This is a genomic window from Salinisphaera hydrothermalis C41B8 (assembly GCF_000732535.1).
GTDB classification, from domain to species: Bacteria; Pseudomonadota; Gammaproteobacteria; order Nevskiales; family Salinisphaeraceae; genus Salinisphaera; species Salinisphaera hydrothermalis.
The window spans coordinates 1-57,671 of sequence record NZ_APNK01000021.1; the positions used below are offsets into that span (position 1 = coordinate 1).

General features: G+C 63.6%; 46 protein-coding genes and 2 pseudogenes (1 of these 48 running past the window's edge). 23 read left to right on the forward strand and 25 right to left on the reverse strand.

Annotated elements, in window-relative coordinates; translation table 11 throughout:
- The 7 genes and pseudogenes from C41B8_RS21155 to C41B8_RS12840 all read right to left on the reverse strand — a co-directional run.
- Nucleotides 1-759 (reverse strand): aldehyde dehydrogenase family protein (locus C41B8_RS21155; protein ID WP_415752836.1); only part of this gene is annotated, 759 nt, incomplete at its 3' end.
- 57 nt (nt 760-816) lie between these two features.
- Nucleotides 817-1,971: pseudogene (locus C41B8_RS21160) on the reverse strand (fumarylacetoacetate hydrolase family protein); the annotation flags it as partial.
- A gap of 1 nt (nt 1,972) precedes the next feature.
- A complete protein-coding gene (locus C41B8_RS12820) occupies nt 1,973-2,743 on the reverse strand; it encodes an SDR family NAD(P)-dependent oxidoreductase (protein WP_037338868.1) in 771 nt (256 codons plus the stop codon).
- A gap of 10 nt (nt 2,744-2,753) precedes the next feature.
- Nucleotides 2,754-4,487, reverse strand: coding sequence for an L-arabinonate dehydratase (gene araD / locus C41B8_RS12825; RefSeq protein WP_037338870.1), 1,734 nt, complete (start codon nt 4,485-4,487; stop codon nt 2,754-2,756).
- Nucleotides 4,488-4,637: 150 nt separating this feature from the next.
- Nucleotides 4,638-4,919 carry an alpha-L-arabinofuranosidase C-terminal domain-containing protein gene (locus C41B8_RS12830; RefSeq protein WP_037338872.1) on the reverse strand — a complete coding sequence of 94 codons (282 nt, stop codon included), beginning with the start codon at nt 4,917-4,919 and terminating at the stop codon, nt 4,638-4,640.
- A gap of 205 nt (nt 4,920-5,124) precedes the next feature.
- Complete coding sequence (locus tag C41B8_RS12835; protein WP_037338970.1) at nt 5,125-5,880, reverse strand: FadR/GntR family transcriptional regulator; 756 nt, start codon at nt 5,878-5,880, stop codon at nt 5,125-5,127.
- Between the two features lie 124 nt (nt 5,881-6,004).
- Nucleotides 6,005-7,243, reverse strand: coding sequence for a YeeE/YedE family protein (locus C41B8_RS12840; protein WP_037338874.1), 1,239 nt, complete (start codon nt 7,241-7,243; stop codon nt 6,005-6,007).
- 150 nt (nt 7,244-7,393) lie between these two features.
- Here C41B8_RS12840 and C41B8_RS21025 point away from each other — a divergent pair, with 150 nt between their 5' ends.
- From C41B8_RS21025 to C41B8_RS12860, 4 genes are all read left to right on the forward strand, one after another.
- Nucleotides 7,394-9,268, forward strand: a complete 1,875-nt coding sequence (locus tag C41B8_RS21025) for a sigma-54-dependent Fis family transcriptional regulator (RefSeq protein WP_037338876.1) — start codon at nt 7,394-7,396, stop codon at nt 9,266-9,268.
- A 192-nt stretch (nt 9,269-9,460) separates the two neighbouring features.
- The gene (locus C41B8_RS12850) at nt 9,461-10,540 is read left to right on the forward strand and encodes a 2,3-butanediol dehydrogenase (protein WP_037338878.1); all 1,080 of its coding nucleotides are present in this window, start codon (nt 9,461-9,463) and stop codon (nt 10,538-10,540) included.
- A gap of 31 nt (nt 10,541-10,571) precedes the next feature.
- A complete protein-coding gene (locus C41B8_RS12855) occupies nt 10,572-11,651 on the forward strand; it encodes a 2,3-butanediol dehydrogenase (protein ID WP_037338880.1) in 1,080 nt (359 codons plus the stop codon).
- Nucleotides 11,652-11,690: 39 nt separating this feature from the next.
- Nucleotides 11,691-13,493 carry an NAD(P)/FAD-dependent oxidoreductase gene (locus C41B8_RS12860; protein WP_037338881.1) on the forward strand — a complete coding sequence of 601 codons (1,803 nt, stop codon included), beginning with the start codon at nt 11,691-11,693 and terminating at the stop codon, nt 13,491-13,493.
- 183 nt (nt 13,494-13,676) lie between these two features.
- Here C41B8_RS12860 and C41B8_RS12865 read toward each other — a convergent pair whose 3' ends face one another.
- The 5 genes from C41B8_RS12865 to glpD all read right to left on the reverse strand — a co-directional run bounded on the left by C41B8_RS12865 (nt 13,677) and on the right by glpD (nt 20,874).
- On the reverse strand, nt 13,677-14,078 hold the full coding sequence (locus C41B8_RS12865; protein ID WP_037338883.1) for a (R)-mandelonitrile lyase: 402 nt from the start codon (nt 14,076-14,078) through the stop codon (nt 13,677-13,679).
- A 371-nt stretch (nt 14,079-14,449) separates the two neighbouring features.
- A complete protein-coding gene (locus C41B8_RS12875; protein WP_037338887.1) occupies nt 14,450-15,961 on the reverse strand; it encodes an aldehyde dehydrogenase family protein in 1,512 nt (503 codons plus the stop codon).
- A 481-nt stretch (nt 15,962-16,442) separates the two neighbouring features.
- Nucleotides 16,443-17,108, reverse strand: a complete 666-nt coding sequence (locus C41B8_RS12880) for a Fe2+-dependent dioxygenase (RefSeq protein ID WP_051883487.1) — start codon at nt 17,106-17,108, stop codon at nt 16,443-16,445.
- 249 nt (nt 17,109-17,357) lie between these two features.
- Nucleotides 17,358-18,860: a glycerol kinase GlpK gene (gene glpK / locus C41B8_RS12885; protein ID WP_037338890.1), complete on the reverse strand. Its 1,503-nt coding sequence runs from the start codon at nt 18,858-18,860 to the stop codon at nt 17,358-17,360.
- Nucleotides 18,861-19,377: 517 nt separating this feature from the next.
- On the reverse strand, nt 19,378-20,874 hold the full coding sequence (gene glpD / locus C41B8_RS12890; protein ID WP_037338892.1) for a glycerol-3-phosphate dehydrogenase: 1,497 nt from the start codon (nt 20,872-20,874) through the stop codon (nt 19,378-19,380).
- A gap of 307 nt (nt 20,875-21,181) precedes the next feature.
- On the opposite strand from glpD, the gene C41B8_RS12895 reads away from it, so the two are divergent.
- From C41B8_RS12895 to C41B8_RS12935, 9 genes are all read left to right on the forward strand, one after another.
- Nucleotides 21,182-21,943, forward strand: coding sequence for a DeoR/GlpR family DNA-binding transcription regulator (locus tag C41B8_RS12895; protein ID WP_037338974.1), 762 nt, complete (start codon nt 21,182-21,184; stop codon nt 21,941-21,943).
- Between the two features lie 213 nt (nt 21,944-22,156).
- On the forward strand, nt 22,157-23,263 hold the full coding sequence (locus C41B8_RS12900; protein WP_037338895.1) for an ABC transporter ATP-binding protein: 1,107 nt from the start codon (nt 22,157-22,159) through the stop codon (nt 23,261-23,263).
- A 4-nt stretch (nt 23,264-23,267) separates the two neighbouring features.
- Complete coding sequence (locus C41B8_RS12905) at nt 23,268-24,374, forward strand: ABC transporter ATP-binding protein (RefSeq protein WP_037338897.1); 1,107 nt, start codon at nt 23,268-23,270, stop codon at nt 24,372-24,374.
- Nucleotides 24,371-25,255: a carbohydrate ABC transporter permease gene (locus C41B8_RS12910; RefSeq protein WP_037338899.1), complete on the forward strand. Its 885-nt coding sequence runs from the start codon at nt 24,371-24,373 to the stop codon at nt 25,253-25,255. Before C41B8_RS12905 ends, C41B8_RS12910 begins: the two co-directional genes overlap by 4 nt.
- A gap of 1 nt (nt 25,256) precedes the next feature.
- Complete coding sequence (locus tag C41B8_RS12915; protein WP_037338901.1) at nt 25,257-26,054, forward strand: carbohydrate ABC transporter permease; 798 nt, start codon at nt 25,257-25,259, stop codon at nt 26,052-26,054.
- Nucleotides 26,055-26,069: 15 nt separating this feature from the next.
- A complete protein-coding gene (locus C41B8_RS12920) occupies nt 26,070-26,345 on the forward strand; it encodes a DUF2160 domain-containing protein (protein WP_037338903.1) in 276 nt (91 codons plus the stop codon).
- Nucleotides 26,346-26,467: 122 nt separating this feature from the next.
- On the forward strand, nt 26,468-28,393 hold the full coding sequence (locus C41B8_RS12925; RefSeq protein WP_084188947.1) for an ABC transporter substrate-binding protein: 1,926 nt from the start codon (nt 26,468-26,470) through the stop codon (nt 28,391-28,393).
- Nucleotides 28,394-28,549: 156 nt separating this feature from the next.
- Nucleotides 28,550-29,203 (forward strand): TIGR02466 family protein, encoded by a 654-nt coding sequence (locus C41B8_RS12930; RefSeq protein ID WP_051883488.1) that lies wholly within the window; start codon nt 28,550-28,552, stop codon nt 29,201-29,203.
- A 92-nt stretch (nt 29,204-29,295) separates the two neighbouring features.
- Nucleotides 29,296-29,919 carry a hypothetical protein gene (locus C41B8_RS12935; protein WP_198025185.1) on the forward strand — a complete coding sequence of 208 codons (624 nt, stop codon included), beginning with the start codon at nt 29,296-29,298 and terminating at the stop codon, nt 29,917-29,919.
- Here C41B8_RS12935 and C41B8_RS12940 read toward each other — a convergent pair.
- The 4 genes from C41B8_RS12940 to C41B8_RS12955 form a co-directional block, all read right to left on the reverse strand.
- Entirely contained in the window at nt 29,899-30,651 is a 753-nt protein-coding gene (locus C41B8_RS12940) for a tetratricopeptide repeat protein (RefSeq protein WP_051883489.1), read from the reverse strand. The two genes, C41B8_RS12935 and C41B8_RS12940, sit on opposite strands and share 21 nt — an antisense overlap.
- 168 nt (nt 30,652-30,819) lie before the next feature.
- A complete protein-coding gene (locus C41B8_RS12945; RefSeq protein ID WP_037338909.1) occupies nt 30,820-31,614 on the reverse strand; it encodes an SDR family NAD(P)-dependent oxidoreductase in 795 nt (264 codons plus the stop codon).
- 241 nt (nt 31,615-31,855) lie between these two features.
- On the reverse strand, nt 31,856-32,230 hold the full coding sequence (locus C41B8_RS12950) for a VOC family protein (RefSeq protein ID WP_037338912.1): 375 nt from the start codon (nt 32,228-32,230) through the stop codon (nt 31,856-31,858).
- Nucleotides 32,230-32,943, reverse strand: a complete 714-nt coding sequence (locus tag C41B8_RS12955; RefSeq protein ID WP_037338915.1) for an SDR family oxidoreductase — start codon at nt 32,941-32,943, stop codon at nt 32,230-32,232. Before C41B8_RS12955 ends, C41B8_RS12950 begins: the two co-directional genes overlap by 1 nt.
- A gap of 206 nt (nt 32,944-33,149) precedes the next feature.
- Between C41B8_RS12955 and tadA the strand changes: the two genes are divergently transcribed.
- The 7 genes from tadA (at nt 33,150) to betA (ending at nt 44,630) form a co-directional block, all read left to right on the forward strand.
- On the forward strand, nt 33,150-33,635 hold the full coding sequence (tadA, locus tag C41B8_RS12960; RefSeq protein ID WP_037338918.1) for a tRNA adenosine(34) deaminase TadA: 486 nt from the start codon (nt 33,150-33,152) through the stop codon (nt 33,633-33,635).
- 72 nt (nt 33,636-33,707) lie between these two features.
- Nucleotides 33,708-34,865 carry an isocitrate/isopropylmalate dehydrogenase family protein gene (locus tag C41B8_RS12965; RefSeq protein ID WP_037338921.1) on the forward strand — a complete coding sequence of 386 codons (1,158 nt, stop codon included), beginning with the start codon at nt 33,708-33,710 and terminating at the stop codon, nt 34,863-34,865.
- A gap of 130 nt (nt 34,866-34,995) precedes the next feature.
- Nucleotides 34,996-36,258, forward strand: a complete 1,263-nt coding sequence (locus tag C41B8_RS12970) for an aspartate aminotransferase family protein (protein WP_037338924.1) — start codon at nt 34,996-34,998, stop codon at nt 36,256-36,258.
- Nucleotides 36,259-36,358: 100 nt separating this feature from the next.
- Nucleotides 36,359-37,696 (forward strand): DUF2254 domain-containing protein, encoded by a 1,338-nt coding sequence (locus C41B8_RS12975; RefSeq protein ID WP_037338927.1) that lies wholly within the window; start codon nt 36,359-36,361, stop codon nt 37,694-37,696.
- Nucleotides 37,697-38,427: 731 nt separating this feature from the next.
- Nucleotides 38,428-40,809 carry a mechanosensitive ion channel domain-containing protein gene (locus C41B8_RS12980; protein WP_232226069.1) on the forward strand — a complete coding sequence of 794 codons (2,382 nt, stop codon included), beginning with the start codon at nt 38,428-38,430 and terminating at the stop codon, nt 40,807-40,809.
- A gap of 670 nt (nt 40,810-41,479) precedes the next feature.
- Entirely contained in the window at nt 41,480-42,946 is a 1,467-nt protein-coding gene (betB, locus tag C41B8_RS12985; RefSeq protein WP_037338930.1) for a betaine-aldehyde dehydrogenase, read from the forward strand.
- A gap of 19 nt (nt 42,947-42,965) precedes the next feature.
- Nucleotides 42,966-44,630 (forward strand): choline dehydrogenase, encoded by a 1,665-nt coding sequence (gene betA, locus C41B8_RS12990; RefSeq protein ID WP_037338933.1) that lies wholly within the window; start codon nt 42,966-42,968, stop codon nt 44,628-44,630.
- Nucleotides 44,631-45,307: 677 nt separating this feature from the next.
- On the opposite strand, the gene C41B8_RS12995 is transcribed toward betA, so the two are convergent.
- Nucleotides 45,308-47,080 carry an SLC13 family permease gene (locus tag C41B8_RS12995; RefSeq protein WP_037338936.1) on the reverse strand — a complete coding sequence of 591 codons (1,773 nt, stop codon included), beginning with the start codon at nt 47,078-47,080 and terminating at the stop codon, nt 45,308-45,310.
- A 199-nt stretch (nt 47,081-47,279) separates the two neighbouring features.
- Between C41B8_RS12995 and C41B8_RS13000 the strand changes: the two genes are divergently transcribed.
- Complete coding sequence (locus C41B8_RS13000; protein WP_037338939.1) at nt 47,280-48,971, forward strand: NAD-dependent malic enzyme; 1,692 nt, start codon at nt 47,280-47,282, stop codon at nt 48,969-48,971.
- A gap of 385 nt (nt 48,972-49,356) precedes the next feature.
- Here the strand turns inward: C41B8_RS13000 and C41B8_RS13005 are convergent, their stop codons facing one another.
- The 8 genes and pseudogenes from C41B8_RS13005 to C41B8_RS13035 all read right to left on the reverse strand — a co-directional run bounded on the left by C41B8_RS13005 (nt 49,357) and on the right by C41B8_RS13035 (nt 55,739).
- The gene (locus tag C41B8_RS13005; RefSeq protein ID WP_415752837.1) at nt 49,357-49,779 is read right to left on the reverse strand and encodes a DUF4442 domain-containing protein; all 423 of its coding nucleotides are present in this window, start codon (nt 49,777-49,779) and stop codon (nt 49,357-49,359) included.
- Nucleotides 49,780-49,865: 86 nt separating this feature from the next.
- A complete protein-coding gene (locus C41B8_RS13010) occupies nt 49,866-50,075 on the reverse strand; it encodes a DUF4442 domain-containing protein (protein ID WP_037338942.1) in 210 nt (69 codons plus the stop codon).
- Between the two features lie 71 nt (nt 50,076-50,146).
- Nucleotides 50,147-50,803 carry a thiopurine S-methyltransferase gene (gene tmpT, locus C41B8_RS13015; protein WP_037338945.1) on the reverse strand — a complete coding sequence of 219 codons (657 nt, stop codon included), beginning with the start codon at nt 50,801-50,803 and terminating at the stop codon, nt 50,147-50,149.
- Nucleotides 50,800-51,504, reverse strand: a complete 705-nt coding sequence (locus C41B8_RS13020; RefSeq protein WP_037338947.1) for a glutathione S-transferase — start codon at nt 51,502-51,504, stop codon at nt 50,800-50,802. The genes tmpT and C41B8_RS13020 overlap by 4 nt, the downstream gene beginning before the upstream one ends.
- A 125-nt stretch (nt 51,505-51,629) precedes the next feature.
- Nucleotides 51,630-52,715, reverse strand: a complete 1,086-nt coding sequence (gene dinB, locus C41B8_RS13025) for a DNA polymerase IV (RefSeq protein ID WP_198025186.1) — start codon at nt 52,713-52,715, stop codon at nt 51,630-51,632.
- Nucleotides 52,716-52,762: 47 nt separating this feature from the next.
- Complete coding sequence (locus C41B8_RS13030; protein ID WP_037338949.1) at nt 52,763-53,584, reverse strand: GGDEF domain-containing protein; 822 nt, start codon at nt 53,582-53,584, stop codon at nt 52,763-52,765.
- A 46-nt stretch (nt 53,585-53,630) separates the two neighbouring features.
- Nucleotides 53,631-53,867: pseudogene (locus tag C41B8_RS21165) on the reverse strand (hypothetical protein); the annotation flags it as partial.
- Between the two features lie 240 nt (nt 53,868-54,107).
- A complete protein-coding gene (locus tag C41B8_RS13035) occupies nt 54,108-55,739 on the reverse strand; it encodes a L,D-transpeptidase family protein (RefSeq protein WP_051883492.1) in 1,632 nt (543 codons plus the stop codon).
- A gap of 123 nt (nt 55,740-55,862) precedes the next feature.
- On the opposite strand from C41B8_RS13035, the gene C41B8_RS13040 reads away from it, so the two are divergent.
- Nucleotides 55,863-56,615 (forward strand): murein L,D-transpeptidase catalytic domain family protein, encoded by a 753-nt coding sequence (locus C41B8_RS13040; RefSeq protein WP_084188949.1) that lies wholly within the window; start codon nt 55,863-55,865, stop codon nt 56,613-56,615.
- Between the two features lie 286 nt (nt 56,616-56,901).
- A protein-coding gene (locus C41B8_RS13045; protein ID WP_051883493.1) for a sensor histidine kinase crosses the window boundary here: on the forward strand, nt 56,902-57,671 show its 5' portion. It continues 421 nt past the right edge of the window; the window shows 770 of its 1,191 coding nt (coding positions 1-770); the start codon lies at nt 56,902-56,904; the stop codon falls past the right edge of the window.

Consider the following 57,671-nt stretch of genomic DNA (forward strand, 5'->3'; position numbering starts at 1 on the left):
CGGCTCGGGCCGCTGCGAGGCCATATCGAACAGGGCCCGGCCGCCGTTCTGCGACCCGGTGAAGCCGACCGCCTTGATCGCCGGCTCCTGCACCAGCTGGGCGCCGACCTTGTCGCCGAAGATCATATTGAAGGTGCCGGCCGGCATGCCGGTCTTCTTCACCGCCGCTTCGATCGCGTTACCGACCATCTCCGAGGTCACCATATGTCCCGGATGGGCTTTCACCACCACCGGGCAACCGGCGGCAAAAGCAGAAGCCGTATCGCCACCGGCGACCGAGAACGCAAACGGGAAGTTGGAGGCGCCGAATACGGCGACCGGACCGATCGCCTGCTGGATCTGGCGCAGATCCGGGGCGGCATCGGTCGCGGTATCGATACGCGCGCCGAGATAATCGCCGCGACGCAGCACCTTGGCGAACAGCCGCAGCTGACCCGTCGTGCGGCCGACTTCGCCGGTCAGCCGGGCTTCCGGCAGGGCGGTCTCGCGCATGGCTTCGCGAATGACCGCATCGCCCAGCGCCTCGATCTCGTCGGCACAGGCTTCGAGAAACTGGGCCCGGGTTTCCGGATCGATGGTGGAAAACGTATCGAAGGCGTCATGGGCAGCCTTGGCGGCCGCGGTGACTTCCTCGGACGTCGCTTCGAAGAAATCCTGCTTGTAGGGGGCGTTGTCCTCGGCTGCACGGCTGGCAAGCGTGTTCTGGCCGGCTGCCACGCGGGCACCGCCGATGAATTGCTGGCCGGTGAGTTCGGGCATGGGGGACTCCTGATTGAAAGCGGTGTCGTTCGATTGCGGGGCGCCGTTCTGTCGGCCCCGCGCGAGATGTTCGAAAAGACGGCGCGCGCCGAAGGTCCACGGCGGGATGGCGTCGCTGCGGTTCACGCGATTGACCAGCGCGCCGAGCGTGGGCGTGGCGATGGTCACGCGGTCGCCGATGTGGTGCGTGAAACCCTGGCCTTCGCCGTCGCGATCGAGCGTGGGCGAGAACATCGTGCCGAGATACAGCACGAAGCCGTCCGGATACTGGTGATGCGAGCCGTGGGCCTGCGAGACCAGATCCAGCGGATCGCGACTGATTTCGCGCATGTCGGAGGCATCGTCGAGCCGGAAACCGTCGTCCGCGCCTTCGATCACGAGCCGTACGCGCGCCGAGCGCACATCGTCGATATCGAAATGATCGTCGAACAGACGAATGAACGGACCGAGCGAGGCCGAGCCGTTGTTGTCCTTGGCCTTGGACAGCAGTAGGGCGCTGCGGCCCTCCAGATCGCGCAGGTTGACGTCGTTGCCGAGCGTCGCGCCGCGGGTCCGGCCGGTGGAATCCACCGCCAGCACGATCTCCGGCTCCGGATTGTTCCAGGCCGAGGACGGATGCAACCCGACTTCGGCGCCGAAACCCACGGCGGCCATGGGCTGGCATTTGGAAAATACTTCGGCGTCCGGGCCGATGCCGACTTCCAGATACTGCGACCAGGCACCGCGTTCGATCAGCGCCTTCTTGAGTTCCATGGCGGCGTCCGAGCCCGGCACGATCTGCGACAGATCCTCGCCGATGAGTTCGTGCAGCTGGCTGCGGACTTCGGCCGCCTTGGCCGGGTCGCCGCCGGCCTGTTCCTCGATTACGCGTTCGAGCAGGCTCACGGCGAAGGTCACGCCGCAAGCCTTGACCGCGGCCAGATCGACCGGGGCGAGCAGCCGTTCGCCGGAATCGGTTTCCAGCGACTGGGTCAGCCAGTCGCGCACGTTGCCGAGCGATTCGCCGGGGGCGTTTGTCGCGACCTCCACCAAGTCGTCGCGATCGAGCAGATCGGTCATGGTCGGGCCATGAGCGCTGATGTCCACGACCTCGCCGCCGCGCACGGCGATGAGGGCCGGGCCGTCGACCGGTGCCGTGCGCCAGACGCGGCCGACGAGTACGGCTCGCTCCAGATCCTGCGGCAGACAATCGGACAGTTCGATCAAATCCATTTCAGCACCAACCGGCGTCGATAAAATATTCGTGGGCGGTGCAGCCGGCGCTGTCGTCGGCTGCCAGGAACAGCACGGTCGGCGCGACGTGCTCGGGCAAGAGTCTTTGTTTGAGGCACTGGTTGGCCTGGATACGGGCCTCGTCCTCGGGCGTGATCCATTTGTCGAGCTGGCGCTCGGTAATGATGGCGCCGGGGATGATGGTATTGACGCGGATATTGGATTCGCCCAGGTCGCGCGCCATGCCGCGGGTCAAGCCGTGGATGGCGGCCTTGGCCGTGGTATAGCCCGGCATGCCGCCGAGCGCGACCTTCCAGCTGATCGATCCGAAGTTGATGATCGAGCCGCCCCCGGCCTCGGCCATCCCGGGGGCTGCCGCCTGAATGGCGAAGAACTGCGGGCGCAGATTGATCGCCATACGCTCGTCCCAGTAGTCGGCAGTCACCGACTGCCAGTCGTGGCGATCATCGTTGGCGGCGTTGTTGACCAGCACACGGATTGCGCCGTGCTCGGCCTCGACATCGCGGATCGTCTGCTGGAGACGATCCACGTCGCGAATATCGCAGTGCGTGAACGCCACGCGATGGTCGCTCGATTCGTTCTGCAACCGGGCCACCAGGGCCTCGCTGGCCGCTACATCGATGTCGACGAAGTGAACGTTCGCCTTCTGCCGCGTCAGGGCCGAAACCAGTTCGGCCCCGATGCCGCTGCCGCCGCCGGTCACGAATGCCGTCCGGCCTTCCAGACTGGGGTAGATCGCGGATTGAGTCATAGCCAACCGATCAGTGGTTTTCCCGCGGGATCGCCGCGCCGCGGCAACCGCCGAGGAAATCCAGATCGGCGCCGAGATCGGCCTGCTGCACGTGGTCGAAATACAGCTTCTGGTAACCGCTGTCCATCGCCGGCGGCGGAGCCGTCCAGCGCTTGCGGCGCGCTTCGAGTTCGGCGTCGTCCACGTCCAGATGCAGGCGACGATTGTCGACGTCCAGCTCGATCATGTCGCCGTTCTCGACTAGGGCCAGCGGGCCGCCGGCGGCCGATTCGGGCGAGACATGCAGCACGACGGTGCCAAAGGCCGTGCCCGACATGCGTGCATCCGAAACGCGGACCATGTCGCGTACGCCTTTTTCCAGAATCTTGGTCGGCAGCGGCATGTTGCCGACTTCGGCCATGCCCGGATAACCCTTGGGACCAGCGCCCTTGAGCACCATCACGCAGGTTTCGTCGATATCCAGATCCGGATCGTCGACGCGGGCCTTGAAGTCCTCGATCGATTCGAACACCACGGCACGGCCGCGATGGTTCATCAGTTCGGCCGTGGCCGCCGAGGGTTTGAGCACCGCACCATCCGGCGCCAGGTTGCCCTTGAGCACAGCAATGCCGCCCCGCTCGTTGACCGGGTTGTCGCGCTTGCGAATCACTTCGTGATCGAAGCATTCCACGTCGGCCAGATTCTCGCCGACGGTATGGCCGTTCACGGTCAGCGCGTCGGTGTGCAGCAGATCCTCGATCTGTTTCATCAGCGCCGGCAGGCCGCCCGCGTAACAGAAATCCTCCATCAGGAAACGGCCGGACGGCATCAGGTCGACCAGGCAGGGCACGTCGTGGCCGAGCTTGTCCCAATCCGAGAGATGCATGTCGACGCCAACGCGACGTGCCAGTGCCAGCAGATGGATGACCGCGTTGGTCGAGCCGCCGATCGCGCCGTTGGTGCGGATCGCGTTCTCGAACGCCTTACGAGTCAGAATCTTCGAGGGCTTGAGGTCTTCCTCGACCATCTCGACGATACGCCGGCCCGACATACGCCCGAGGCGGTTGCGATGCGCGTCGACCGCGGGGAACGCCGCGTTACCGGGCAGGGCCATGCCGAGCGATTCGGCCATCGAGGCCATCGTCGAAGCGGTGCCCATGGTCATGCAGTGGCCGGCCGAGCGATGCATGCCGGATTCGGCAGCCAGGAAATCGTCGATCGACATCTTGCCGGCGCGCACGTCTTCCGAGAACTTCCAGACGTCGGTGCCGGAGCCGAGCTGACGGCCCTTGAAGCGGCCGTTGAGCATCGGGCCGCCGGAGACGACCAGAGTGGGCAGATCGCAGCTGGCCGCGCCCATCATCAGAGACGGGGTGGTCTTGTCGCAGCCGCACATCAGTACCACGCCGTCCATCGGGTTGGCGCGGATGGCTTCCTCGGTGTCCATCGCCGCGAGATTGCGGAACAGCATGGCGGTGGGGCGAAGCAGCGTCTCGCCGCAGGAAAATACCGGGAACTCCAGGGGGGTGCCGCCCGCGTCCAGAATGCCGCGCTTGATGTGCTCCACCAGACCCCGGAAGTGCGCGTTACACGGCGTGAATTCCGAGAAGGTATTGCAAATGCCGATCACCGGTCGACCATCGAAGGCATCGTCCGGCAACCCGCTGTTCTTCATCCAGCTGCGATGCAAAAACCCGTCGCGGTCATGCCCGCCGAACCAGGCCTGGGATCGCCGCTTGGGGTGGCCGTTCTCTCCGTCGCTCATCAGTTAACTCCTGTAATCGGCAACTAATGTCAAACATGTCCGTTATATGTTCAACATAGACTTTGGTTTTAATCGGCGGCTGTGTCGAGCCGCTCATGGTTTGTACCGGGTCTGCCGCGCCGCGGGCGTCGAGCCGGGCGTGTGTCGGCGTCAGATGCGCGCTATATCGACCGCAATTCGGATGAAGCGATAGGTCAATGGATCGAGCCGCCCGGTCAGGCGCCCGTGGTCGCACGCCAGGCCATGACCGTCAACCGGGGCCACCCCATCCGGCTGGCCTTCGGTATTCGCCGCCTTGGGATCGGTATGCGAGAGCCTTCGATGCTCGAGCAGACGTGACGAGCCAAAGCCCTGCAGGTCGATATCGAGCGACACCGCGTCGTCGGGCAATCGGTTGATCGCGAAGAACGTGATCGTGCCGGCCGCGGTCATGCCAGAGGCGTTGATGCCCACTGTATTTGGGCAGGGCAATTCGGCGTCGTGGGTTCACTCGAATGGCCCACGCCAAACGCGGCAACCACGCCACTGCCTCATACGCGGGCACGTCCGCCGCTGGATGGGAATAGGCGCTTAGCCGGAAATACGAAGCACTTCGCGATTCAGAATCGAGCGTGATCGTGCGATGGCAACCCGAGGGTCAGTCGTTCAGATGGGCGGGCACAACTTCCGGGCGGGTATGTTCGAGTCCCAGGGCGAGACTCGTACCCTCAAGAATCGCATGCGCGGCATAGAAAGCATCCTCGACCTTGCGCATGCGGATGGCTTCCATCAGACGGCGATGACGCTCGAGGCTGTCTTCGGGGTCGGTGGCACTGACGTTGGACTCGACCACGAGCAGGTGGATCGAGGGCCGCAGAATATGTGAAAGCTGTGACCAAACGATGTTGTGGGTCGCGCGGAAGATGGCCACGTGAAACGCGACATCCGACTCACTATCGAGTCGGCGGCGTTCGCCGGTTTTGGCTTCGTCGAGGGTGCGCGCCATGCCGTTGAAGGCTTCCTCGATGGCGACCAGGTCGTGGGCATTGGCCTGGCGCGTCGCCGCCATGGCGACATGTGGTTCCACGCTTAAGCGGAACGACAGCACTTCGCGCTGAATCTCTTCGTTCGGAGCTGCGAAACGGGTCATCCATTCGGTGACCAGTGGGTCGAGGATATGCCATTCGGAATATTCACGAACCCGGGAGCCGTACCCGGAGATGCGCTCGATCACGCCCCCGTCCACGAGCTGCGAGAGATGACGCCGTACCACGGTACGACTCAGCCCGAATTCCTCGCAGATATGCATTTCCTTCGGGATGAAGTCGCCGGGCTTGTAGTGTCCCGAAAAAATATCGGATACGAGCCGGTCGGTCAGATTGAAATCGCTACGGGGCGAACGGGTCGTACTCATGAAATCACGGGACGAGCGGTGGGTGCCGGCGAACATGGCATTGAGATTACGGGCCGGATATTAGCACGCCGTGCACGGAGCACCGGCGTATCGTGACTGTGGCGAGGTCGGGCCCCGGGTGCGCTCAGCAACTGCTGTCGCTCAGTTTCGGCACACCCATTCCGAACAAAGGCCGCAATTTCAAGCCGACAACGGTGCCGAGCAATCCGACCGCACCCCAAAGCCAGCCGTGCAGCGAGAACGACGCGATGCCGCCAAAGTAGGCGCCGATATTGCACCCGAAGGCGATGCGCGCGCCGTAGCCCATGAGGATGCCCCCGATGAGGCGGGCTACGATGATGCGCCAGGGCAGGTCGGTGGCGATCTTGAAGGTGCCGCCCCAGGCGGAGGCCGCCATGGCCCCAAAAATGATCCCGATGTCCATCACGCTGGTCCGGTCGGCAAAAATCGGGGTATGCAGCCCGCCCGCATGCGGACCGGACCAGTAGTACCAGCTGCCCACATCTACGCCGAGGGCGGACAGCGCCTGCGATCCCCATAGCGCGAACGCGCTGGTAATGCCCCACGGCTTGCCGGACAGCCAGAGCGTGGCGGCATTGAGCACGGCAAGCGCCAGCGCGCCGGCCCACAGAGGCCAGGTGCCGCGCAGCACGCGTTTGATGCCATGCTCGCTCGGCGGGCCCACGCGCGGCGGCGGGTTGAGCCGGCGTTCGACCAGCCAGGTCGCGGCGACGATCGCGCCGATGATGATGAACTGGAAAATCACGGCGCCGGTATAGCCCCAGCGCGTGTCGGCCAGGGAGAGCTTGCCCCAGACGAAAGCGGGCTGGAGCCAGAAGCCGAAATCGTGCGCGCCCCAAACCGAGCCGACGATGAAGCCGAACAGAGTGATGAGAATCGAGGTCTGGCCCGAGCCAACGGTATACAGCGAACCCGAGGCACAGGCGCCGCCCAGCTGCATGCCAATGCAGAAGATGAAGCCGCCGAAGGCCACCGACAGTCCGACCGGGAAGACATAGCCGGAAAGCGGACCGCCGAACGCGGTCGTGCCGAGCGCCATCAGCGGCGCGAACAGCAGACTGGCCACGGCGAGCATGAGCATATGCGCGCGCAGGGTCTCGCCTTGGCCGACGGCCATGAGCTGGCGAAACGCCGAAGTAAAGCCGAAGCGGGCGTGATACAGCGCAATGCCGAGCCCCAGGGCGACGATGTACAGAATCCCCTGTGCCACACCGTAGCCGGCGAACAGAATGAGCAACAGGACAACGCTGATACCGCCCGCGATCGCGGTTGTCCCGGGGCGGGGGGCCGGCGGACGTTCGATGGCGCGCGCGGGGCGCTCCGGGTTACGAATATCTGACATGGTCAAATCAATTGCGCGTGATCGATCTATTGTAGCGCTGTTGCCAAGAGCGAGTGGGCTGTTGCGTACGCGCAACACAACGCGCAGCCGACTAACGTCGGGTAGCCCGCGGCGCCTGCGCGGTGACATCGTCGAGCCGGAGGTGAGGCCATGTCATCGATCAGTGCTCATCTGAAGGAAATCGAGAACGTTGCCGCCGGACGCCCATCGAGCCGCGACGGACTGGTGGTGAACTCCTGGTTGCGCTGTCTGAACGAATATCGGCTCGACCCGAGCCAGCGCGGCAACGCCTACATCGTGCCCGGCGCCAAGTTGCGGGAGCACCAGCAGCAGGCTGAGGAACTGATCCGCATCAGCCGGGCTGCGCTCGATCATCTCTACGAGCAAGTGGCCGGGCACAACTATGTGCTGCTGCTGTCGGATGCGCGCGGCGTGTCCGTGGCCCACTATCGCAATCCCAAGCTCGACCCGGCGCTGCGCGATGCCGGGCTTTATCTGGGCGCAGACTGGGCCGAGGATCGCACCGGCACCTGTGCCGTGGGCGCCGCACTCGTCTCGCGTCAGCCGATCACCGTGCATCAGGACGATCACTTCGACCCGGCCCATATCGGGCTGACCTGTTCGGCGGCGCCCGTGTTCGACACCCTCGGCGAGCTGGTCGCCGTGGTGGATATCTCGCAGCTGCGTTCGGCGGTGCCGCGTTCCAGTCAGCAACTGGCGCGGCATCTGGTGATTGCCACCGCGCGGCGCGTGGAGTTGGCCAACCTGATGAGCCAGGCCGAAGGGCATTGGCTGCTGCGGTTGTCGCGCTCGCCGGATTTCATAGACAGCGATCCCGAAGCCGCGCTCGCCGTGGACGGCGACGGCCGGATTCGGGGCATGACGCATGCGGCGTTCACCGCGTTGTCGCAGCGGATCGGCTTGACCGAGCACAGTGGCACCGCGCTGATCGGCCAGCCGATCGATACCTTGTTCGACCTGGATGCCGATACGCTCGACCAGTACAGGCGCGGCCAGTCGGCGCGCGATCGTATTCTGTATGCCGGTGGCCAGCCGCGACTGTTCGCCAGTGCCGAACCGCCGGCGACCCGCGCGCCGCGCACGATTCGCCGGCCGGTGGCCGAGCCGCGCGCCGATATGCCGGCTTCGCTGGCGCGTCTAACCGGTGGGGACGAGACGATGACGCGTCTGGCCCGTCGTGCCGCGCGTTTCGCTCAGCGCGATCTGCCGGTACTGATTCAGGGCGAAACCGGCACCGGCAAGGAAGTGCTGGCGCGCGCCGTGCACGCGGCTCGTTCGCACCCGGGGCCGTTCGTGGCGGTTAATTGCGCGGCGATTCCCGAGCACCTGATCGAATCCGAACTGTTCGGCTATGCGCCGAATGCGTTCACCGGAGCGGCGCGCGGCGGCAAACGTGGTCTGATCGAAGCCGCCCATGGCGGCACCCTGTTTCTGGACGAAATCGGCGACATGCCGCTGGCGTTGCAGAGTCGTCTGCTGCGGGTTCTGGCCGAGCGCTGCGTCACGCCCGTTGGCGCGCTGGAATCACGTCCGGTGGCGATTCATCTGATCTCGGCGACCCATGCACCGTTGGCCGATCGCGTGGCCCGCGGCGAATTCCGCGAGGATCTGTACTACCGGCTGAACGCTGCAGTACTCAAACTGCCGCCGCTGCGAGAGCGGGCGGATTTCGACGCGCTCGCCGATACCATTCTCGACGAGATCGGTGCCGAGCACGGCGAACGCTATCAACTGTCGCGTGCAGCCCGCCGGCGGCTGGCCGCGCATCACTGGCCAGGCAATGTGCGTGAGCTGCGCAATGCGCTGTCGGTGGCGACGGCGTTGTGCGAACCGCCGACCATCGAAGTCGACGATCTGCCCGACGAGATCGGAGCGTCCACGGGGCGTATCGGCCTGGAGGCACAGCTGGCCGAATGCGGCGGCAACGTGTCGGAACTGGCGCGTCGACTCGGAGTGGACCGCACCACGGTCCATCGACGGCTCAAGCGATTGCGCACCCACTGAATCTGACCTCGAGCACAGCCGCCACACCTGTGGCATCGGGCTGTGGCAGCGGCCGAGGCCGGCTCGGGGGTGTTTTTGATTAAGCCCTTTTAAATCAGTGCCATGAATTAACGGCACGCGGTTTGCCATGTGTCCTCCAGAGCGTGTTCACGCGCCACAACGACACGGTCGATCGTGTCACTGAGGAGATTCATGAAAGCACTGCGATTTCACGCCGCCGGCGATTTGCGTATCGAGGACGTGGCCGAGCCTGCGGAACCGGGGCCGGATCAGGTCGTCATATCCAACCGCTTTGCCGGCATCTGTGGCACCGACCTGCATGAATATGCCTATGGGCCGGTGTTCGTGCCGACCGAACCGCATCCGTTCACCGGGGCCACCGCGCCCCAGATTCTGGGCCACGAGTTCGGCGGGGTCGTGACCGCGGTCGGGCGGAACGTCACGCATTGCCAGCCGGGCGATCGGGTCTCGATCCAGCCGCTGCTGATGCCGCGCGTCGGCGACTACTACGCCGAGCGCGGCCTGTTCCATCTGAGCTCACAGCTCACGCTCGTGGGGCTGGGCTGGCACTCGGGCGGCATGGCCGAAGGCGCGCTGGTCAACGACTACAACGTGCAGGTGGTGCCCGAGGCGCTCACCGATCGCCAGGCCGCGCTCATCGAGCCAACCGCCGTGGCGGTGTATTCCTGCGACCGCGGTGGCGTATCGGCCGGTAACAGCGTGCTCGTCACCGGGGCCGGGCCGATCGGCATTCTGGCGCTGATGGCGGCCCGCGCGGCCGGCGCGACCCAGCTGTTCATATCGGATGTGAACGCCACGCGCCTGAAGCTGGCCGAAGCGGCGGTCCCGGGCGTGATCCCGATCAATCCGGTAGAGCAGAACGTGGGCGACACGATTCGCGATGCCACCGAAGGCCATGTCGGCTGCGATGTCGCCATCGAGTGTGCCGGCAACGAGCATGCGCTCAAGACCGGGCTGGATGCGGTGCGCAAGCAGGGCGTGATCGTACAGACCGGGCTTCACCCCGGCGAAAACCCGCTGAACTGGTTCGACGTGACGTTCAAGGACGTCGACGTGCGGGGTTCCTGGGCCTATCCAACCCATTACTGGCCGCGCGTGGCCCGGCTGATCGAGTCCGGCCAGATCCCGGCCGAGAACATCGTCACCCGCACGGTGACGCTGGACGACGCGGTGACCCGTGGTTTCGACGCCCTCATGGACCCGGCCGGCGGCCAGCTCAAGATCCTGATCGATCTCGAGAGTGCGGCCTGAAACAGCGCTAACCCACAACAGGAGACACATCATGCAGGCACTGCGCTTTCACGCCGCGAAAGATCTTCGGCTCGAAGAGGTTGATACCCCGCGCGATCCGGCCCCGGGCCAAGTGGTAGTGGCTAATCGCTTCTGCGGCATCTGTGGCACCGATCTGCACGAATACGCCTACGGGCCGATCTTCATTCCCACGGAGCCGCATCCGTTTTCCGGCGCGCAGTTCCCGCAGACGCTCGGCCACGAGTTCGGCGGGGTCGTAACGGCGGTAGGCGACGGCGTGAACAACGCCGCGGTGGGTGATCGGGTTTCGATCCAGCCGCTGATCATGCCGCGCACCGGCGATTATTTCGCCGAACGCGGCCTGTTTCATCTGTCCGAGCAGCTGGCGCTGGTCGGCCTGTCCTGGGATTACGGCGGCATGTCGGGGGCGGCGCTAGTCAACGACTACAACGTGCAGGTGATTCCCGAGGCCATGACCGACGAGCAGGCCGCGCTGGTCGAGCCGACCGCGGTCGCGGTCTATGCCTGCGATCGGGGCGAAGTATCCGCCGGCAGCAGTGTTCTGGTGGCCGGTTCTGGCCCGATCGGCATTTTGATGCTGCTCGCGGCGCGGGCTGCCGGGGCGACCCAGCTGTTCGTCTCGGACATCAACCCGACCCGGCTGGCGCTGGCCGAGCAAGCCGTGCCGGGCGTGATCCCCATCAATGCCCGGAGCGAATCGGTGGGCGACGTGGTACGCGATCATACTGAAGGCCATGTCGGCTGCGATGTGGCGATCGAATGCGCCGGCAACGAGCACGCACTGAAGTCGGCGCTCGACGCCGTACGCAAGCAGGGCACGATCGTGCAGACCGGGCTGCACCCGGGCGAGAACCCGCTGAACTGGTTCGACGTCACGTTCAAGGACGTCGACGTGCGCGGTTCCTGGTGCTACCCGACCTATTACTGGCCGCGCGTATGCCGGCTGATCGCCAGCGGCCAGATCCCGGCCGAGCGGGCGGTAACGCGCCGTATCGCGCTGGAAGACGCCGTCGAGCACGGCTTCGATGCGCTGCTCGATCCGGCCGGCACCGAACTCAAGATCCTGATCGATCTCGAAAACGCGGCCTGACCCGATTATTCCAAAAACAGCGAAAGAGAGGAGAAAACCATGCTGGACACTGCCGCAGGCACCAAGATCCAGAATGTGCTGTCGGCGCTCAACAAGGCGCTGATCAATCGCAACATCGACGAGGCCCTGGAGCTGTTCGCCGAGGACTGCTACTGGCGGGATCTCGTGGCCTTTACCTGGAACATCAAAACCGTCGAGGGCAAGGCGCAGATCCGCGACATGCTGGAAAGCCGGCTCGACGACGTGCAACCGGCCGACTGGACCGTGGACGACAACGAGGAACCCTCGCACGCCGACGGCATCACCGAGGGCTTCATCGAGTTCGATACGGGTGTTGCCCGTGGTTACGGCTATATCCGGCTCAAGAACGGGCTGATCTGGACGCTGCTGACCACGATGCACGAGCTCAAGGGCTATGAAGAACCGAAAGGCCTGTCGCGCCCGCTCGGGGCCAAGCACGGCGAGCATCAGGGCGAGCCGACCTGGGCCGAGGAACGCGAGGCGGAGCTGGCCGAACTCGGCGTCACGACTCAGCCCTATGTCCTGATCATCGGCGGCGGGCAGGGCGGCATCGCGTTGGCCGCCCGGTTGCGCCAGCATGGCGTGCCGGCACTGATCGTCGAGAAGAACGAACGTCCGGGCGATTCCTGGCGTAAGCGCTACAAGTCGCTGTGTCTGCACGACCCGGTGTGGTACGACCACCTCCCGTACATCAAATTTCCGGACAACTGGCCGGTGTTCTCGCCGAAGGACAAGGTCGGCGACTGGTTGGAGATGTACGCCAAGGTCATGGAACTGAACTTCTGGGGTTCGACTGCGGCCAAGCGCGCCAGCTACGACGAAGCGACTCAGACCTGGACCGTCGTGGTCGACAAAGACGGCGAAGAAATCACCCTGAAGCCGAAGCAGCTGGTGCTGGCCACCGGCATGTCGGCCAAGCCGAACGTACCCGCGATTCCCGGCCAGGATCGCTTCCAGGGCATCCAGCAGCATTCCTCCGAGCACCCCGGGCCGGACGGGATGGAAGGTAAGAAAGTTGTCGTCATCGGCTCGAACAACTCATCGCACGACATCTGCGCGGCGCTCGCCGAACACGGCGTGGACGTGACCATGGTGCAGCGTTCGTCGACGCACATCTCGCGTTCGGAATCGCTGATGAAGCACTCGCTGGGGCCGCTGTATTCAGAGGAAGCGCTGGCCAACGGCATTACGACCGAGAAGGCGGATCTGCTGTTTGCTTCCATCCCCTACGGCATCATGGCCGACTTCCAGAAGCCGATCTTCGACACCATTCGCGAAGAGGACGCCGAGTTCTATCGGCAGCTGGAAGAGGCCGGCTTCATGCTGGATTTCGGGCCCGACGATTCCGGCCTTTTCATGAAGTACCTGCGCCGGGCCTCGGGCTATTACATCGATGTCGGCGCATCGCAGCTGATCATCGACGGCAAAATCAAGCTCGCGAGCGGCTCGGACGTGAAAGAGCTGACCGAGCACAGCGTCCTGCTCGAAGATGGCCGCGAACTGCCCGCCGATGTGGTCATCTATGCGACCGGCTATGGCTCGATGAACGGCTGGGCGGCCGACCTGATTTCCCAGGACGTGGCGGACAAGGTCGGCAAGGTCTGGGGGCTGGGCTCCGACACGCCCAAGGATCCCGGCCCGTGGGAAGGCGAGCAGCGCAACATGTGGAAGCCCACACAACAGGACGGGCTGTGGTTCCACGGCGGCAATCTGGCGCAGTCGCGCCATTATTCCCACTACTTGGCGCTGCAGCTCAAGGCTCGGATGGAAGGCATTCCGACCCCGGTCTACGGGCTGCAGGAAACTCATCACCTGAGCTGACTCCGGCTCCTCCAGACTTTGCGGGGCTTCGGCCCCGCTTTTTTTGACCGCCGATGTGTGAATAGTCGGCCAGGCGTCGTGAGACCGATTGCCGCGGCGTCGCTGGGGTTCGCGCTCTATGCTCGCAATTTACCAAAGCGTCGGCCGGCGACCGATCGGTCCGATCGCCGGCTCGTAAGCGTTTTATTCGCGGCCTTCGTATTGAGCGTCGGTGACTTTTTCGAGCCAGGTCACCGGGCCGTCTTCGCCTTTTTCCTGGATTGCGATGTGAGTCATCGCGGTGTCCGGCCCGGCGCCGTGCCAGTGTCGTTCACCCGGCGGAAACCAGATCACGTCGCCCGGATGGATGGTTTCGATGGGCCCGTCTTCGCGCTGTACGCGGCCACAGCCGGACGTCACGATCAGCGTCTGGCCGTAGGGATGGGTATGCCAGGCGGTACGGGCCTTGGGTTCGAACGTGACGCTGGCGCCGGCCGCCCGGGCCGGGGCGGCCGCACTGAACAGCGGGTCGATTCGCACGGTGCCGGTGAAATAGTCCTCGGGGCCCGGGTTCGATGGCCGGGTGCCGTTGCGGCTGATATCCATCATGGAGTCCTCGATTGGCGTGAGTGATGTTGTCGCTGCGATCCATCGACCGGCGCGCTGCGAGCGCTGTACGGCTTGGGCGGCTGCGCGTTGGGACGTGGGCGGTGCATTTTCCAACAACGTGCCATCGCTGCGGGCGTTGGCGAGCCCATGGTATGTCGAAACGCTTCAACGCCTGGATAACGCGGTGTCGATCGACGCCGCCATGCTTGTTGCTGATTTTGCGGGCATCCATCTTCGGTTTTGAACCGCCTGATTGCGTCGCGGCGTTACGGTCGAGCGGGTGGCGTGCGCGATGGGCGCGCGTTGTCAGCACAATAAAAAGCCGGCTCCTGCTGGAGCCGGCTTGTTTGCAGGCGTGTATACGGACGTTACAGCGACACCGCGACCGCCTTGGTTTCGGTGTAGTTGTTGAGCACTTGTTCGCCCATTTCACGGCCCCAGCCGGACTGCTTGAAACCGCCGAAGGGCAAGGCGGCATCGAAGATGTTGTAGCAGTTTACCCATACGGTGCCGGCGCGGATCTTGGCCGCCAGCTTGTGGGCTTTGCCGATGTCCTGGGTCCAGACGCCGGAGGCCAGGCCGAAGACGGTGTCGTTGGCGCGCTTGATGAGATCGGCATCGACATCCTTGAACTTCGTGGCGGCCACGACCGGTCCGAAGATTTCTTCCTGATAGACGCTCATGTCGTCCGATACGTCGACCAGCACGGTGGGTTTGACGAAATAGCCGTCGCCTTCGCCGCGCTCGCCGCCCGCGGCGGCCCGGGCGCCCTGTTTGCGGCCGGCTTCGAGATAGCCGGTGACGCGCTCGAGCTGGGTTCGGGACACCAGCGGGCCCATCTGGGTTTCCGGGTCCAGGCCCGGGCCAAGCTTGATGTTGCGCGCGTATTCAGCCACGCCTTCCACGACCTGGTCGTAGACTTTCTCGTGCACGAACAGACGCGAGCCGGCGGCACAGCACTGGCCGTGATTGAAGAAGATGGCGTTGGCGGCGCCGGGGATGGCCTTCTCGAGATCGGCGTCGTCCAGAATGATGTTCGGCGACTTGCCGCCCAGCTCCAGCGACACTTTCTTGAGGTTGCCCTGGGCGGCGTTGACGATCAGCCGGCCGACTTCGGTCGAGCCGGTGAAAGCGATCTTGTCGACGTGCGGATGTGCCGCGATCGGCGCGCCGGCTTCCTCGCCGAAGCCGGTGAGCATGTTGACCACGCCGTCCGGTACGCCGGCTTCCTGCATGATCTCGGCGAGCTTCAGGCCCGACAGCGGCGTTTCCTCGGCGAGTTTCATGACGACCGTGTTACCGCAGGCTAGCGCCGGGCCGAGTTTCCAGGCGGCCATCAACAGCGGGAAGTTCCAAGGAATGATCTGGCCACAGACGCCGACCGGCTCGCGGCGGGTATAGGCATGCCATTCGGCGCCCGGCGCGTAGGGCACGGTCAGGCCAATCTGCTCGCCGTTGAGCTTGGTCGCCCAGCCGGCCATGTACTGAAACAACTCGGCGGCCAAGGGGACATCCGCCGCGCGGGCGATGGAAATCGGCTTGCCGTTGTCGAGTGCTTCGAGCTGAGCCAGTTCTTCCTGATGTTCCATGATCAGGTCGCCGATCTTCCAGACGATGCGGCCGCGCTCGGCGGGCGACATCTGCGTCCAGGGCCCGTCGTCGAACGCTTTACGCGCGGCTCGCACCGCCTTGTCGACGTCGGCCTTGGCCGCCGACTGGGCCTGGGCGATGACTTCATCGGTGGCGGGGTTGTAGACCTCGAAGGTCTTGCCGGATTCGGCGGCGACCCACTGGCCGCCAATCAACATCTTGCGGGGGGTATCAATGAACTCTCGGACGCTGGATTCGAGTTCGACTTCGCGGGCAGCGACTGCGCACATGGTGTTCTCCTCGGTTATATACGTTATGGCGCCCCGTTCGCGACGGAGCGGACGACGAACCTATGCTCGAACGTCGGTCCCCATGTAATAACGCAAGTTCTACGCCAGTGGGAAGTCGTGCCATCAATCAGCGCCAACGCAGCGTCGTGGGATCGTGTGCGACCGTATTGCGCCGTCTTTATTGCCACACCTGTGGCAGCGCTGATGCCACAGGTGTCGCCGGCGGCGGCACGCGGGTTGATGAGCCGAGGCGGGGCGTTATCCGCAGTGTGCCGGGCCGAGGCGCCGTCTCGTATCGAACAGGTAGCGAACCCGCCCGCCGGGCGATACACGCGGGTGTGTCTGGTATCACCGAGGCCCGGCTGATCTCCCTGCAATCACCGCCGGGACGAATTCAGCTTGGCCGAACGCCCTTGGCAAGCTGCGCCGGTTGATCGACGCTGCGTCAGTTCAGCGTGCGCTCGACCGGGGCGCGTCGCGATCAGAGTTCCATCCACATCCGATACAGCCCCGTACGCACTGATTCCATCAGTAACCGATCGGTTTCGTCGGCCTTGTGGCCCATACGTGCGACCAGTTGATAATAATGCGATAGCACTTGGCGGTGTTTGAGTTCGGGGATCTGGCTCTGTATCCACGTCACAGCGGCGTAGCGCGTACCGCGGGTCACCGGTCGCACCTGATGAATGAGGCCGGTGGGGTAGATCACCGCGTCGCCGGCATCGAGTTTCACGAGCTGCGGTTCCGTGCCGGTCCACAGTTCGAGTTCGCCGCCGTCGTATTCGTCGCCCGACGACAGGAACACCGTCACCGATAAATCCGTGCGCAACGGTTTCGGCTTGGTGTTCATGATTGCTTCGTCCATATGCAGCCCGTAATACATGCCGGGCTGATAGCGGGAGAAGGTCGGGCTGGGCACGCCCCGGGGGAAGGCGGTATTCAGCACGTCGTCGTTATTGAGCAGCGCCTGAACCACTATCCGGCCGATCTCGGATTGGTCCGAATCGTTTTCGCTGATCTGTTCGTTGTTCTTGATATTCGATCCGCGGTTCGTGGCTTTGCCTTCCACGAACTCGGCTTGTTCGACGAATGCGCGTGCTTTGCGGGTCTGCGACGCGTCAAGCAGGCGGGTGATCTGAGTAATCATAAAGGCCCCTCGGGTAGCGCTACGGCGCCGACTTCAAGCAACCGCGGCGATCACGATAGACGTTAACCGATGTCGTGTGTATGCCCTAAACACGCGCGACCGCGGCTGGGTTCGTCGACATCCGCCGGCACCACGCCCGCCAGCAAAAAAACCTCGCCGAGACTCCCCGGCGAGGCAAGCGCATCGGAGGAGATGCGTTCGGACAAACTGAATGGGCTTGCCAATAGGCGTGTCATCGGACGGCAGCGATCAGGAGTCGACGCGAAAGCCCATGGTGGCCTGGACCGCGCGCTTCCAGCCGGCGATGAGTTCTTCGCGTTTTTCGCTCGACATGTCTGGCTTGAAACGGGTTTCGACCGCCCATTGCTCGGCGATCTGCTCGCGCGATTCCCAGAATCCGACAGCCAGCCCGGCCAGGTATGCGGCACCGAGTGCTGTGGTCTCGCTGACTTCGCTGCGAAGCACATCCACGCCGAGGATATTGGCCTGGAACTGCGCCAGAAAGTCGTTCGCGATCGCGCCGCCGTCGGTGCGTAGCTCCGCCAGGTTCAGATCGGCATCGGCCTGCATGGCCCGTAGCACATCGGCACTCTGATAGGCGATGGATTCCACCGCCGCGCGGATGAAATGTTCCTTGGTCGTGCCACGCGACAGCCCGAACATCGCGCCGCGGACGTTGCTGTCCCAGTAGGGTGCGCCCAGGCCGGTGAACGCGGGCACCATGTACACGCCGTCGTTATCGCCGGCGCGTTCGGCATAGGCTTCCGAGTCCGAGGCCTTGCCCAGCATGCGCAGCCCGTCGCGCAGCCACTGAATCACCGAGCCGGCGACGAAAACGCTGCCTTCGAGCGCGTACTCGATGGTGCCGTCGATCTCCCAGCCGATGGTAGTCAGCAGGCCGTTTTCCGAGGCGGTGGCTTCGGTGCCGGTGTTCATCAGGGTGAAGCAGCCGGTGCCGTAAGTGTTCTTGGCCATGCCGGGCTCGAAGCAGGCCTGGCCGAACAGCGCGGCCTGCTGGTCGCCGGCCATGCCCGCGATCGGCAGCTTGTTACCGAAAAAGTATTTCGGCAGCACGTGGCCATAGACTTCGCTGGAGGATTTCACCTCCGGCAGCATGGATTCCGGTACGCCGAACAGCTCGAGCAGTTCCGGGTCCCATTGGCGATCGCGGATATTGAACATCATGGTGCGCGAGGCATTGGTCACGTCGGTGACATGCACTTCGCCGCCGGTCAGGTTCCAGACCAGCCAGGAGTCGATGGTGCCGAACAGCAGCTCGCCGTTGTCGGCTTTTTGCTTGACGCCGTCGACGTTGTCGAAGATCCACTTCAGTTTAGTGCCCGAAAAATAGGCATCGATGACCAGCCCCGTCTTGTCGCGAATCATCTCGGCGTGGCCGGCTTCGCGTAGCTCGTCGCAGATTTCGGCGGAATGCCGCGACTGCCAGACGATGGCGTTGTAGACGGGTTGCCCGGTCTTCTTGTCCCAGACGACGGTGGTCTCGCGCTGGTTGGTGATGCCGATGCCGGCGATCTCGGATACGTCGACCTGGGTGTTGTTGATCAGCTCGGTCAGGGTGGTGAGCACGCTCGTCATGATGTCGCGCGGATTGTGCTCGACCCAGCCCGGGCGCGGGAAAATCTGTTCGAATTCGCGCTGCGCAATGCCTGCGATCCGGCCCTGGCGGTCGAACAGCATCGAACGCGAGCTGGTCGTCCCCTGATCGATGGCGAGGATGTATTTCTTGTCCATATCTCTCTCCTTTGAAGCGCGGCGCTTGCTTGGACTCAGTCGCACGCAACGGTATCGCAGGCGTCGGGCGCGTTCGCGTCGAGCCCGGACCCTCGGCGCGAACCAACGCCCCCACGGGTACACGCCGGGCTCACGATAACCCGGTGCAATCTTCGCGTCCCGTCGTGCATCGCGGAGCCGACGCATCGCGCCGTAACCATACCAATCGGCGGCGGGTTCGGGCGGCTCTTGCGGGGTATACGCTCAAGCGTCCGGCTGCGCTGTAGGCGCGCGAACGGTCGCACGGCGAATTCGCGCGATGCGGTACCGTTGTCGACGAAAATCGTCATGATCGCCGCCCCGGGCGCGCCGGAGATATGAGTTCGGTGCCATGCATGGCCGACAAGCCGGCCGGCGTCGGGAGCATGCGAAATGACAACTCCTTCAGCATTCGACACGACCACAGGCTGACGTGACAACGGGTTTCCTCCGGGCGACGTGATGGGATCGAGTGTACGTGTCGGGAGCGCAACGCAGATCAGGCGTAGGCACGCTCGCGCAGATATGCCGCCAGGCGTTCGATCTCGTCGGCGGTCAGCCGCAGGCCGAGCTTGGAGCGGCGCCAGACGATATCCTCGGCGGTACGCGCCCATTCGTGTTCGCACAGATAGTCCACTTCGGCGGCGTAGAGATCGGCGCCGAAATGTTCGCCCAAATCGTCCAGGCTCTTGGCGTCGGCGACGATATCGCGCACGCGGGTGCCGTAGTTGAAGACCATGCGGTTGGCCATGCCCAGCGGAATGAAGGGATGGCTGGCCCGGAGCGATTCGAACAAGTGCTGCGGCTTGGTTTCCTCGCCGCCGGGCAGCGGATGGCCGGACCCGGTCCATGCCTTCCCGCGATTACCGAGCTTGGGCGCGATCTGATCGACTGCGTCTTCCGCCAGTCGGCGGAAGGTGGTTAATTTGCCGCCAAACACGTTGAGCAGCGGCGCGCCGTCGGTATCGAGCTGGATCCGGTAATCGCGCGTGATTTCGCTCGCGTTGTCTTCCTGGTCGTCGAGCAGCGGGCGCACGCCGGAGTAGCTCCAGACCACATCGTCCGGCCCGATCGACTGTTCGAAATAGCGGTTCGCTGATTCACACAGATAGGCGATCTCGTCTTCTTCGATAGCGACCTTGCCGGGTGCGCCCTCGTGTTCGACATCGGTGGTGCCGATGAGGGTGAAATCCTGTTCGTAGGGGATGGCGAACACGATGCGCCCGTCGGGCTGCTGGAAGATATAGGCATATTCGTGGTCGAACAGTTTCGGGACGACGATATGGCTGCCCTTGATCAGCCGCAGCGCGTAACGATGGTCCATCGTCGCGACGTCGTCGAGAAAACGTACGGCCCAGGGGCCAGCGGCGTTGGCCAGCCCGCGTGCTTTCGCCGAGATGGTCTCGCCGTCGGTGGTTTTGAGCGTCACCTCCCAGCCATCGGCGTTACGCCGGGCCGATTCGCAGCGCGTGCGCGTCAGGATCGTTGCGCCGCGGTTGGCCGCGTCCATGCAATTGAGGACCACCAGGCGTGCGTCCTGAACCCAGGCATCCGAGTAGACGAAGCCCTTGCTGAATTCCGGTTTGAGCGGTGCGCCGGACGGATGATCCTGGAATTTCACCCCGTGCGAGCCTGCCAGGGTCTGGCGGCCGCCGAGATGATCGTAAAGAAACAGACCGGTGCGAATCATCCAGGCCGGGCGCAGATGCTTCTGGTGCGGAAGAATGAAGCGCATCGGCCAGATGATGTGCGGTGCCGCTTTGAGCAGGACCTCCCGTTCAGACAGGGCCTTGGCGACAAGCTTGAACTCGTACTGCTCGAGATAACGCAGCCCGCCGTGGATGAGCTTGGTCGAAGCCGAGGAGGTATGGCTCGCCAGATCGTCCGCTTCGCACAGCAGAACCGACAACCCTCGGCCCGCGGCGTCGCGGGCGATGCCGGCGCCATTGATGCCGCCACCGACCACAACCAAATCATACGTCTGCGGAGAGCTCATATCGGGATCACCTTATGTTCGGATTAAAACTCTAGTGTTCGAAACCGAAAACAAAAATACAACAAAAGTTGTAGCCGGCGCTCAGCGATAGACGGCTAATATGCAAATTGCAGTCAAAACCGCGTCCGGGCTTGGGCCGGGCGGGTGGCCGTCGGCGGATTTCTAGCTTGTCGGCGCCATGAAACCGGCGATACGGGCGAGGGCGCGAGTTCGAACGCCCGGCTGCGTCGTTACGAGTCGCCCCGCGTGGATTCGAAAGGAGAGCAATCGAGTGAAACCGCCTAGCCGCCCCGCGTCGGACGAGGAGATGCCGACACCGCGCCAGCGCGAGATCGTTAATCTGGTCGAGCAGCAAGGATTTGTTGCCATCGAGGCGCTGGCTCGCAGTTTCGATATCACGCAGCAAACCGCGCGACGCGATGTGAACGCGCTGTGCAAGGCGGGGTTATTACGGCGTTATCACGGCGGCGCGGGCTTGCCATCGACGGTCGAGAACATTGCCTACGAGGCGCGCCAGGTGCTCAACCTCGAGGGTAAACGCAAGATCGCGGAATTGGTGGCGCGCGAAATTCCCGACCATGCCTCGCTGTTTCTCACGCTGGGCACCACGACCAAGGAAGCCGCGCGGGCATTGGTTGACCACAAGGGGTTGCGCGTGATCACCAACAACCTCCAGATCGCCGGCATGCTCTCGTCTTCGACCGATGCCGAAGTGATGGTGGCCGGCGGGACGGTGCGTTCCATCGATGCGGGCGTCACCGGCGAAATGACCCTCGATTTTTTCAACAATTTCAAGGTCGACTATGCATTGATGAGTATCTCCGGCATCGAGTCGGACGGGACATTGTTCGATTTCGATTACCGCGAGGTTCGGTTGTTGCGCGTGATCATCGCCAACGCGCGGCGCGTCTTCCTGCTGGCCGATCAAACCAAGTACAACCGCCATGCGCTGGTTCGGGCGGGCAACATCGTGGATTGTATCGATGCGCTGTACACCGATGTGCCGCCGCCCAAGCCGCTCGCCGACCTCCTGGCCGAGGCGCGGGTGTCGGTCCATGTCGCCGAATAGGCGGCACGGAAACCGTGATGGCCGGCTTATCCGGCGAGCCTACGACTTTTGACTAGTTGTTGATGTTCGGTTCCGAACACTAAGCTCGAATTAAGTAACGCGTGGCCTGTGGGCAGCGCGTGCCTGATTCACGAAGCAACCGGGGCATCACTTGATGCAAATGCATGAGGCAGCCGCTGGTACCCACCGGCGGTATTTCGGAGGAGGGTGGCTATGTCGCTAGTGCTCGACAATGTGTCCAAGGTCGTAGGTGGGGAGACTCACATCGCGCCGATGGATCTCGAGCTGGAAAGCGGTTCGCTGTCGCTTTTGCTCGGCCTGACGCTGTCGGGCAAGACGTCGCTCATGCGTTTGATGGCCGGTCTGGACAAACCCTCGTCCGGGCGCATTCTCGTCGATGGTCGCGATGTCACCGGGCTTTCAGTGCGAAAGCGCAATGTCGCGATGGTCTATCAGCAGTTCATCAACTACCCGTCGCTGACGGTCTACGAGAATATCGCATCGCCCCTGCGCATCGCTGGCGTTTCGAGCTCGGAGATCGATCGCCGCGTGCGCGCCGAAGCCGAACGCCTGCATATCGACGCCATGCTCGACCGTTTGCCGGCGGAACTGTCCGGCGGCCAGCAGCAGCGTACGGCCATGGCACGCGCGCTGGTTCGCGATGCCGAACTCGTGCTGTTGGACGAGCCGCTCGTGAACCTCGATTACAAGCTGCGCGAGACCTTGCGCGAAGAGTTGCCGAAGGCGCTCGAAGGGCGGCGTTCCATCGTCGTCTATGCCACCACCGATCCGTGGGAAGCGCTGGCATTCGGCGGCCGTACCGCGGTGCTCGAAGAAGGCAATCTGCTGCAGTACGACTACGCGGCGAACGTTTACTCGGCGCCGGCCACGACCCACGTCGCGAGCGTATTCAGTGATCCGCCGATGAACATCATCGATGGCGAAATCCGCGGCGACGAATTGCGGGTGGGCGACAGCCTCCGTACCGCGCGGCCTGCGGCGTTGTCCAGTCTGTCGGATGGGTCGTATCTGTTCGGCGTTCGTCCGCCGCATTTGACGGTTAATTCTGACGCCGATAAGGGCGGCCAGCGCATCGATACGGCGGTCGACGTTACAGAAATCAGTGGCTCGGATACTTATGTGCATTGTCAGGTCGAGGGTCGGCCCTGGGTAGCGGTGCAGCCCGGCGTGCATCAGCACGATCTCGGTGCGCGTCTTTCGCTGGGTTTTCATCCGGACAAACTGTTCGTCTTCGATCGGAACGAACAGCTGGTGCATTCGCCCGAAGCCGGCGCCGACCGACAAGACGAGGGAGCCTGACACCATGGCCTTGATTCGTTTCGATGGCGTAGCGCACAGCTATTCCGGCCACGCCGAAAAGCCGGCAGATTATGCGCTGCAACCGATGAACTTCAGCTGGGACGACGGTGGGGCGTATGCGCTACTCGGCCCGTCCGGCTGCGGCAAGAGTACGTTGTTGAACATCTGTTCCGGGCTGCTCAAGCCGTCCGAAGGGCGGGTGTTCTTCGGCGATCGCGATGTCACCGATCTATCGCCGGAGCGTCGCAACATCGCGCAGGTATTCCAGTTTCCGGTGTTGTACGACTCGATGAGCGTGTACGACAACCTGGCGTTTCCGTTGCGCAACCGCAAGGTCCAGCGCAGCCACATCGACCGGCGTGTGCGGGAAGTCGCCGAGATGCTCGATCTGGGCAGCGTGCTCAAGCGCCGCGCGAGCGGGCTGGGTGCCGAACTCAAGCAGAAGATTTCCATGGGGCGCGGACTGGTGCGCGACGACACCTCGGCCATTCTCTTCGATGAGCCGCTGACGGTCATCGACCCGCAGCTGAAGTGGCGTTTGCGGCGCCAGCTCAAGGAAGTGCACAAGCAGTTCAGCCATACGATGATCTATGTCACCCACGATCAGATCGAGGCGCTCACGTTTGCCGACAAGGTCGTGGTGATGTCCGATGGCGAAATCGTGCAGGTGGGCACGCCGCAGGAGTTGTTCGAGCGCCCCGAGCATACCTTCGTCGGGTTTTTCATCGGCAGCCCGGGTATGAACTTCATCGAATGCCGAATCGACGGCGATTCGGCCGTGATCGGCGAGCGTCGTGTGTCGCTGAGCGCGTCGCAGGCCAACGCTGCCGCGCAGGCGGGCAGCGGTGATTTCAAGCTGGGTATCCGGCCCGAATTCGTCGAGGCGGCGCGGCCGGGCGAGGGCTTTGCGGCGCGCGTGACCGCGGTCGCGGACATGGGCGAATTTCATCTCGTGACCGCCGATCTGGACGGTAACGAGCTCAAGATCAAGCTTCCCGACGCCCACGCCCATATCCAGGACGACACGTTGCACGTGCAATTCCCGTCCGAATGGCTCTGCCTGTATCACAACGAGCGTCTCATCGGTCACGAAGTCGAGGTGGCGGCATGAATAACAACCGTTTCGCCGACAATCGGGCGTGGTTTCTGGTACTGCCAGCAACGCTTCTTGTCGCTTTTTCGTCGTTGATCCCGTTCATCGCGGTCGTCAACTACAGCCTGCAGATCGTGTTCAACATGAACACGCACTCGTTCGTCGGCTGGTCGACTTTCCATGATGCGCTGACCAACGAAGAGTTCCGTGGCGCGCTCGGCCGTCAGGTCCTGTTCACCGCGATCGTTCTTGCGATCGAGGTGCCGCTGGGTATCGGCGTAGCGCTCACGATGCCGCGCAGCGGACGAGCGGTCGGGCCGATCATGGTCGTGCTTGCATTGCCCTTGCTGGTGCCCTGGAACGTGGTCGGTCTGATCTGGCAGATCTTCGCGCGCGGCGACATTGGTTTGTTCGGGGCGTTCGTCAATAACGTCCTGCACATCAACTACAACTACGCGACCGGCAGCGTTTCGGCCTGGTTCACGGTGGTGTTGATGAGCGTGTGGCACTGGACCTCGCTGATCGCGCTGCTGTGCTATGCAGGGCTGTGTGCGATTCCCGGCGCGTTCTACCAGGCCGCGCGTATCGACGGCGCCTCGCGCTGGGCGGTGTTCCGGTTCATCGAGCTGCCCAAACTACGCGGCGTGCTGACGATCGCCATCCTTCTGCGCTTCGTCTACAGCTTCAAGGTCTATGCCGAGCCGCTGACCGTGACTGGCGGTGGCCCGGGCAGCAGTACGACCTTCATGACCGAGATGCTCACCAATACGGCCATCGGTCAGTTCGCTTATGGCAAGGCGGCGGCCTACGGGCTGCTCTACTTCCTGATCATCCTGTTGATCAGCTATGTGTTCTATATCGTGCTGACCCGCGTGGGCACGAGCGAGGGGGACCAATAAGATGACGATCCGTCGTATCTGTCTGACGCTGTTCATCCTGTTCCTGCTGATCCCGATCTATTGGCTGGTCATGATGTCGTTCAAGTCCAACACCGAGATCACGAGTCAGCTGACGTTCTTTCCCAAGGACTGGACGCTCGTCCACTACCACGACATCTTCAACAGCGGTAAATGGACCGGGTCGTTCCTGCATTCGCTGTCTTATGTGGCGCTCAACGTGGCGATTACGTTGCCATTGGCGATCCCGGCAGCCTATGCGTTCTCGCGCTACGACTTTCTCGCCGACAAGCATCTGTTCTTCTGGTTCCTGACCAACCTGATGGCGCCGCCGGCGGTGTTCCTGATCCCGTATTTCCAGCTGTATCACAGCATTCATCTGTTCGATACGGTCTATGCGGTAGCGCTGGCCCATACCCTGTTCAACCTGCCGCTGGCGGTGTGGATCCTGGAAGGGTTTATGTCCGGCGTGCCGCGGGAGATCGATGAAACGGCGTATCTGGACGGCTATTCGCTGCCCCGGTTCTTCATCAAGATCTTTCTGCCGCTGATCGGCTCGGGTATCGGTGTCGCCGCGTTCTTCTGCTTCATGTTCAGCTGGATCGAGCTGTTGCTCGCCAACACGCTGACTTCGAGCAACGCCATGCCGTTCGCCACCATGATGAGCAGTGCCTTCACCGCCTCGGGTACCGACTGGGGCATTCTCGCAGCCGCCGGCACGCTCACGCTCATCCCGGGTGTTCTGGTGATCTGGTTCGTGCGTCATCGGATCGCCTCCGGTTTCGCCCTGGGTCGGGTCTAGTCAGGAGTTCACGACATGCAATGGATGCTTTGGACCTTACCCACCGCCGCGTTTTTCATCGGCATCGTGGCCATATTGATCGTGATGACGATCTGGCAATTCATTCAGCCCACGCGCGAGCGTCGCGGTTGGATCATTCCGATGCGTACCACGCGAGGGGATCGACTGTTCATCGGCTTGCTCAGTTCGGCTTATCTGACGGCGCTCTGGGTGGCACTGGTGCCGCTGACGAGCTGGATTTTGCTGGTGCTGGTCGTGCTGTGGATCGTCGGACTCATTCTGTTCGGTTAACACGGCACTAGCACAAGAGTTCAGGCTGATCGTATCGCGACGGTTCGCAGGCGATGCGCGCGGCCCTACCACCGGTTCGTTTTGCTCGGGCCGGCTCATACTGCGATCGGAAGGAGATCGAAATGACTAAAAAGCATGAGGACGACCCGCAGGGTCGGGCGGGGGAGAAAGCTCCGCGGGGATTCAACGCCAACCGTCGCAATTTCCTGCGCACGGGCGCAGCCGCGGCCGCCGGCGTGGCCGCCGTACCGTTCATCGGTACATCGGCCAAGGCGGCGACGGCGTCGACCTCCGGCGGTATCAAAAACTTGCCGCCGCTGGGTGAAGTCCCCAATTACAAGGACTACGGTCGCGGCAAGAAAGGGATGGAAGCGGCCGAGAACTGGGTGACCGACTTCCTCCAGCCCTCCACGCTGACCAAGGATCAGCAGATGGCGGAGATGAAATTCCTGCACGAGGCGGCAGCGCCTTACCGCGGGATGGAAGTCAACGTCGTCTCGGAAGTCACCGCGACTCACCAGTTCGAGGCCAATATCCTGTCGAAGGCCTTCGAGCAGATCACCGGGATCAAGGTCAATCACGACACGATGCAGGAAGGCGATACCGTCTCGAAGCTCGAGACGCAGATGGCCACCGGCACCGACGTCTATGACCTGTTCATCAACGACTCGGACTTCATCGGTACGCATCCGCGTATGGACGACGTGGTTCCGATTACGGACTACATCACCGGCGCGGGCAAGGACATCACGCTGTCCACGCTGGACGTAGACGACTTCATCGGCAAGAGCTTCGTGACCTGGCCGCTCAATAACAAGATGTACATGATTCCGGACGGCCAGTTCGCGAATCTGTACTGGTACCGCAAGGACTGGTTCGACCGTCCCGACCTGAAAAAACGGTTCAAGGACAAGTACGGCTACGAGCTCGATGTGCCGGTCAACTGGTCGGCCTACGAAGACATCGCCGAATTCTTCACCAACGACGTGAAGCATCTCGACGGCAAGCGGATCTACGGCCATATGGACTATGGCAAGAAGGATCCGTCTCTCGGCTGGCGTATCCATGACTCCTGGCTGTCGATGGCCGGCATGAGCGACAAGGGCCTGCCGTTCGGCCATCCGGTGGACGACTGGGGTATCCGTGTCAACGAGCAGCAGAACCCGGTCGGCGCCAGCGTCGAACGCGGTGGGGCCACGAACAGCCCGGCGGCGGTGTATGCCATCACCAAGTACAAGGAATGGCTGCAGAAGTACGCACCGCCGGAAGCCGCGGGCATGACTTTCTCGGAAGCCGGTCCGGTGCCGGCGCAGGGTCATATTGCGCAGCAGATCTTCTGGTACACCGCGTTTGCGTCGAGCATGACCAAGCCCGGTCTGCCGGTGGTGAACGAGGACGGTACGCCGAAATGGCGTATGGCGCCGTCGCCGCACGGACCGTACTGGGAAGCCGGCATGAAGCTCGGCTATCAGGATTGCGGTTCCTGGATCCTGCCCAAGACCACCCCGGCGAAAAAACGGGCGGCAAGCTGGCTGTATGCCCAGTTCTGTATCTGTAAGTCGGTGTCCCTGCGCAAGAGCTGGGCGGCGCTCACGCCGTTCCGCACCTCGGATATCAATTCCAAGGAAATGGGCGAGGCCGCGCCGTACCTCGGCGGTCTGGTCGAATTCTTCCGCAGCCCGGCGCATAAGTACTGGACGCCTACCGGTACGAACGTCCCGGCCTACGGCAAGATGACCTCGGCCTGGTGGAAGAACATCGCGCAGATCAACAGCGGTGCGCTGACGCCACAGGAGGGCATGGATAAAGTAGCCGAGGAACTCGACGAGGTCATGCATCGCATCCAGATCGCGGGTCTGGAAAAAGTGGCCCCGCCGAAGCTCAATCCGAAAAAGAGCAAGGAATACTGGTTCAAACAGCCGGGTTCGCCGAAGCCGAAACTGGCCAACGAGAACCCGCCCGGCGAAACGCTGCCCTACGACGAGTTGTTGAAGGCCTTCAACGACCCCTCGTCGATCGGTAAGAAAGCGTCCAAGGGCGACAGTTGATGGGCTAGGCGTCATCAACGATCCTTCGTGATGGCAAGCGGCCCGGCGTAGTACGTCGGGCCGCGTCTTTTTGCGGTCTGCGATCTTTCGGGGTTTCGTCGACGCATGCGGCGGGCCATTCTTTGACAGCGCGTTTCGATACGAGGGACAAAGTCCATGAGCGATTCCGAGCTTGATATGCAGGTGGGGCATTTCTTCGCCACGCCGGTGGCAGCAACGCTTCTCGACGACAGCGAGGCACGCAATGCCGAGCTCAAGGAGCGGATCCTCGCCGAGCGCGCGCGCGAGGGATCGATCTCGGCGTCCAATCTCGGCGGCTGGCATTCCGGTCGCCCGGTGAGTGAATGGGCCGGGCCGCGGATGGACGAGGTACTGGCGGCCGCACGCCAGATGGCCAATCGCCTCACCATGGATCGCTCCGGCCAGTCTGTTCGAATCGATTGGTCAGCCCGGGCGTGGGCGAATATCAACGAATACGGCCACGCTAACGAATTCCATTATCATCCCGGCGTATACTGGTCGGGCACGTACTACGTCGACGATGGGGGCCGGGCCAGCGATGCATCGCTCGGCGGCGAGTTCGAAATCATGGACCCGCGCGGTCCGGGAGTCGCGATGTACGCGCCCTCACTGGTGTTTCGGGACGGCGGCCACAACACGGGCGGTACGAACGTACAGTTCACGCCGCGAGCGGGGCTGCTCATGTTGTTTCCCGGCTGGCTGCACCATCAGGTACGGCCTTATCTTGGGTCGACGCAGCGCATATCGATTGCATTCAATCTGAGTCTGGGCGATAACCGGACACCCTGATGCGCGTCATCTTTCGTTGCGATCCCAACCTCGAGGGGCACCTGCCGAAACCATTGCCGGCAAGGTCCGCTTTGCCCGACTGGTTGCGACGCATGCCCAGCACCGCGTATTCCGATACGCACGGCGGCGATATACGCACGGTGAAGCAGTGTCCGCCGTTCGTGGATGCCATGACCCACGGCTTCGTGTTCACGCTGCCCTGCGATGTACGCGTGCACAACGGCATGTTTTCCTGGGATTGGGATCTGCCGCAGCCGGCGGCTCGCATGCACCCGCGCGCGCCACTGAGTTTTCACGTGCCCGCTCAGGTCGAGGGCACGCCGTTTCATGCCGACGATCGCGTGGTCGTCAAGTTCAACAGTTTCTGGACGGTGGAATTGCCGGACGGCTGGTCGCTTTTCGCCATGCCAACGGCCAATCGCCAGGACCTGCCGTTCCAGGCGCTGTCCGGCCTGGTCGACGCTGATCGCTATCACGACGTCGGCATATTGTTTCCGGCGATATGGACGCAGCCCGATTTCGAGGGCGTGCTGGCGCGGGGGACGCCGGTCGTGCAGTGCTTTCCGGTACAGCGCGAGCCGCTGGAATACGTCTTCGAGGCGTTCGATGCCGATGAAACCGCGGCCTACGACGCGCTGGGACGGCGCTTGCTGGACGACAAGGGCATCTACCGCAAGCAGTACCGCGCGCCGCGTTTACGTCCGAGCGGCAAGTGACCGGCGCAGGGCGTTCGGGTCGAGCCAAAGGCGACCGGTCGATGCCGACGTGAGCGCTTGCGCCACTCGATTGAAACATCCCGGTTCGATTCGAACGGCTTGCGCGTAGGCATCCATCGCCGGCTCCATGGCCCCGGTATCCTGCAGGCTGATGCCGAGATTGAGCGCCGCCTCGAACATCCCGGGCCGGGCCGACAGCGCCTTGCCGTAGGCCGTGGCGGCCGCCGCCGGGCGATCGAGATCCTGTTCCACCAGACCGAGATGAAACCAGGCTTCGGCGAAATCCGGCGCCTGGTCGACCGCGGCCTGCAGCGCCGCATGTGCGGCTTCGAGGTTGCCGGCGGCGTAATGCGCTCGCCCGAGTCGGTGGGTGAGTCGGACGTCGTCGTTACCGCGTTGCTGGATCTCGGCGAGCCAACGGGCTGCATCGGCGGGCTGACCGGACGCGATCATGAGGTCGGCTTTTTCGAGCGCGGCTGCGAGCGGCGCCTGGCACGCGGCCAGCGCCTGATCGAACGCCACCATGGCCGCGCCCGACTGCTCGAGCCGAGTGAGCACGCGCCCGAGCTGCAGCCAGCCCTGGGCATGTTGCGGATACGCCTGCAGCCGCGACAATAGGTTGTTGGCACGCGGATCGCCGCGTTGGAGCAGGTCGCAGACCTCGTCAAACAGCGCCTGGGGCGACGACGTTTCGGTTGTCGGATCGTGGCCGCTTGCGGAATGGTCGGGCATGACGTGCCGTATTCTCGTGTCCCCGGTCTAGTGGGCAATATATCGCGCCACGCCGGCGAGCCCAATGTTCCGCGATGACCCGGGGCGCAAATTTCGAACGAAAAAAGGCCCGAACGTCGGCGTTCGGGCCTTGATCGCGGCCGATATTTGGGCGGCGAGCAATGCGTATCAGGTCAGCGTATCGACCACGCCGCCATCGACGCGCAGCGCGGCGCCGGTGGTCGCCGAAGACAGCGGCGAACAGACATAAACCACCATGTTGGCGACTTCCTCGACCGTGGCCGCGCGCTGGATGATGGAGCTAGGTCGGGCGGTCTGTACGAATTCGGCCGCGAATTCCTCCATCGACTTGCCGGATTTTTCCTGATCTTCACGCAGCATGTCGGCCACGCCTTCGGACAGCGTGGGCCCGGGCAGCACGGCGTTGACGGTCACCCCGGTACCCGACAGCCGTTTGGCCAGCCCGCGCGAGACCGACAGGTTCGCGCTTTTGGTGAAACCGTAGTGGATCATCTCGGCGGGAATGTTGATGCCGGATTCGGACGACATGAACACGATCCGGCCCCAGCCTTTGTCTTCCATGCGCGGCGCATAGGCACGGGACAGGCGCACGCCCGACATCACGTTGACGTCGAAGTACTGCTGCCATTTGTCATCCGGCACGTCGAAGAAATCATGCGGGCCGAACAGGCCGACGTTGTTGACCAGGATGTCCACATCCGGCTCACGCTCGACGACCGACTGGCAGCCCTCGGCCGTTCCCAGATCGGCAGCGACACCGCGCACCTCGGCTTGGGGGAAATCCTGCTTGAGCTGGTCGACCGCGGCATCCACGCGATCCTGCTGGCGCCCGTTGAGAATGACAGTGGCGCCGGCCTCGGCCAGCCCCCGGCCGATGGCCAGACCGATGCCGCCGGTGGAGCCGGTGATCAGGGCCGTCTTGCCGTTCAGTTCTATCTTCATAAACCGTTCCTGATGCCGCCCGAATCATGGGCGGTAGATGAAACATGAGCCGGCCGGCCATGCGGCCAGCCGGGCGTTGATTGGGACGCGGTCGGGCCGCGCGAGCCAGGTTCAATGCCGCTATCGCGCGCGGCGTTGGGGCCGAATCGCGCGCGACGGAGGACCGATGCCGCCGGGATCAAGCGTGACGCCCCGGGCACAGAGATGGGCGCGCTTTCGGCTTGGTCAAGGCATCCCGACCTCACGGCGGCGGCGCCGTACGGGCGACGAGCTCCAGTAGAATCCCGGTCGGGGTCACGGTGAACAGTCGATGCTCGCCGAGTTCGGCGAGGGTTTGCTCGGAATAGGGGATGCTGCCGGCATCCAGCCGTTGCCGGACGTCGTCGATATCATCGATGCGCAGTCCGACGTGATCGATGGTTTCGGCGTTACGCTCCACAGCGCCGCCGGGCCCCGGAATCAGATGCACGATGGGCGTGTTGCCAGCGTAGAGCCAGTAGCCGGGGAACCCGAAGTCCGGGCGATAGCCGACTTCGAGATCCAGCAGCTCGACGAGAAAATCCCGGGTCTCGTCGAGCGCTTGGGTGCGCAACGTGACGTGATCGAGCGCGACCATCAGGCGATGGCGCCACCGCCGTCGACGCGAACCACCGAACCGGTGGCAAAGCCCGTGATCATTAAGTAGTGCACGGCATTGGCAATATCGCCCGCGCGGCCGACGCGACCGACCGGCAGATCCGACGCCGCGGTTTTCATGAGCTCGCGCCGGCGTGCCTCCGGCATGTCGGCCCAGAGCGGGGTGTCGATCATGCCGGGCGATACGGCGTTAACCCGCACCGGCGCTAGTTCCAGCGCCAGGCCGCGCATCAGGCCTTCGAGCGCGGCATTGATCGCGCCTTGAAGCGTGGCGCCGGCCGAGGGCCGTTCCGACAAGAATCCCGAGACCAGGGTGATGGTGCCGCCGTCGGTCATGCGTGCGGCGCGCACCGCGCGGTATGCGCCCCAGAACTTGCTGTCCATCGAAGCATAGGCATCTTCCAGCGACATGCTTCGCATGCCACCGCGCGCCGTGGCGGCCGATGAAACGATCAGATGATCCCAGGGGGCGTTGTCGGCGAAAAAGCCCTCGATGGCCGTGTTGTCGCGCGTGTCCAGCACGGCCGTTTGGACGCCGTGACCGATGGTTTCGGCCGCGCGGGTCAGCTTGTCGGCCGAGCGTGACGCGATGGTGACTTCTGCCCCCGACTCGGCGCTGCGCCGGGCGACGGCCTCACCGATGCCGGAACTCCCGCCGATGACCAGAACCCGGGTATTCGCCAGCGATGCCATGACCGTCTCCTCGCGTAGATGTTCGATCTTTTTACAATAAGCGTTGTGTGATGCGCGGTGAAGACCAGCACGCCGCCGGCAAAGACCGGGGCGCGCCCGGCAAAGAGTGCGGTGACGTGCGCCCTGCGCCCGCCGCGTCGTCTCGCACTGCCGGTGCGAAGGCGCGAGCCGGCATAATAGCGCCTCGATTCGTTTTCACCGTGACCATGTCCGACGCCGCTCCCGCCGAACACGAGGCCGACCTGTACTGGATGCGACGGGCGCTTGATCTGGCTGCGCAAGCCGCGGCGGCCGGCGAGGTGCCGGTCGGCGCGGTGGTGGTTCGAGACGGGGTCGAGCTGGGCCAGGGATGCAACGGGCCCATTGCCGCCTGCGACGCCACCGCCCATGCCGAGATCGTGGCGATTCGCGACGCCTGTGCCACGGCCGACAACTATCGCCTGCCGGGGGCGACGCTGTACTGCACCCTGGAGCCCTGCGCGATGTGTGCCGGCGCCATCGGCCATGCACGCATCGCGCGCGTGGTCTACGGTGCCGACGATTTTCGGGCGGGCGCCGTGCATTCGATCTTTGCGGTGCTCGACGAGCCACGGCTCAACCATCGGGTCACGCATACCGGGGGCATCCTCGCCGAGGAAAGTGCAGCGTTATTGCGGACGTTCTTCCGAGCGCGGCGTGCTCCGCAGGAATGAATGCGCTGCGGTGAAGGAAATTCTTCGAACCGCGTATAGGCGCGGCCGTTCTGGCAGTGGTAGCCTCGCCGGATGAGCGCAAAAAAGACATGGCACGTCGCGGTTCTGCCCGGCGACGGCATCGGCCCCGAAGTGATCGCCCAGGCAACCCGAGCGCTGGATGCGCTCGCGGAAGTCGACTCCGAGCTGGCGATCGAATACGACACGTTCGACTGGCCTTCGCATGCCTGGCACGAGGCACACGGCGAATCGGCGCCGGCCGACTATCTCGAGCGACTGGCGGGTTACGACGCGATCCTGCTCGGTGCGCTTGGCGATCCGGGCCCGACGACCGATCCGAACCGCTATCTGTTGTCCGATTCGGACTCGCTGGCGCCATTGCTGGAGATCCGCAAGGGCTTCGATCAGTGGGTGTGCGAACGCCCCGTCCGTCGGCTCGAAGGCGCGCCCCAGTATCTGGCGGATCCGAGAGCGGCCGATATCGACATGCTCGTCATTCGCGAGAACAGCGAGGGCGAATACGTGAACCAGGGCGGGCGGCTGGCCGCCGGCACGCCCAATGAAGTGGTTACGCAGACGGCGGTGTTCACGCACCGCGCGACCGATCGCATCATCCGCCATGCCTTCGAACAGGCGCGCATGCGCGCGACCTCGCGCGAGGCCGAGGGGCGGGTGCGCGATTTCGGCGGCAAGACCGCCCAGGTTTGTCTGATCACCAAACGCAACGCCCAGAAATTCTGGGGCGACATGTACACCGAGATGTTCGCGGCCATCGCCGAAGACTATCCGGATGTCGCCACGCATCACGAGCTGGTGGACGCCGCCTGCATGAAGTTCGTCTCGCATCCCTGGATGTTCGACGTGGTCGTCGCGTCCAACCTGCACGGCGATATCCTGACCGATCTGGCGGCGGTGTTGAACGGCGGCATGGGCGTCTCGCCCTCGGCCAACCTCAACCCCAGCGATCGCTCGCGCCCGCCCATGTTCGAGCCGACCCATGGCAGCGCGCCGGATATCGCCGGCCAGAACAAGGCCGGTCCGGCGGCGATGCTGTTGACGGCGGCGATGATGCTCGACTGGATGGGCGAAGAAGATCCCGCGGCCGCGCGCGCGGGAGCGCGCCTGCGCGATGCCGTGGCCGCCGATCTGGCCGCTCATGCCGGCGATATGCGGGCCACGGATGCGATCGGCGATGCTGTTGTTGCCGGGGTTCGCGCGGGTCGCGACTGACAGAAGGCGGTCGCGGCCGCAGGCCGTGCCGACGAGTGGATTGCAACCGCGGCATAACAGGTCTAGCCTCGCGCCCAGCGACGATCCCCGCACTACCCAGAAACGACCCAACATAGCCAGGAGTACAGCCATGACGGCCAATCGCCCGGGTAATCTGTCCCCGCTGCTCAAGCAGGCCACCGACGTCTATGCCGAGCGAGGCGAGGGCTGCTATCTGTTCGACACCGAAGGACGTCGTTATATCGACTTCACCTCCGGTATCGGTGTGACCAGCACGGGCCACTGCCATCCCAAGGTCGTGGCCGCGGCGCAGGAACAGGTCGGCAAGCTGATCCACGGTCAGTACACGACCATCATGCACAAGCCGATTCAGGACCTGTCGGCTCGCCTGGCCGAAAAAATGCCGGGCGACATCGACACGATCTTCTACGCCAGCGCCGGCACCGAAGCAGCCGAAGGCGCGATGCGCCTGATGCGTCAGGCGACCGGTCGGCCGAACATCGTGGTCTTCCATGGCGGCTTCCACGGCCGGACCATGGGCTCGGCGTCCATGACCACGTCGGGCACGGCCTATACCGCCGGGCTGCAGCCGATCATGGGCGGCGTCGTGGTCGCGCCCTTCCCGAATGCTTTCCGTTACGGCTGGTCGGAAGAGCAGGCGACCGAGTTCTGCCTGCGTGAACTGGACTATATCTTCGATACGATCAGCTCGCCGAAGGATACCGCCGGCTTCCTGATCGAGCCGATTCAGGGCGAAGGCGGCTTCGTGCCGGCCAACACGAAATTCATGCAGGGCCTGCGTGAGCGCGCCGACCATCACGGCATGGTGCTGGGCGTGGACGAAGTCCAGGCTGGCTATGGCCGCACCGGCAAGTTCTGGTCGCACACCCACTTCGATGTGCAGCCGGATATCGTGATGACGGCCAAGGGGCTGGCGTCCGGCTTCCCGCTGTCCGGCTTCGCGGCGTCGCGCAGCCTGATGGAAAAAGGCTGGCCGGGTTCGCAGGGCGGGACCTACGGTGGTAACGCCGTGGCCTGTGCGGCCGCGCTGGCCACGCTCGACGTGATCGAGGAAGAAGGCCTGGTGGAGAATGCGGGCGAGCAGGGCGCGCATCTCAAGGAACGCCTGGAATCGCTCAAGGCCCAGCACGAATGCATTGTCGACGTACGTGGCAAGGGCTTCATGATTGGCTGCGAAATCCACAAGGATGGGCAGCCGGATGGTGACCGTGCCGATCGCATCGTCAAGGCCTGCGAGGCGTCGAACCTGTTGCTGCTGCGCTGCGGCCCGCGCAAGCAGGTGATCCGCTGGCTGCCGCCGCTGATCGCCACGCGTCAGCAGATCGACGAAGCACTCGATATTTTCGCCAAGGCGCTGGACGCCACCGCGTAAGCGCGGCGAATCAATGCGGTAACAATGCCGTCGATCGTGCCTGCGATCGGCGGCTTTTTTGTGGGCGGGCGTCGTGCCCGCGCCCCGGAGAGAACAGACCATGCGTGCACGGGTGTACGAATTCTGGGAACTGGCGCGGTCCAGTTTCTGGTTCCTGCCGTCGTTGATGATGCTCGTCGGCCTGGCGTTGTTCGCGGTCACGCTGACCATCGACGAGCTACACCTTGCCGGCGGCGTACTGCATACGTTGTTTTATTCCGGAGGCACGACGAACGCGGCCAACCTGCTGCAGACGCTGACCGGCGCGATGGTGGCGATCGCGACGGTGGTGTTTTCGACCATGATGGTGGTGCTGACCCTGGCCACCAGCCAGTTCGGGCATCGACTGATTCGCAGCTTCATGCGCGATCGGGCCAATCAGGCCGTGCTCGGTATTTTTCTGGCGACCTTCGTGTACTGCATGCTGGTTTTTCACATGGTCGGCAACGACCCGAAGAACCAGTTCGTGCCGGGCGTGTCGCTCAGCGTCGGCTTCGTGCTCGCGTTGTTCTCGACCTGCACGCTGATCTACTTCACGCACCATATGGCGCAGCTGTTTGCCGCGCCCGAAGTGCTGGAAACCGTGGGGGTGGAGTTTGATCAGGCCATCGATCGCATGTACCCGGATCGTGAGGGCGACGACGGAGCGGCGGCCCCCGAGCTGGGCCATGGCACACAAGATCTTATCGCCCACGACGGCGGCTATGTGCAGGCCATCGGCATCGAGGCGCTGCTTGAGATCGCCGAGAGTCAAGGCATCGTGATCGAATCGCGCGTGAGCTACGGCGATTACGTGCTGCCGGGCAGCGTGCTGGCGCGGTTGCACGGCGCCGAACTTGATGACGAAACAGCACGCCACGCGGCCCGTGAGTACATCCTCGGCCGCAGCCGGATGACCGATCACGACTTATTGTTCGCGGTCAATCAGATGGCCGAGATTGGCGTGCGCGCGCTGTCGCCGGCGTTGAACAATCCCTTTACGGCCCTGGATTGCGTCAACCGTATCGGCCGATCGCTTGCGGTCTTGATCACGCGGCCGATTCCGCCCGAAGTGGTCACCGACGACGCCGGCGATATGCGCCTGATCGTGCGCGTGCCGAACTTTCATCAGCTACTCGACGCGGCCTTTATGCCCATTCGCAACTATGGCCGCACCAGCGTAATTACCATGCGCGAAATGCTGCGCGTGATTGGGAAACTCGCGCCGCTAACCCGTCGCGATATGGAGCGTCGGGCGTTGGCACGCCATGCCGAGACGATTCTCGAAGCGGCACGTAACGGCTTATCGGAGCGTACCGATCTGGCGCACATTCGCTCCTGTTTCTTCGATACTCGGCGCGCGCTCGGCGACGTTGGCATCATTCTGCCCGAGGAACCGGACAACCAACGGTACGATTAGAGCCCGGTGCAGCGTCGAGCGTTGCCAACGGACCCCGCGGGTGATGTCCGCCCACTGGTCGGGCGGCTTGGCATGGCATGACCGTCACGCCGCCACGTTCGGCGCAATACGCGTTGCCTGTCACGATGGGCGGGCGTCATCCGCCTGTCATCGCGTGCATCTAATCTGCGGCCGGGCTCGACGACGCGAGAGACGGACGTGCGATCGAAACGCTTGGGCGACCGACGTGGCCGGTCGACGCGGCGCCTCTTATGGGCGCTGGCGGCGCTGGCATGTCTGATTTCGGCCGTGGTGAGAGCAGCGCCGATCAATGCCGGCGCAGGCGCCCGACACGCGGCGTCGGCAATCGAATGGGTGCAGTCGGCGCCATAACGCCGGCTCGGATACGGGGCGTGTCTCGGGCCGATCGATGAGTCTCACTGGCGCTGCACAATCCAAGGCGCGGCAGACCGCCCTGGCTGAGTCGTGCTGCGGCGCGCGCCGGAAATCAGCGCATGGCGGCCGAAGGGGGTGTGTTTTTGCCATGGGACCGGGGCCGCGTCATACCGCGCTGTCGATCGCGCACGATTGTTTGATGCGACAAGGGACGGCATCATTGGCCCTTCGAGTCTGGGGTCAGAGCGTCTTTATGCTTCGCAATGATGGCCTCAGGCGTGATATCCAAGGATAAATCGCCAAAAGGTAGACCGCCCATGGATCAATACCGCGCGTCGTGTTCGAAAGCTGGCTTCATGCGGGCTTTTCTCGCTTACGCTCTGGTCTGTCTGTTCATGCTCGCGCCGTTGGCACAGGCCCACGCCGCGCAGTCGAGTCAGAGTTCTGCGAAGGGCGGTTCCGACCAGTCGGTGTCGCTGAATCAGCTCGCCGATTTGCTGGAAAACGACAAGACGCGTCAGCAATTGATCACGGAGCTGCGTCAGGCGGCGGCTCAGGATCAGAAGAAAAACGCGGTGCAGCCGCCGCCCAAGGGGAAAGACAAGGCGCTGGAGCACGCGCCCACGACCGAGAACGCCACCCAGGCGCAGAAGCAGGAAGCTGCCTCGCACCAACGCGTTTCGTTCGCGCGGCGCTTTGCCGAACTGACGTCGTCTTGGTCGGAAACCATTGGGGCGCGCATCGTCGCGACCTGGGGCATGATCACGGCGTTGGCGCAGAGCGGCAATGGCGATCACGTGTCGTTCAGTGCCGGGGTATTTTTTAATGCCCTGCTGATGTTCGCGATCGTCGTCGGTTCGACCGTCATTGCGTTCTGGGTGCTGCGGGCACTGGCCCGCTTTCTGTTCTCGGCCATCAGCGGTTTCGCGTCGCGTGCCGATTCGGGTAGCGGCGCGCTGGTGCGACGGGGCTCGGCGGTTATTGTCGGGATCATTCTCGACGTCGTCATCGTGTTGCTCGCCGGTGGCGCCGGTTATCTGGCCGGTCTTTACGTGATCGGCGACAACGGCACGATGGGTACGCGCGAGTCGTTGTTCATCAACGCCTTCGTGCTGGTCGAACTCGTCAAGGTCGGGATTCGGGCCTTGTTCGCCGCGCGTTACGACAGCCTGCGGCTGTTGAACATCGAGCGCGATGTGGCGGCCTGGTGGAGTATCCGGCTGCGCTGGTTTGTGGGTGTGGTCGGTTATGGCCTGCTCGTGGCGGTGCCTATCGTCAACGCACAGCTGTCGTTTTTCCTTGGCGCGGTGCTGACTTTCCTGATCATGGGCGTCGCCTATATCTATGCGCTCAAGGTGATCTTCGGCAATCGCAAGTTGCTCACCGACCGGCTCAAGCACAAGGCCGACGTGGCCACCGTAGGCTTTTTCTCGGTGCTCTATCGGCTGTTCGCCCGCTTGTGGGTGTTGATTGCGATTGCTTACTTCACCGTGCTGTTCCTGGCCAGCCAGATTGATCCGGCCGGCGCGTTGCCATTCATGCTCTCGGCGACGCTGCAGACCGTGATTGCGGCGGGCATCGGCTTCGGGCTGTCCGGGCTGTTGTCCAAGGCCATCGGCCATCGCATGACGTTCCCGGAATCGATCCGTGACAAGCTGCCGATGCTCGAGGCGCGGGTGAACTCCTATGTGCCCAACGCCCTCAAGGTCGTCCGGGTGATCATCCTGCTGGTGGTGGGCGCGCTCATCGCCAACGCGTGGCAAGTGTTCAATCTGAACGAGTGGCTGTCGTCGGACGCCGGTCTCACCGCGCTGTCGGTTTCGGCCAAGGTGGCGCTGATTCTGGTAGCGGCGGCGCTGCTGTGGCTGGTGGCCGCCAGCGTGATCGAGCACCGACTGAGCCCCAATACCGGGGGCGGGGCACCGAGCGCGCGTCAACAAACGCTGCTGGTGCTGTTCCGCAACGCGCTGGCGATCCTCATAGCCACGTTCACGATCATGATTACGCTGTCGCAGATCGGTGTGAACATCGGGCCGCTGATCGCCGGTGCCGGTGTGTTCGGTCTGGCCATCGGTTTCGGCGCGCAGAAGCTGGTGCAGGACATCATCACCGGTGTGTTCATCCAGCTCGAGAACGCGATGAACACGGGCGACGTGGTGACCGTGGGCGGTGTCACCGGCACGGCCGAGCGCCTGACCATTCGCTCGGTATCGATCCGCGACATCGACGGCTGTTACCACATCGTGCCGTTCTCCTCGGCCAGTGTCGTGTCGAACTACATGCGCGACTGGGCGTACTTCCGGACCGAGTACGGCATTGCCTACCGCGAGGATATCGACAACGCGATCTACTATCTGCGCGAGGCTTTCGAGGATCTCAAGTCGGATCCGGACCACGGGCCGAACATTCTTGAGGATATGACGGTGCCCGGCGTGACCGCGCTGGCCGACAGTTCGGTCAACATCCGGATCATGATCAAGACCAAGCCCGGCACGCAGTGGGGCGTGGGGCGTGCGTTCAATCGTCTGGTCAAGATCCATTTCGATCGGGCCGGCATCGAGATTCCGTTCCCGCATCAGACGCTGTGGTTCGGCGAGGATCGGCAGGGCAAGTCACCGGCGGCCAATATTCGCGTGCTGGAAGCCGACGACGAGTCCGACGATCCGAACTATCGGCCGAAGCATCGCCGCCGGGGCGACGATGCCGCGCCGGAGGAAACAGGCGACGCGCCGTCCTGATCGGAAGGCGCGACGCCTTTCGCGAACCCGTGGCCGATCAACCGGTCACGGGTTTTTTCATGGCTGAAACGCGCGCGACACGTGGCATTGGTCAGTTTCTAACCAGTCTGCTGCAAGCCGCGTGGCGACGGCGATTGCGCTTTTGGCCACAGAGTTATGCACAAGCTTGTCCAGCGCGTCTGTGAAAAACATGCGGAGCGAACCTGCGCGTGCTCGCGTTGCGAGGCAGGCCGTGGCGCGCCGCCCGTAGCGAACCCTCGGATGCTGCATTGGGTTTGCAGCCTATGGCCACGATGGGAACATGCTTCTGCGCAAGATTTGATCAAAACGCCTGGAACGCCCGTATGGCGGGCGATCGAGATGGTTATCACCGGCTCATCCACAGCCTTGCCCAACGGCTGTGTGTAAAAACCGGGCTGAGTGCGATGACTTATGGGCCGGCCTGCTCGCAGTGATGATTCGAGCGCGTTTCGGGTTGGTTATTGTTTGTCCACTCTGGTTGGATTCTCATGCTCTGGCGGTTTCGCGAGTTCTCCCGTGTTTTGTCCACAGGCTTATCCCCGGTCGATGTTGAAAACCCGGGCCGCAGTCGTTCACCGGGTTAAAAGAGGTGTCAAAACCGCGTGCTAAACTAGGCAGTTTTCCGAAGCCATAGCACGGCAGGTGGGATATGACAGCATCGAGCGAGCAGAAACTGCTTTGGATCGACGGCGCGTACGTCGCGGCGAAATCGGGCGAGTTCTTTGACACGGTGAATCCGGCGACCGGCGAGTTGCTGGCCCAGGTGTCCAAGGCCGGTGAAGCCGATATCGACGCGGCCGTGGCGGCTGCGCGTGCCGCGCTCGGGCCCTGGAAGGCGATGAGTGGCGTCGAGCGCGGCCGTATCCTGCATCGGCTGTCGCAACTGCTGCGTGAGCACCGCGATGAGCTGGCCCGCCTGGAAATGCTCGACGGCGGCAAGCCGATTGCCGAAACGCCGGAAGCCGACGTCGATTCCGGGGCCGATTGCCTCGAATACTTCGCCGGGCAGGCCAGTTCCATCCAGGGCGAATATCAGGAAGTCGACGGCGGCTTCTTCTACACCCGGCCGGAACCGCTCGGCGTGGTCGGCGCGATCGGCGCCTGGAACTATCCTTTGCAGATCGCCTGCTGGAAGTCCGCACCGGCATTGGCCGCTGGCAACACGGTGGTGTTCAAACCCTCCGAGCTGACGCCGTTGTCGGCCCTGCGCCTGGCCGAGCTGGCCAAGGAAGCGGGTCTGCCGGACGGTGTGCTCAACATTGTTCAGGGTTTCGGCGATGCCGGGCAGGCGCTGTCGCATCATGCCGGCATCGACAAAATCTCGCTCACCGGCGGTGCCGATACCGGCAAGAAAGTCATGGCCGATGCCGCGTCGACGCTCAAGACGGTGTCGCTGGAGCTCGGCGGCAAGTCGCCGCTGGTGATCTTCGACGACGCGGATCTGGATAACGCGGTGTCGGGCGCGTTGCTCGCCAACTTCTTTACCCAGGGCGAAATCTGCACCAACGGTACGCGCGTATTCGTGCACGAGTCGGTGCGCGAAGCGTTCCTGGAAAAACTCGTCGCCCGCGTCGAGAAACTCAAGATCGGCAACCCGGCCGATGCCGATACGGATGTGGGCCCGATGATCAGCCCCGAGCACGGCCAGATCGTGCTCGACTATATCGAGGCCGGCAAATCGGGCGGCGCGAAGCTGGTGATCGGCGGCGAGCAAGTGGCCGTCGACGGCTGTGATCACGGCGTGTTCATCCAGCCCACGGTGTTCGATGCCTGTACCGACGATATGAAGATCGTCAACGAAGAGATCTTCGGCCCCGTGATGTCGGTGCTGTCGTTCACGGACGAAGCCGAGGTGATCGAGCGCGCGAACAACACCGAGTTCGGTCTCGCGGCCGGCGTGTTCACACGCGACCTCGAACGCGCGCATCGCGTGATCGGCGAGCTGGAAGCCGGCATCTGCTGGATCAACCACTACAACATCACGCCGATCGAGATGCCGTTCGGCGGTATCAAGGGCTCCGGCATCGGCAAGGAGAACAGCCGACGCGCGCTCGAGCATTACGTGCGGATCAAGAGCGTGTTCGTTGCCCGCGGTGCCATCGACGCGCCGTACTGATTCGAACGAGGGGAAGCGTATGAGCAATCCGAAGAAGAAGTACGATTACGTCATCGTTGGCGCCGGCTCGGCCGGCGCGGTCATGGCCCATCGGCTCACCGAGGACAAGGATGTCTCGGTGCTGCTGGTCGAGGCCGGTCCGATGGACTACTCCATTTTCATCCATATGCCGTCGGCGTTCGCTTATCCGATGAACGGCGATACCTACAGCTGGAATTACCACACCGAAGCCGATCCTTATATGGACAACCGCGTGATGCACTGCCCGCGCGGGCGGGTGCTGGGCGGTTCGTCGTCGATCAACGGCATGGCCTATGTCCGCGGCAACGCCATGGACTTCGAGAATTGGGCCCAGGACTTCGGCCTCGACGACTGGCGTTACAAGAACGTGCTCGGCTATTTCCGCAAGGCCGAGGACTTCGACCAGGGCGAGAACGAGTACCACGGCGGGGGCGGCCCGCTGCATGTAACCACGGGGCCGGGCCGTAATCCGCTATATCACGCCTTCATCGAGTCGGGCATGCAGGCGGGCTACCCCTATACGCCGGACATGAACGGCTTCCAGCAGGAAGGCGTGGGCCCGATGTTCATGACCACCAAGGATGGCGTGCGCTGGTCCACGGCCAACGCCTATCTGCGCGGCGGCGCCATGCGGCGTTCGAACCTGACCGTGATGACGCGCACCTACACGCGCAAGATCCTGATGGACGGCAAGAAAGCCGTCGGCATCGAGGTCGATCATCTGGGGACGCGTTCCAAGGTCGAGGCCGAGCGCGAGGTGCTGCTGTGTGCCGGTGCGATCAATTCGCCGCAGCTGTTGATGCTGTCGGGCATCGGCCCGCGCGACCAGTTGCGCGAACACGGCATTACCCCGGTGCACGAAAACCCGAACGTCGGCCAGAACCTGCAGGACCACCTGGAAGTCTACGTCCAGTACGAATGCAAGGAACCGATTACGCTGTACTCGGCCCAGAACAAAGCGGCCATGGGCAAGATCGGCGCCGAGTGGATGCTTACCCGCAAGGGGCTCGGGGCGACCAACCACTTCGAGTCCGGTGGTTTCATCCGCAGTGAGCCGGGCGTGGAATACCCGAACATCCAGTACCATTTCCTGCCGATGGCCGTGTCCTACGACGGCAGCGCCAAGGCCACCTGTCACGGTTTTCAGGCGCACGTGGGCCCGATGCGGCCGGAATCGCGCGGCGAAGTACGCCTGGCCTCGTCGTTCTACAAAGCCGCGCCCAAGATCGTGTTCAACTACATGGCGACCGAGCGCGACCGGCGCGAAATGCGCGATTCGGTTCGACTGACGCGCGAGATCATCGCGCAGTCGCCGTTCGACCGCTATCGCGGCAAGGAGCTCGGCCCGGGGCCGGACGCCCAATCCGACGACGAGATCGACGCCTGGGTGCGGCAGATGGGCGAGTCCGCCTATCATCCGTCGGGCACCTGCGCGATGGGCACGCACGACGAGGCGGTCGTCGACGGCGAGGGCCGGGTGCATGGCATCGACTCGCTGCGCGTGGTGGATGCCTCGATTATGCCGCGCATCACCACCGGTAATCTCAATGCGCCGACCATCATGATGGCGGAAAAGATCGCCGATGCCGTGCGCGGTCGGACGCCGGTCGTCGAGGACCGACCCTGGTACACGGCGGCCGACTGGCAGAACAGCCAGCGCTGATGTAGCCCCGGGCCCGGGCATTGACGCCCCGGGCCCGGGCAGCCCGGCTCGTTCGAGTCCGGAACTACCCGCGGATTTCGCAAATTATTAGGGCCTGTGAACGGAATAACCGAGAGCACGGCCGAATGCGGCATATGCGCGGGTGTCCGTTTTCTTTGGTTCTTCGTGTGTTTGCGGGACCGAGACAAGCGGGATGATGCGCCGGCTAAAGGGCTAGATGGGCCGCAGCTCCGCTCACACGCTATGGATCACCACCGTTGCTTCGAAGGCGGCGCCACTGTTAACGGAATACGCCAAGCCCCGATGCGCCGCGTCTGTAGCCCAGTCCCGTTGTGCGGCGCCGGCACGACGGCTCGACGTGAACCCGCGAAGCCGGCGCCGCGCCGGGCTCTATTCTCTTGGTTACATCTGCCGAGCAAGCAAGAAAAGTGACTCGCGCTGCAGCGCGAAGCCAAAGGTCGGCAAAGACGCTTGGGGTGGGGCTTTCCGAGCGCGTGCTCGACATTATCGACCCCGTGCCTTGCTTATCCGTAACTATCCCGCTTAACCCGCCGGGCTTGCAGAAGCCACGACCCCGGCAATCTGCGAAGAACCGTTTCCAATCGGCGCAATCTGCGGATAAACGTCTCTAAGAGCCTATTGGAATAGGCTCTAAGCAAGGTTTTTAAAACGCAGGCTTAGACCCCGGGCGGCCAGATCAACGGCACCAGCGTGACCGTGAGTGCGCCGATCAGCAGCGTTAACGGCCCGCCGAGCCGCAGGAAGTCGGTAAAACGATAGCCGCCCGGGCCGTACACCATCAGGTTGGTCTGATAGCCAATCGGCGTGAGAAAACTCGCAGACGCGCCGATGATGACCGTGATCGCGTAGGGCCAGATGCTCGCGCCGGCATCGTGCGCCAGCGACGCCGCGATCGGGAATACGATGACGGCCGCCGCGTTGTTGGTGATCACTGCGCTGATCATGACGGTGGTCACGAATAGCGCGATCAATGCGGCGTGCAGACCCGGACCGGCCAGTGTGGTCAGGCCCTCGGCCAGCCCGGCGGCGAGGCCGGTGTTCTGTACCGCCTCGCCGATACCGATCGCCGCACCGATCGCGACCAGTAACGGCCAGTCGATGGCCCGCCGGGCGGCTTCCGGCGTACTGCAGCGCGACAACAGAATCGCGCCGGCGCCAAGCAGTGAGGCTTGCAGAATATCGATCACACCCAAGGCGACGCTGAGCACGAGTGCTGCGAGTATCGCCAGCGCGATGGTGGCTTTCTGGTGCTGTGGCGGTTGCGAGTCTTCGATCTGGCTCACCAGAAAGAAGTCGCGTGAGTGACGTTGCTGCGCCACGAATGCCGGGCGTGCTTCCAGCAACAGCGTATCGCCGGGACGCAGCACGATATCGCCGATCTTGGCCCGCACGCGTTCGCCGTCGCGCGCCACAGCCAGGACCACGGCGTTGTAGCGGGTACGAAACCCGCCGTCGCGAATGCTGCGGCCGGCGAGGGGACAGCTCGGCGATACGACCGCTTCGATCAACACGCGGGCCCGCCGCGGGCTGTCGAGCTTGAAGATTTGTTCTGTGGCCGGCCGCAGGCCGCGAATCCGCTGCAGATCGACCACCGAATCGACGATGCCGACGAATACCAGCCGATCATCGGCAGCTAGTGGCTGGCGTGGTGAAACGGCGGGCAGCAACGCGCCGTCGCGCTCGATCTCGGCCAGGAACATGCCGGGCAAATGACGCAGCCCGGCCTGCTCGATGGTCTGGCCCGGCAGCGGCCCGTCGGCGGCGACGATCATCTCCACGCTGTATTCGCGCGGGTTGTCGAGCTGAGCGGCGGGTGTCCGTCGGTCGGGGATCAGCCAGCGGCCGGCGCCGATGATCAGGGCCAGGCCGGCGAGGGCGATCGGCAGGCCGATCCACGCCAGCTCGAACATGCCCAGTCCGTGGCCGGTACGGCGGACCAGCAACGAATCGATCACGAGGTTGGTGCTGGTGCCGATCAGCGTGCAGGTGCCGCCGAGAATGGCGGCGAAACTCAGCGGCATGAGCAGCTGCGATACCGGCAGGCGATACTTGCGTGCCCAATCCCCGATCACGGGAATCAGCGCGGCCACCACCGGCGTATTGTTGAGAAACGCGCTCATGACGGTGGTCGGCAGCATGACGCGGGCCTGCGCCTGGCGAATCGAGCGCGGCCGGCCCAGAACGCGGCCGATCAGCAGCTCGGTGGCCCCGGTATCGCGCAGCCCGGCAACTACGATATACAGGGCAGCGATGGTCACGACCCCGGGGTTGGCGAAGCCCGATAGCGCCTGGGCCGGCGTCACCACGTCGCAAACGAGCAGCACGACCAGTCCCGCCATGAGGACCAGATCGGCACCGAGCGCGGTCACGGCGAGGGTGATCAGAACCGTCGTCAATACAGCCAGCGTGATCAGGGCATGAACGGGCATGAACGAAGCTCTTGGCGGGCCGCGCGCCGCATTGTACGAGCTGTCGATATTCGCCGCTGGTCGCTGTCGGCGATATGAACCGGGACGTGACGCCGCCCGGAAGCGTGACCGCGTGCGATCTCGGTAATCTGTCGGGTGGCCATGGCGGGCAGAGAGGTTATGCTAGGCACCCCATTCATTGCTGCCCGCACGCCACGTCATGACCGATCGCGAAAAACGTCCGCTTTATATCCCGTATGCGGGCCCGACGCTGCTCGAGATGCCGCTTCTCAACAAGGGCAGTGCTTTTTCCGCCGACGAGCGGGTGGATTTCAACCTGATCGGTCTGCTGCCACAGAACGTCGAATCCATCGAGGAACAGGTCGAGCGCGCGTACAAGCAGTACAAGGCCTGCGATACCGCGCTCGACAAGCACATCTATCTGCGCGGCATTCAGGACGACAACGAAACCATGTTCTTCCGGCTGCTTGAAGAGCATCTGGAAGAGATGATGCCGATCATCTATACGCCGACCGTCGGCGAGGCCTGCGAGCAGTTCTCCGAGATTTATCGCAACCACCGCGGGTTGTTCATCTCGTACCCCGACCGGCATCGCATGGACGACATGCTGCGCTCCGCCACCAAGGACAACGTCCGCGTGATCGTGGTCACCGACGGCGAGCGCATCCTGGGCCTGGGCGACCAGGGCATCGGCGGCATGGGCATCCCGATCGGCAAACTGTCGCTATACACGGCCTGCGGTGGCGTGTCGCCGGCCTATACGCTGCCGGTCGTGCTGGATGTGGGTACCAACAACCAGCAGCTGCTCGACGATCCGATGTACATGGGGTGGCGCCACGAGCGGATCTCGGACGAGGCCTACGCCGAGTTCGTGGATCTGTTCGTCCAGGCCGTCAAGCGGCGCTGGCCGAAAGTGCTGCTGCAGTTCGAGGATTTCGCCCAGACCAACGCGAACCCGCTACTCAAGCGCTATCGCGATCAGATCTGCTGCTTCAACGACGATATCCAGGGCACCGCGTCCATCTGTGTCGGCTCGCTGCTCGCGGCGTGCAAGGCCAAGAAAGAGAAGGTCTCGGACCAGCGCATTGTGTTCGTCGGCGCCGGCTCCGCCGGTTGTGGCATTGCCGAGCAGATCATCGTGGCCATGACCGACGAAGGCCTGTCGGACGAAGAAGCACGCCAGCGTATCTTCATGATCGACAAAGCCGGTTTGCTGACCGACGACATGGATAATCTCTACGACTTCCAGCAGAAGTTGGCGCAGAAGAAAAGCGACCTGTCGGACTGGTCGGGTGATCTCGGCGACGAGGCCTTGATGACCACGGTGGAGAATGCCGAGCCGACGGTGCTGATCGGCGTATCCGGCCAGCGCGGGCTGTTCTCCGAAAAAGTCATCAAGCAGATGCACAGCCAGTGCAAGCATCCGTTCGTGATGCCGTTGTCGAACCCGACGTCGCGCGTGGAAGCCACGCCGGAAGAAATCCTCACCTGGACCGACGGCGATGCGCTGGTGGCCACCGGCAGCCCGTTCGACGACGTCGAGATCAACGGCCGCAAGATCCCGATCGCCCAGTGCAACAACGCCTATATTTTCCCCGGTGTCGGCCTGGGCGTGATCGCCGCGAATGCCTCGAAGGTCACCGACGAGATGCTCATGGCAGCTTCGCGCGCGCTGGCCGAAAATTCCCCGCTGGCGCATTCGGATACCGGCGCGCTGCTGCCCGCGTTGTCGGACGTGCGCGACTTATCCAAGGCGATCGCGTTTGCCGTGGCCAAGCAGGCACAGAAAGACGGCGTGGCGTTGTCGTCCTCGGACGAAGCGATCGAGGCCTCGGTCGAGCGCAATTTCTGGTTCCCGCGCTATCGGCGTTATCGGCGGGCGGCGTTCTAGGGCGTATTGAGGTTTCGTGCGAGCGCCGCGTTGGCGTCCGCAAATCGTGTCCGGCAAGGCGCGAGTCGCCGCGTCGTGGCGTGCCACGACCCAGACTCGTAACGCCGCCGGGCGGGATTTGCGGCCCAACCCGAAGGGCCAAGCGCTGTTTTGCGGCAATCCAGCGTTATAGCTCTCTCGCGTAGAACAACTACGCCACGTTCGCTACGCCTCGTCTTGCCGCAAAACAGCGCTTGGCGCGGACTCGCACGAAACCTCAACACGCCCTAGCGAACGGTTTTACCCGGAGATTTCCGCTGATATAGCGAGTCGCTCGGTCTTCGGGCGTCTCGTGACCCGGAAAAAAACGTGCCGGGCGGGGGCGGGTTGCCGCGCGGTGGTTCGCTCAGCGGTCGCGTCGCTTGCGCCGGATATAGAGCTGTTTGCGTACGCGGGCGATCACCGTGCCGTCGGCCGTGGTGATGTCGTTCTCGTACCAGCGCAGGAACTTGTCGCCGCCTTCGGTGGCGGCGACGGCTTCGGCGCGCAGGGCGTCGTCGAACACGAACTCGGCATGTACCGTTTCGCGCCCGGGGGCGACGAACTCGATCTCGCCGGCCTTGTCCCACACGATGTAGTCGTGCCCCAGGCGTTCCATCGCCAGCAGCATCCAGAACGGATCGCACATCTTGAACAGGTTGCCACCGAACGGGCGTGTTGAAGTGTCGTGCGAGCGCCGCGTTGGCGTCCGCAAATCGTGTCCGGCAAGGCGCGAGTCGCCGCGCCGTGGCGTGCCACGACCCAGACTCGCAACGCCGCCGGGCGGGATTTGCGGCCCAACCCGAAGGGACAAGCGCTGTTTTGCGGCAATCCAGCGTTGTTGCTCTCTCGCGTAGGCCCACTACGCCGCGTTCGCTACGCCTCGTCTTGCCGCAAAACAGCGCTTGGCGCGGACTCGCACGACACTTCAACACGCCCGGTCCCAACGTAATTGCGGTTCCACCGGCGCAGCCGCAGCGTCACGCGGGCCACACTCCAGTCGTCGGCGAGATGGGCGACGTGGATGCCGCTGGCCGCAAAGGGCGGCCAGACGTTCATGAAATGCTTGAGCAGGCGCGGTTGCATGCCGAGGCGTGAACGGGCGTTAACGCGATCTCAGCACGAATCGCGTTATTCGACAAGGCGTGTTTTCAGATTTAGCGCCGCACGATGCGATAAATGCCGTCGCGTGCGTCGGTCAGCCCGCGCTCGCGCAGGTGATCGCTATCCGGCAGGCCGCGTCGTTCTGCCAGCAGATCGACATGGGCGTAGCGGCCATAGAGTTCGCCGACATCCTCATCATCGACGTTGAAGGGCGGGCCGTCCATGATCGCCGGGTCGTAACCGAAGGTGATCAGCAGGCCGGTGGCACCGCGGCGCAGCCCCGACATGAGGTGATCGACGTACGCGCGTCGCATGTCTTCGGGCAGGGCGATGAGCGCGGCGCGATCGTAGAAACCCTCGAAGCGGGCGAGATCGGCAGCCGGCAGATCGAAGAAATCGCCCACGCGGATCTCGACCTGATCGCCCACGAAGCAGTCGAAGGCGCCCACGCGTTGGCGCCGGTAGGTCAGCTCGGCCTCCTCGAAGAACTCGCGCGCGGCGATCGCGCTCAGCTCGACCCCGGTGACGCGATGCCCCTGCTCGGCGAGCCAGAGCATATCGCGAGATTTGCCGCAGAGCGGTACGAGGATGCGGCTGTTCGGCACCAGCGACAGCTGCGACCAGTGCTCGCGCAGGAGAGGATGCCCCTCGGGTTGATGAAACCCGATCTGTTTCTTATCCCAACGTTCGAGCCAGAAATCCTGCTTCATTGATCGGGCCTGTCGAGCTCGGGGTAGCGGCGGAATACGCCGTCCTCGTTAAAACCGATGCAACGCTCGCTGTCGAGATACCGGGCAATACGCCGGCGCCGGGCAACCCGCCGTGTGAGTTCGTCGAGCGCTGGTGTTTCGTTTTCGGCGAGTGCATTCGGGAACGCGTAGCGCAGGCCGCGCATAACCTGGAACAGCGAGAGATCGAGTGTGGTGCAGCGGCGACCGATAGCCCATTCGTCGCTGTCCGGATTGTCGGTGAGCACGCGTTCGAAATAGGCGAGGAACTTCGGCAGCCGATCATCGATGAACACGGCGCTGCGGCGGGCCGCTGCTTCCTTCTGTTCTTCGTAATACAGACTGGCGCCGAGCGGATGATGGGTGTCGTGGATTTCCGCCACGAAATCCGTAAGCGTGAGCTGCATTTGATGCATACGCCGGAAATCGCGCTCGTCTTGCGGCGCGAGATCGAGCGGCCGGCTGATCCACGCCAGGATATGCGCCACATGCGAGACGGATTCGTGTTCGTCGGCGAGGATCGGCGGGGCGAAGTGGTCGCCGTTGTGGATCATCTGCGCGACAGCGTTGGCGCCCCGGTCGCGACCGACATCGACATAGTCGACGCCAGCGTCCTCCAGTGCCAGACGTACGAATTCGCCGCGGCCGGCAATGCTCGGCCAGTAATAGAGCCAATAACCCATCGATGCTACCGGTGCGAGTTATTTTCATATCGCAGCAAAGCGCTCGGCTGTCGTCAATCCGGGATCGAGCGGGGCGTCAGCAACTTTAGGCGACTAAGCGCCTATTGGAATAGGCGCTAAGTTCGTCAGAACAGGGCTGTTTGTCGCGTCGCTTCATGATCCGCGACGAACCCGGACAGGCCCACGCCGACCAGCCGATAGCGTTCGTTCGGATCGCGGCCGACGCGATCTCGCAGGGCGCAGGCGATTTCTGCGAGCTCCGCGGCGCTGCGTGGCGGGGCGACCGGGGTATAACTGCGGGTGAGGATCTGGAAGTCGGAGGTCTTGAGTTTGAGCACGATCGTGCAGGCGACGCGTTCGGCCTTGCGCTGGTAGTTCGACCAGGTCTTGTCCGCCATGCGCTGGATGTGCGGCGCCAGTTCCGACAACGGCAGATCCTCCCGCAGCGTGTCTTCGGCCGAAATCTGCACCGCCTCGCGATGCGACTTCACCGGGCGATCATCGATGCCCTCGGCGAGCTCGGACAGACGCTGGCCCCAGCGGCCGAAGCGCTCTACGAGCACGGCGGCGCCGACCGCGCGCAGATCGCCGGCGGTGGTCACATTCATCTCCGCCAGCTTGGATCGCATCACCTGGCCGACGCCGGGGATCTTGCCGACTTCCAGATCCACGAGAAAGCGATCGACGTGGTGTGGTTTGATCACGAACTGGCCATCGGGTTTGCGCCAGTCGGAGGCGATCTTGGCCAGAAATTTATTCGGCGCAATCCCGGCCGAGGCGGTGAGCCCGGTTTCTTCGCGAATCGCCGATCGAATCGCGCGCGCTGTTTCGGTGGCGGACGGCGAGGGGATCAACGGTTCGGTGACATCGAGATAGGCTTCGTCCAGCGACAACGGCTCGACGTGCGGCGTGTAACGAAAGAAGATTTCGCGAATCTGCGCCGACACCGCCCGATAACGCGCGAAATCCGGGGGCACGAAGATCGCCTCGGGGCAGAGCTTGGCCGCGCGTAATGCCGGCATGGCCGAATGAATCCCGAACGGCCGGGCCTCGTAACTTGCCGCGGTGACCACCGCCCGCGCGCTGCGCTGGGCCACCACCACTGGCTTGCCGCGCAGTGCAGGGTCGTCGCGCTGTTCCACCGACGCATAGAACGCGTCCATGTCGACGTGGACGATCTTTCGCAGATGATTCGGAGCGCTGGCACTCATGCGCGCATATATGACGTCAGAATCGGCCGTGTGCAACCGTCCGCCGGTCAGACGTGCTTCGGATCGGCGTCGGGCGGTACGGCCGACACCACCTGATCGCGGTTGTTGAGTTTGCCGCAATAAAGCCGCGCATCGGCCCGGGCGAGTAACGTATCGAGGCTTTCGCCACGGTGACGCACGGCGACGCCCAGCGTCGCGGTAATCTCGATCGGTCGGCTCTTGTCGCGCCCGTGGGACGACGCGATCGCATAACGAATACGCTCGGCAACCCGCCGCGTCTGGTCCAGATCGCGATCAGGCAGCAGTACGACGAATTCCTCGCCGCCCAGCCGGCCCGCGGTGTCCCCGGACTCGATATGGGTATCGATACAGCGCGCGACGCGGCGCAATACGCGATCGCCGGCATGATGCCCGTGTGTATCGTTGACGCGCTTGAAATGGTCGAGGTCGAGAAGAATCAGCCCGAGGGCGGCGGGCACGTCGGCCGCGGCTTCTTCGTAGTAGTCAAAGCGCACGTTCAATCCGGTGCGATTGAACGTGCCGGTTAGCGAATCGCGAAGCGCGGAGGCGCGCAGCTGGCGCTCGGTATTGGCCCTTACGACTTCATAGACGTGCGCCAGGCCGGCCACCGAAATGAAGCAAACCGCGAGGTTCAGCGAGGCGGCTTCCCAGGCGACGTGCGAGTCGCCCAGCTTGATGACCGAGCTCCCCACCGCCAGGGCGAAGAAAACCACGGTCACGGCGAAGCCGAGCCATTGCCCCAGCAGGATGTAGGACACAACCGGGATCGCCAGCATCCAGACATAGAGCGATTCGCTCAGCGGCACCGCCATATAGCCGAACAGGCCCTGGGCCGAGCGGTACCACAAACCCCAGCGCGTAATAGCCGGGATCGGACCGCCCGCGAGTCGCCCACAACAGGATTAAGGCATAGCCGGCCAGAACGAATTCGACGGCCGCCAAAGCGATATGCTGGTAGAACAGATTCCAGACGGTGAACAACAGCGACCCGACCGCCGTGATCCAGAGCAGCAAAGTGAGTACGGCGGCTCGATGCGAGGCATCACGTGGCACACCGCCGGTATCGCCAAGACACGGCTCGCTCGGCGCACGGCATGGCGCGCGGTGTCGCTTGGATTTGTCCTGCACCATCAGCGTCGGTCGGCCCGGGCTGCCTCCCCCCTTTTTTGATTATGAGGTCCGTGTTCGGGGTTTTTCCCGCAGACCGCTTTATTCCCACTATAGGGCAGCGTCTGTCGGGTGCGCCAGCGGTTCTTGTAGGGTCTGGTGCGCTATGGGCGTCTCAGTGTTTTTGTAGAAACCGGCCTCGATCGATTCGCCTCGATGCATGAAGAGGCCCGCCGCCGCAGCGGACGTTTTCTTACGCCCGGATCAGTGCAGATTGCGCACCAGATCCAGCGGCTGGTCGAGCGCGGCCAGCAGCGCTTGATCGCGGGCGTAGATATCCGGTTTGAACGCCAGCCGCCCGTCTGCGCCGACATTGACCGTCCAGTAGTGCACGATCACCGGCACCGGATGGACGAGATTCACGCGGGTCGTTTTGCCGGAGGCCACGACACGGTCGATGTCGGCGGCGTTCCAGTGCTGGGCATCGTCGAGCAAAAGCCGAGCGAATTCGAGCGCGTGTTGGACCCGCATGCAGCCGTGGCTGAACGCGCGGCGCGGTTGGTCGAATAGCGACTGGCTCGGCGTGTCGTGCAAATAAACCGTATACGGATTCGGGAATCGAAAGACCACCCGACCAAGTGCATTGTCCGGCCCGGCGCTCTGCCGGAGCACGATCAGCGGTGGCTGCGACCAATCGATCGCCGCGGGGTTGAGTACGTGCCCCGAGGGCGAGAGCACGCGCAGGTGTTCGCGTGCCAGATAACCGGGACTGCGACGGATGCGCGGCAGCATTTCGCGATACGTGATCGACGCGGGAACAGTCCACGTCGGGTTGAAGGTCAGATGCGTGATGTCCGAGCGCAATGACGGCGTGCGCCGATACGGCAAACCGACCACGATGCGTGTGCGCCAGACTTGCCCATCCGGTCGGTAATACGTGAGTCGATAACCGGCAATATCCACCAGCACGAATGATCGCGGCAGGTTATGCATGAGCAGTCGCGCTCGTTCGAGATTGACGCGAATCTGGTCGATACGAGCGGCCACGCCGACGTTCAATGCCGCACGGGTCTGGGCCCCGACCACGGCATCGGCGTTCAGGTAATGCGCGCGCTGGAAGCGACGCACGGCGGCGGCGAGTGCGTCGTTGTATACATCGGGCGCGGCCGACGGGGTCGGAATATCGTCGACCGCGGCCAGTCGCTGGCGCAGCAGAGGCACGGCCGGGTTGATATCGCCCGGACGTAACGTGCCGGCCGCGGCGGGTAGCGTCGGCCAGCCGCCACGATTCTGGATGTCCCGATAGCGGGCGAGCGCGGCGCGCAACCGCTGGTAGGTCGGGTGGGTCGGGCGCGCCATGGCAAAAGCGTGCTCGAAGTCGAGCGTATCTACCGACCGCGACAGCGCGGCCATATCGGGATGATATCGCTCGACCGGCAAGCCCCATACGGGGGCCAGTAGCGCCGGGTCGACCTTGCCCCGGTTCAGGTCGTCGAGCACGCTTAGATAAAGCCGCGTGGCGACCAGATCGAAGGCGGCGCGGGTCGCTGAATTGCCATCGGGCGCGTAGGCGCGGCGATAGGCGGCCTCGATACGGCCCGCGCCGTAATCGCTCGGCTCGAGGCCGTCGTCGACCAGCGTGTAGAGCGCGGCCACGAACGCGGGCACGGCGTCGGGTCGATTCCACACCGGTCGAAAATCGCGTGTCTGGTAGAAACGCCGGACCTGGTCCAGGCTTGCATCGGCCGGCGCGTTCGACCATTGCGTCTGCGCGAGCATCGTCTGCAACTGTTGTGCGACCGCCGGGTCAGGGCCGGTGTCGCCCCAGGCCGGACCGAGTGTCGCGCAAAGCAACAGACCGATGCCGAGTGTTGCCAGATAGCGTCGTGCGCGCACGCGGTTTTCTCCAAGCGGTTGTCTCAGATCGTTATTTGGTGATAATGGCGGCTTGTGCCGCGGTGGACCTTGATTGGAATCAATACGCCGGGCCGTCATCATGGCTACACGGGCCCGCGAACGATGCTGATCCAACCGCTGTCGTGCCTTGTTTCGTCCATTATTGCCCGCGCCGGTCGGCGACCGGCGGTCCCCAAAACCCTCGGGTATGCGTTGGTAAGCTGGGGCGCGCTGGCGGGTGCCGCGCATGCCGCCAGTTTGTCCGATACGCTCGAACGCCTGGCGCCGAGCGCCGATCCGAAGGTGCTCGCTCTGGCGGCCTCGGCCATGAGTTGCGCCGAGCGGCACGGCCAACCGGTCGCGGATCGACTGGCCGTAATCGATTATTCGCTGCCCTCGACCGAGCGCCGCTTGTGGGTGTTCGATCTGTCCCGCCCGCGATTGTTGTTCAAGGAATGGGTGGCGCATGGCCGCGCCAGCGGCGCGAACGAGGCCGTACGCTTCTCCAACGTGCCGGACAGCCACGAGTCCAGCCTTGGCCTGTTCCGTACGCTCAACAGCTATGAAGGCCACGACGGTTATGCGCTCCGGCTCAAGGGGCTGGAGCCGGGCATCAACAGCAATGCCTACAGTCGTGCGATCGTCATTCACGGCGCCAGCTATGCCACCCCGGCGTTCATTCACCGTGTCGGTCGGCTGGGCCGAAGCCTGGGCTGTCCGGCCGTGCGGCCGGCGATCGTCAAACCGCTGATCAATAGCCTCAAGGATGGCCAGTACGTGTTTGCGTACTACCCCAAGTCCAAATGGATCAAGCACTCGCGATATCTGCATTGCGGTGCGCCGTCGTCGAGCCGCTTGATTGCCAGTACGCCGTAAAGCGATAGCCACGACGGGTATCGTATCGGTCGGGGCGTGCGCGCTGACGGGCCGTATGACCGGTTTTGGGGCGCCGTGCGTCGCGTTGCTGTCGGCGCGGCCCGTGTTCGGGCGCCCGGCCGCCATGTGTATGGGTTCAACGAAACATGCGCTGGCGGGGCCGGTGCGGTCCCGCGTTGCAGCGTGCGTGCACGGATGTGCGGCCGAATCGGTCGTCATGCGCTATGATTTATAGGCTGGCCCGGCCCGAACCTGTCCTTCACGAATCCCGGCCTGTTTTTGTGACATGACAAACAAAGCCATTGAATACCGTCTGCGTCAGCAATCGCTGATTTCGGAATTCGGTCTGTATGCGTTGGATAACCGAGATCTGGCCGCTCTGGCGCACGAGGCAGCCCGACTGGCCGCCGAAGGCGTCAACTCCAGGCTGGCCAAGGTCCTGCGCTATCAGCCCGAGGATAATCGTCTGCTGGTGTACGCCGGTGTCGGCTGGCGCGAAGGCGTGGTCGGCCAAACCACGATCGACGGCGAGCTGGGTTCGCCGGCCGGTTATGCGTTACACACCGGGCAGGCGGTGATCGCCAACCATCTTCAGGATGAAGATCGTTTTCGTATGCCCGAGTTGCTCGCCGAGCACGGCGTCGACAAGGCCATCAACGTTATTATTCAGGGCAAGGGCAAGCCGTTTGGCGTACTCGAGGCCGATACGTCGGCCCGCAACCGGGTGTTCGACGCCGACGACGCCGCATTTCTGCAGTCGCTGGCCAACGTCGTGGCATCGGCTTACGAGCGGACGCAGACCGAAGCGGCGCTCGAGGAGGCGGTTCGCGAGAAGGATGGCCTGCTGCGCGAGAAAGAAGCGCTGCTCGACGAGCTCAATCACAGAGTGAAGAACAATCTGCAGGTCGTGAGCAACCTACTGTCCATCGAGACGGCACGGCTTGACGACCCGGTGGCACAACAACGTTTTCGCGCGGTGCGCAATCGCGTGACCACGCTTGGCCGTTTGCACCAGCATCTGTATCAGTCCGGTCGTGCCCGGGTTGTCGAGTTCGG

Bases quoted from the DNA above. Each gene is read 5' to 3' on its own strand.
- C41B8_RS12820 (WP_037338868.1), bottom strand. From the start codon at position 2,743: ATGACTCAATCCGCGATCTACCCCAGTCTGGAAGGCCGGACGGCATTC.
- araD (WP_037338870.1), bottom strand. From the start codon at position 4,487: ATGAGCGACGGAGAGAACGGCCACCCCAAGCGGCGATCCCAGGCCTGG.
- C41B8_RS12830 (WP_037338872.1), bottom strand. From the start codon at position 4,919: ATGACCGCGGCCGGCACGATCACGTTCTTCGCGATCAACCGATTGCCC.
- C41B8_RS12835 (WP_037338970.1), bottom strand. From the start codon at position 5,880: ATGAGTACGACCCGTTCGCCCCGTAGCGATTTCAATCTGACCGACCGG.
- C41B8_RS12840 (WP_037338874.1), bottom strand. From the start codon at position 7,243: ATGTCAGATATTCGTAACCCGGAGCGCCCCGCGCGCGCCATCGAACGT.
- C41B8_RS21025 (WP_037338876.1), top strand. From the start codon at position 7,394: ATGTCATCGATCAGTGCTCATCTGAAGGAAATCGAGAACGTTGCCGCC.
- C41B8_RS12850 (WP_037338878.1), top strand. From the start codon at position 9,461: ATGAAAGCACTGCGATTTCACGCCGCCGGCGATTTGCGTATCGAGGAC.
- C41B8_RS12855 (WP_037338880.1), top strand. From the start codon at position 10,572: ATGCAGGCACTGCGCTTTCACGCCGCGAAAGATCTTCGGCTCGAAGAG.
- C41B8_RS12860 (WP_037338881.1), top strand. From the start codon at position 11,691: ATGCTGGACACTGCCGCAGGCACCAAGATCCAGAATGTGCTGTCGGCG.
- C41B8_RS12865 (WP_037338883.1), bottom strand. From the start codon at position 14,078: ATGGATATCAGCCGCAACGGCACCCGGCCATCGAACCCGGGCCCCGAG.
- C41B8_RS12875 (WP_037338887.1), bottom strand. From the start codon at position 15,961: ATGTGCGCAGTCGCTGCCCGCGAAGTCGAACTCGAATCCAGCGTCCGA.
- C41B8_RS12880 (WP_051883487.1), bottom strand. From the start codon at position 17,108: ATGATTACTCAGATCACCCGCCTGCTTGACGCGTCGCAGACCCGCAAA.
- glpK (WP_037338890.1), bottom strand. From the start codon at position 18,860: ATGGACAAGAAATACATCCTCGCCATCGATCAGGGGACGACCAGCTCG.
- glpD (WP_037338892.1), bottom strand. From the start codon at position 20,874: ATGAGCTCTCCGCAGACGTATGATTTGGTTGTGGTCGGTGGCGGCATC.
- C41B8_RS12895 (WP_037338974.1), top strand. From the start codon at position 21,182: ATGCCGACACCGCGCCAGCGCGAGATCGTTAATCTGGTCGAGCAGCAA.
- C41B8_RS12900 (WP_037338895.1), top strand. From the start codon at position 22,157: ATGTCGCTAGTGCTCGACAATGTGTCCAAGGTCGTAGGTGGGGAGACT.
- C41B8_RS12905 (WP_037338897.1), top strand. From the start codon at position 23,268: ATGGCCTTGATTCGTTTCGATGGCGTAGCGCACAGCTATTCCGGCCAC.
- C41B8_RS12910 (WP_037338899.1), top strand. From the start codon at position 24,371: ATGAATAACAACCGTTTCGCCGACAATCGGGCGTGGTTTCTGGTACTG.
- C41B8_RS12915 (WP_037338901.1), top strand. From the start codon at position 25,257: ATGACGATCCGTCGTATCTGTCTGACGCTGTTCATCCTGTTCCTGCTG.
- C41B8_RS12920 (WP_037338903.1), top strand. From the start codon at position 26,070: ATGCAATGGATGCTTTGGACCTTACCCACCGCCGCGTTTTTCATCGGC.
- C41B8_RS12925 (WP_084188947.1), top strand. From the start codon at position 26,468: ATGACTAAAAAGCATGAGGACGACCCGCAGGGTCGGGCGGGGGAGAAA.
- C41B8_RS12930 (WP_051883488.1), top strand. From the start codon at position 28,550: ATGAGCGATTCCGAGCTTGATATGCAGGTGGGGCATTTCTTCGCCACG.
- C41B8_RS12935 (WP_198025185.1), top strand. From the start codon at position 29,296: ATGCCCAGCACCGCGTATTCCGATACGCACGGCGGCGATATACGCACG.
- C41B8_RS12940 (WP_051883489.1), bottom strand. From the start codon at position 30,651: ATGCCCGACCATTCCGCAAGCGGCCACGATCCGACAACCGAAACGTCG.
- C41B8_RS12945 (WP_037338909.1), bottom strand. From the start codon at position 31,614: ATGAAGATAGAACTGAACGGCAAGACGGCCCTGATCACCGGCTCCACC.
- C41B8_RS12950 (WP_037338912.1), bottom strand. From the start codon at position 32,230: ATGGTCGCGCTCGATCACGTCACGTTGCGCACCCAAGCGCTCGACGAG.
- C41B8_RS12955 (WP_037338915.1), bottom strand. From the start codon at position 32,943: ATGGCATCGCTGGCGAATACCCGGGTTCTGGTCATCGGCGGGAGTTCC.
- tadA (WP_037338918.1), top strand. From the start codon at position 33,150: ATGTCCGACGCCGCTCCCGCCGAACACGAGGCCGACCTGTACTGGATG.
- C41B8_RS12965 (WP_037338921.1), top strand. From the start codon at position 33,708: ATGAGCGCAAAAAAGACATGGCACGTCGCGGTTCTGCCCGGCGACGGC.
- C41B8_RS12970 (WP_037338924.1), top strand. From the start codon at position 34,996: ATGACGGCCAATCGCCCGGGTAATCTGTCCCCGCTGCTCAAGCAGGCC.
- C41B8_RS12975 (WP_037338927.1), top strand. From the start codon at position 36,359: ATGCGTGCACGGGTGTACGAATTCTGGGAACTGGCGCGGTCCAGTTTC.
- C41B8_RS12980 (WP_232226069.1), top strand. From the start codon at position 38,428: ATGCGGGCTTTTCTCGCTTACGCTCTGGTCTGTCTGTTCATGCTCGCG.
- betB (WP_037338930.1), top strand. From the start codon at position 41,480: ATGACAGCATCGAGCGAGCAGAAACTGCTTTGGATCGACGGCGCGTAC.
- betA (WP_037338933.1), top strand. From the start codon at position 42,966: ATGAGCAATCCGAAGAAGAAGTACGATTACGTCATCGTTGGCGCCGGC.
- C41B8_RS12995 (WP_037338936.1), bottom strand. From the start codon at position 47,080: ATGCCCGTTCATGCCCTGATCACGCTGGCTGTATTGACGACGGTTCTG.
- C41B8_RS13000 (WP_037338939.1), top strand. From the start codon at position 47,280: ATGACCGATCGCGAAAAACGTCCGCTTTATATCCCGTATGCGGGCCCG.
- C41B8_RS13010 (WP_037338942.1), bottom strand. From the start codon at position 50,075: ATGCAACCGCGCCTGCTCAAGCATTTCATGAACGTCTGGCCGCCCTTT.
- tmpT (WP_037338945.1), bottom strand. From the start codon at position 50,803: ATGAAGCAGGATTTCTGGCTCGAACGTTGGGATAAGAAACAGATCGGG.
- C41B8_RS13020 (WP_037338947.1), bottom strand. From the start codon at position 51,504: ATGGGTTATTGGCTCTATTACTGGCCGAGCATTGCCGGCCGCGGCGAA.
- dinB (WP_198025186.1), bottom strand. From the start codon at position 52,715: ATGAGTGCCAGCGCTCCGAATCATCTGCGAAAGATCGTCCACGTCGAC.
- C41B8_RS13040 (WP_084188949.1), top strand. From the start codon at position 55,863: ATGCTGATCCAACCGCTGTCGTGCCTTGTTTCGTCCATTATTGCCCGC.